The 57,671-nt window shown below is 66.2% G+C and carries 54 protein-coding genes and 1 tRNA gene (1 of these 55 running past the window's edge); 50 read left to right on the top strand and 5 right to left on the bottom strand.

Annotated features, from left to right (window positions below; translation table 11 throughout):
* Positions 1-147 precede the first annotated feature (147 nt).
* Together ACR9ZH_RS08410 and ACR9ZH_RS08415 are read right to left on the bottom strand one after the other, a co-directional pair.
* Entirely contained in the window at positions 148-738 is a 591-nt protein-coding gene (locus ACR9ZH_RS08410) for a Maf family protein (RefSeq protein WP_481290376.1), read from the bottom strand.
* On the bottom strand, positions 735-1,181 hold the full coding sequence (locus tag ACR9ZH_RS08415) for a hypothetical protein (RefSeq protein WP_481290311.1): 447 nt from the start codon (positions 1,179-1,181) through the stop codon (positions 735-737). Before ACR9ZH_RS08415 ends, ACR9ZH_RS08410 begins: the two co-directional genes overlap by 4 nt.
* Before the next feature lie 156 nt (positions 1,182-1,337).
* On the opposite strand from ACR9ZH_RS08415, the gene ACR9ZH_RS08420 reads away from it, so the two are divergent.
* The 31 genes from ACR9ZH_RS08420 to ACR9ZH_RS08570 all read left to right on the top strand — a co-directional run bounded on the left by ACR9ZH_RS08420 (position 1,338) and on the right by ACR9ZH_RS08570 (position 29,745).
* Positions 1,338-1,853, top strand: coding sequence for a YceD family protein (locus tag ACR9ZH_RS08420; RefSeq protein ID WP_481290312.1), 516 nt, complete (start codon positions 1,338-1,340; stop codon positions 1,851-1,853).
* An 18-nt stretch (positions 1,854-1,871) separates the two neighbouring features.
* Positions 1,872-2,066, top strand: coding sequence for a 50S ribosomal protein L32 (rpmF, locus tag ACR9ZH_RS08425; protein WP_090054210.1), 195 nt, complete (start codon positions 1,872-1,874; stop codon positions 2,064-2,066).
* Between the two features lie 87 nt (positions 2,067-2,153).
* The gene (locus ACR9ZH_RS08430) at positions 2,154-3,122 is read left to right on the top strand and encodes a beta-ketoacyl-ACP synthase III (protein WP_481290377.1); all 969 of its coding nucleotides are present in this window, start codon (positions 2,154-2,156) and stop codon (positions 3,120-3,122) included.
* Between the two features lie 191 nt (positions 3,123-3,313).
* Positions 3,314-4,264: an ACP S-malonyltransferase gene (fabD, locus tag ACR9ZH_RS08435; RefSeq protein ID WP_481290313.1), complete on the top strand. Its 951-nt coding sequence runs from the start codon at positions 3,314-3,316 to the stop codon at positions 4,262-4,264.
* A 26-nt stretch (positions 4,265-4,290) separates the two neighbouring features.
* Positions 4,291-5,034, top strand: a complete 744-nt coding sequence (gene fabG / locus ACR9ZH_RS08440) for a 3-oxoacyl-ACP reductase FabG (RefSeq protein ID WP_481290314.1) — start codon at positions 4,291-4,293, stop codon at positions 5,032-5,034.
* Positions 5,035-5,208: 174 nt separating this feature from the next.
* A complete protein-coding gene (gene acpP, locus ACR9ZH_RS08445; protein WP_481290315.1) occupies positions 5,209-5,448 on the top strand; it encodes an acyl carrier protein in 240 nt (79 codons plus the stop codon).
* 150 nt (positions 5,449-5,598) lie between these two features.
* Positions 5,599-6,888, top strand: coding sequence for a beta-ketoacyl-ACP synthase II (gene fabF, locus ACR9ZH_RS08450; RefSeq protein ID WP_481290316.1), 1,290 nt, complete (start codon positions 5,599-5,601; stop codon positions 6,886-6,888).
* Positions 6,889-6,892: 4 nt separating this feature from the next.
* On the top strand, positions 6,893-8,239 hold the full coding sequence (locus tag ACR9ZH_RS08455) for an aminodeoxychorismate synthase component I (RefSeq protein ID WP_481290317.1): 1,347 nt from the start codon (positions 6,893-6,895) through the stop codon (positions 8,237-8,239).
* A complete protein-coding gene (gene pabC, locus ACR9ZH_RS08460; RefSeq protein ID WP_481290318.1) occupies positions 8,236-9,072 on the top strand; it encodes an aminodeoxychorismate lyase in 837 nt (278 codons plus the stop codon). The genes ACR9ZH_RS08455 and pabC overlap by 4 nt, the downstream gene beginning before the upstream one ends.
* Positions 9,073-9,074: 2 nt before the next feature.
* Positions 9,075-10,097, top strand: a complete 1,023-nt coding sequence (gene mltG, locus ACR9ZH_RS08465) for an endolytic transglycosylase MltG (RefSeq protein ID WP_481290378.1) — start codon at positions 9,075-9,077, stop codon at positions 10,095-10,097.
* On the top strand, positions 10,088-10,738 hold the full coding sequence (gene tmk / locus ACR9ZH_RS08470; RefSeq protein ID WP_481290319.1) for a dTMP kinase: 651 nt from the start codon (positions 10,088-10,090) through the stop codon (positions 10,736-10,738). Before mltG ends, tmk begins: the two co-directional genes overlap by 10 nt.
* Positions 10,735-11,670: a DNA polymerase III subunit delta' gene (gene holB / locus ACR9ZH_RS08475; protein ID WP_481290320.1), complete on the top strand. Its 936-nt coding sequence runs from the start codon at positions 10,735-10,737 to the stop codon at positions 11,668-11,670. The genes tmk and holB overlap by 4 nt, the downstream gene beginning before the upstream one ends.
* A 62-nt stretch (positions 11,671-11,732) precedes the next feature.
* On the top strand, positions 11,733-12,695 hold the full coding sequence (locus tag ACR9ZH_RS08480) for a PIG-L deacetylase family protein (RefSeq protein WP_481290321.1): 963 nt from the start codon (positions 11,733-11,735) through the stop codon (positions 12,693-12,695).
* A gap of 34 nt (positions 12,696-12,729) precedes the next feature.
* Positions 12,730-13,089: a PilZ domain-containing protein gene (locus tag ACR9ZH_RS08485; RefSeq protein WP_427455261.1), complete on the top strand. Its 360-nt coding sequence runs from the start codon at positions 12,730-12,732 to the stop codon at positions 13,087-13,089.
* Between the two features lie 299 nt (positions 13,090-13,388).
* Entirely contained in the window at positions 13,389-13,745 is a 357-nt protein-coding gene (locus ACR9ZH_RS08490; RefSeq protein WP_481290322.1) for an NADH-quinone oxidoreductase subunit A, read from the top strand.
* Positions 13,736-14,290, top strand: a complete 555-nt coding sequence (locus tag ACR9ZH_RS08495) for a NuoB/complex I 20 kDa subunit family protein (protein WP_331543908.1) — start codon at positions 13,736-13,738, stop codon at positions 14,288-14,290. Before ACR9ZH_RS08490 ends, ACR9ZH_RS08495 begins: the two co-directional genes overlap by 10 nt.
* Before the next feature lie 13 nt (positions 14,291-14,303).
* The gene (locus ACR9ZH_RS08500; protein WP_481290323.1) at positions 14,304-15,032 is read left to right on the top strand and encodes an NADH-quinone oxidoreductase subunit C; all 729 of its coding nucleotides are present in this window, start codon (positions 14,304-14,306) and stop codon (positions 15,030-15,032) included.
* A gap of 27 nt (positions 15,033-15,059) precedes the next feature.
* Positions 15,060-16,289, top strand: coding sequence for an NADH-quinone oxidoreductase subunit D (locus tag ACR9ZH_RS08505; protein WP_481290379.1), 1,230 nt, complete (start codon positions 15,060-15,062; stop codon positions 16,287-16,289).
* Between the two features lie 21 nt (positions 16,290-16,310).
* Positions 16,311-16,838, top strand: a complete 528-nt coding sequence (gene nuoE / locus ACR9ZH_RS08510; RefSeq protein ID WP_481290324.1) for an NADH-quinone oxidoreductase subunit NuoE — start codon at positions 16,311-16,313, stop codon at positions 16,836-16,838.
* A gap of 10 nt (positions 16,839-16,848) precedes the next feature.
* The gene (gene nuoF, locus ACR9ZH_RS08515) at positions 16,849-18,192 is read left to right on the top strand and encodes an NADH-quinone oxidoreductase subunit NuoF (protein ID WP_481290325.1); all 1,344 of its coding nucleotides are present in this window, start codon (positions 16,849-16,851) and stop codon (positions 18,190-18,192) included.
* Positions 18,189-20,504 carry an NADH-quinone oxidoreductase subunit NuoG gene (gene nuoG, locus ACR9ZH_RS08520; protein WP_481290326.1) on the top strand — a complete coding sequence of 772 codons (2,316 nt, stop codon included), beginning with the start codon at positions 18,189-18,191 and terminating at the stop codon, positions 20,502-20,504. The genes nuoF and nuoG overlap by 4 nt, the downstream gene beginning before the upstream one ends.
* 2 nt (positions 20,505-20,506) lie before the next feature.
* A complete protein-coding gene (gene nuoH / locus ACR9ZH_RS08525) occupies positions 20,507-21,529 on the top strand; it encodes an NADH-quinone oxidoreductase subunit NuoH (protein WP_481290327.1) in 1,023 nt (340 codons plus the stop codon).
* A 5-nt stretch (positions 21,530-21,534) separates the two neighbouring features.
* Positions 21,535-22,026, top strand: coding sequence for an NADH-quinone oxidoreductase subunit NuoI (nuoI, locus tag ACR9ZH_RS08530; protein ID WP_481290328.1), 492 nt, complete (start codon positions 21,535-21,537; stop codon positions 22,024-22,026).
* 19 nt (positions 22,027-22,045) lie between these two features.
* Positions 22,046-22,699, top strand: a complete 654-nt coding sequence (locus tag ACR9ZH_RS08535) for an NADH-quinone oxidoreductase subunit J (protein WP_481290329.1) — start codon at positions 22,046-22,048, stop codon at positions 22,697-22,699.
* On the top strand, positions 22,696-23,001 hold the full coding sequence (gene nuoK / locus ACR9ZH_RS08540) for an NADH-quinone oxidoreductase subunit NuoK (RefSeq protein WP_036112219.1): 306 nt from the start codon (positions 22,696-22,698) through the stop codon (positions 22,999-23,001). Before ACR9ZH_RS08535 ends, nuoK begins: the two co-directional genes overlap by 4 nt.
* A gap of 4 nt (positions 23,002-23,005) precedes the next feature.
* Positions 23,006-25,072 (top strand): NADH-quinone oxidoreductase subunit L, encoded by a 2,067-nt coding sequence (nuoL, locus tag ACR9ZH_RS08545; protein ID WP_481290330.1) that lies wholly within the window; start codon positions 23,006-23,008, stop codon positions 25,070-25,072.
* 14 nt (positions 25,073-25,086) lie between these two features.
* Positions 25,087-26,598: an NADH-quinone oxidoreductase subunit M gene (locus ACR9ZH_RS08550; protein WP_481290331.1), complete on the top strand. Its 1,512-nt coding sequence runs from the start codon at positions 25,087-25,089 to the stop codon at positions 26,596-26,598.
* A 13-nt stretch (positions 26,599-26,611) separates the two neighbouring features.
* Positions 26,612-28,072, top strand: a complete 1,461-nt coding sequence (gene nuoN, locus ACR9ZH_RS08555; protein ID WP_481290332.1) for an NADH-quinone oxidoreductase subunit NuoN — start codon at positions 26,612-26,614, stop codon at positions 28,070-28,072.
* Between the two features lie 156 nt (positions 28,073-28,228).
* Positions 28,229-28,305: transfer RNA gene (locus tag ACR9ZH_RS08560), tRNA-Met, on the top strand.
* A 163-nt stretch (positions 28,306-28,468) separates the two neighbouring features.
* On the top strand, positions 28,469-28,930 hold the full coding sequence (locus tag ACR9ZH_RS08565; RefSeq protein WP_481290333.1) for a YccF domain-containing protein: 462 nt from the start codon (positions 28,469-28,471) through the stop codon (positions 28,928-28,930).
* Positions 28,931-28,983: 53 nt separating this feature from the next.
* Positions 28,984-29,745, top strand: a complete 762-nt coding sequence (locus ACR9ZH_RS08570; RefSeq protein WP_481290334.1) for a hypothetical protein — start codon at positions 28,984-28,986, stop codon at positions 29,743-29,745.
* 57 nt (positions 29,746-29,802) lie between these two features.
* On the opposite strand, the gene ACR9ZH_RS08575 is transcribed toward ACR9ZH_RS08570, so the two are convergent.
* Together ACR9ZH_RS08575 and ACR9ZH_RS08580 are read right to left on the bottom strand one after the other, a co-directional pair.
* Positions 29,803-31,728, bottom strand: a complete 1,926-nt coding sequence (locus ACR9ZH_RS08575; RefSeq protein WP_481290335.1) for a glycoside hydrolase family 76 protein — start codon at positions 31,726-31,728, stop codon at positions 29,803-29,805.
* Between the two features lie 238 nt (positions 31,729-31,966).
* Complete coding sequence (locus ACR9ZH_RS08580; protein ID WP_481290336.1) at positions 31,967-33,817, bottom strand: glycoside hydrolase family 35 protein; 1,851 nt, start codon at positions 33,815-33,817, stop codon at positions 31,967-31,969.
* A gap of 136 nt (positions 33,818-33,953) precedes the next feature.
* On the opposite strand from ACR9ZH_RS08580, the gene ACR9ZH_RS08585 reads away from it, so the two are divergent.
* From ACR9ZH_RS08585 to ACR9ZH_RS08605, 5 genes are all read left to right on the top strand, one after another.
* Positions 33,954-34,826 carry an AraC family transcriptional regulator gene (locus ACR9ZH_RS08585; protein ID WP_481290337.1) on the top strand — a complete coding sequence of 291 codons (873 nt, stop codon included), beginning with the start codon at positions 33,954-33,956 and terminating at the stop codon, positions 34,824-34,826.
* A gap of 337 nt (positions 34,827-35,163) precedes the next feature.
* Positions 35,164-37,653: a protease pro-enzyme activation domain-containing protein gene (locus ACR9ZH_RS08590; protein ID WP_481290338.1), complete on the top strand. Its 2,490-nt coding sequence runs from the start codon at positions 35,164-35,166 to the stop codon at positions 37,651-37,653.
* 247 nt (positions 37,654-37,900) lie between these two features.
* A complete protein-coding gene (locus ACR9ZH_RS08595; protein ID WP_481290339.1) occupies positions 37,901-38,464 on the top strand; it encodes an isochorismatase family protein in 564 nt (187 codons plus the stop codon).
* Positions 38,464-39,459, top strand: a complete 996-nt coding sequence (locus ACR9ZH_RS08600) for a GlxA family transcriptional regulator (protein WP_481290340.1) — start codon at positions 38,464-38,466, stop codon at positions 39,457-39,459. The genes ACR9ZH_RS08595 and ACR9ZH_RS08600 overlap by 1 nt, the downstream gene beginning before the upstream one ends.
* Before the next feature lie 11 nt (positions 39,460-39,470).
* Entirely contained in the window at positions 39,471-39,995 is a 525-nt protein-coding gene (locus tag ACR9ZH_RS08605; protein WP_481290341.1) for a 2'-5' RNA ligase family protein, read from the top strand.
* Between the two features lie 88 nt (positions 39,996-40,083).
* Here ACR9ZH_RS08605 and ACR9ZH_RS08610 read toward each other — a convergent pair whose 3' ends face one another.
* Positions 40,084-40,728, bottom strand: a complete 645-nt coding sequence (locus ACR9ZH_RS08610; RefSeq protein ID WP_481290342.1) for a GIY-YIG nuclease family protein — start codon at positions 40,726-40,728, stop codon at positions 40,084-40,086.
* 305 nt (positions 40,729-41,033) lie between these two features.
* Here ACR9ZH_RS08610 and ACR9ZH_RS08615 point away from each other — a divergent pair, with 305 nt between their 5' ends.
* From ACR9ZH_RS08615 to gyrA, 14 genes are all read left to right on the top strand, one after another.
* Positions 41,034-41,546: a ribosome maturation factor RimP gene (locus tag ACR9ZH_RS08615; protein WP_481290343.1), complete on the top strand. Its 513-nt coding sequence runs from the start codon at positions 41,034-41,036 to the stop codon at positions 41,544-41,546.
* A 41-nt stretch (positions 41,547-41,587) separates the two neighbouring features.
* A complete protein-coding gene (gene nusA / locus ACR9ZH_RS08620; protein ID WP_481290344.1) occupies positions 41,588-43,102 on the top strand; it encodes a transcription termination factor NusA in 1,515 nt (504 codons plus the stop codon).
* A gap of 133 nt (positions 43,103-43,235) precedes the next feature.
* Positions 43,236-46,109: a translation initiation factor IF-2 gene (gene infB / locus ACR9ZH_RS08625; protein ID WP_481290345.1), complete on the top strand. Its 2,874-nt coding sequence runs from the start codon at positions 43,236-43,238 to the stop codon at positions 46,107-46,109.
* Between the two features lie 62 nt (positions 46,110-46,171).
* Complete coding sequence (gene rbfA / locus ACR9ZH_RS08630) at positions 46,172-46,546, top strand: 30S ribosome-binding factor RbfA (protein WP_481290346.1); 375 nt, start codon at positions 46,172-46,174, stop codon at positions 46,544-46,546.
* A 175-nt stretch (positions 46,547-46,721) separates the two neighbouring features.
* Positions 46,722-47,711, top strand: a complete 990-nt coding sequence (gene truB, locus ACR9ZH_RS08635; protein ID WP_481290347.1) for a tRNA pseudouridine(55) synthase TruB — start codon at positions 46,722-46,724, stop codon at positions 47,709-47,711.
* 143 nt (positions 47,712-47,854) lie between these two features.
* On the top strand, positions 47,855-48,124 hold the full coding sequence (rpsO, locus tag ACR9ZH_RS08640; RefSeq protein ID WP_166698855.1) for a 30S ribosomal protein S15: 270 nt from the start codon (positions 47,855-47,857) through the stop codon (positions 48,122-48,124).
* A gap of 30 nt (positions 48,125-48,154) precedes the next feature.
* The gene (gene pnp / locus ACR9ZH_RS08645; protein WP_481290348.1) at positions 48,155-50,260 is read left to right on the top strand and encodes a polyribonucleotide nucleotidyltransferase; all 2,106 of its coding nucleotides are present in this window, start codon (positions 48,155-48,157) and stop codon (positions 50,258-50,260) included.
* 157 nt (positions 50,261-50,417) lie between these two features.
* Positions 50,418-52,784, top strand: a complete 2,367-nt coding sequence (locus tag ACR9ZH_RS08650) for a glycoside hydrolase family 3 N-terminal domain-containing protein (protein ID WP_481290349.1) — start codon at positions 50,418-50,420, stop codon at positions 52,782-52,784.
* A gap of 9 nt (positions 52,785-52,793) precedes the next feature.
* Complete coding sequence (locus ACR9ZH_RS08655; RefSeq protein ID WP_481290350.1) at positions 52,794-53,585, top strand: poly(R)-hydroxyalkanoic acid synthase subunit PhaE; 792 nt, start codon at positions 52,794-52,796, stop codon at positions 53,583-53,585.
* A complete protein-coding gene (locus tag ACR9ZH_RS08660; RefSeq protein ID WP_481290351.1) occupies positions 53,582-54,649 on the top strand; it encodes a class III poly(R)-hydroxyalkanoic acid synthase subunit PhaC in 1,068 nt (355 codons plus the stop codon). Before ACR9ZH_RS08655 ends, ACR9ZH_RS08660 begins: the two co-directional genes overlap by 4 nt.
* Positions 54,646-55,137 (top strand): DUF2165 family protein, encoded by a 492-nt coding sequence (locus ACR9ZH_RS08665; protein WP_481290352.1) that lies wholly within the window; start codon positions 54,646-54,648, stop codon positions 55,135-55,137. Before ACR9ZH_RS08660 ends, ACR9ZH_RS08665 begins: the two co-directional genes overlap by 4 nt.
* A gap of 181 nt (positions 55,138-55,318) precedes the next feature.
* Entirely contained in the window at positions 55,319-56,332 is a 1,014-nt protein-coding gene (gene mtnA / locus ACR9ZH_RS08670) for an S-methyl-5-thioribose-1-phosphate isomerase (RefSeq protein WP_481290353.1), read from the top strand.
* Positions 56,329-56,742, top strand: coding sequence for a GtrA family protein (locus tag ACR9ZH_RS08675; protein ID WP_481290354.1), 414 nt, complete (start codon positions 56,329-56,331; stop codon positions 56,740-56,742). The genes mtnA and ACR9ZH_RS08675 overlap by 4 nt, the downstream gene beginning before the upstream one ends.
* Before the next feature lie 138 nt (positions 56,743-56,880).
* Positions 56,881-57,671 carry the beginning of a DNA gyrase subunit A gene (gene gyrA / locus ACR9ZH_RS08680; RefSeq protein WP_481290355.1) on the top strand. Its footprint extends 1,840 nt past the window's final position, so 791 of the gene's 2,631 nt are visible here — the first part of the coding sequence; its start codon is at positions 56,881-56,883; the stop codon falls past the right edge of the window.

Raw genomic sequence — 57,671 nt, forward strand, 5'->3', positions numbered from 1 at the left:
CGCGACATCTTTTGAGGCCGAGCCTGGGAGCTGGCGCGCCAGCTTCCGGACTGGTGCGAAAGGCCGTCGCGCGCAAGCGCGCTCCTACAATGCGACACTGCGGCCCGCGGTGTTCGGGGCGCGACGACGCTCGCCGCCCCACGGTGTTCAGGGCAGGACGACGCCGGCGGCTCGCAGCAGGCGGGAGGTTGCTATCAGCGGCAGGCCCACCAGGGCTGTCGGGTCTTCATTCTCGATCCGCTCGAACAACGCGATGCCGAGGCCTTCGCACTTGAAGCTGCCTGCGCAATCCAGTGGCCGTTCGCGTTCCACATAGCGCGCGATGTCCTCGGCGGAAAGTTCGCGGAAACGGACCCGGGTTTCGTCGACATGCGTGGTGGCATCGCCATGCAGGTCGATCACGCATACCGCCGTATGGAAAACCACGTCGCGGCCGGAACTCGCGGCCAACTGCTCGTGCGCGACCTGCACGGTGCCAGGCTTGTCGAGCACGCGGCCGTCCAGGTCGGCCACCTGGTCCGAGCCGATGACCACCGCGCCCGAGAAGCTCGCGGCCACGTCGCGCGCCTTGGCTTCGGCGAGACGCGCGGCCCGCGCGACCGGGCGCTCGCCCGCGAGGGGCGCTTCGTCCGTGCCCGGCGCCGCCTGTTCGAAATGATCGAGCAGGCGACGGAGCAGGCCGGCCCGGTACCGCGACGTGGAGGCGAGGACGACGGTGGGCTGGGGCGACACGGTCAGAAATCCTTGTGGATGTGTTCGCGGACGGCGGTGTCCAGGGCGGCCTGGGCGTCGTCCAGGGCCTGCAGGCGCGGCTCGAGCTGGTGCCGGGCACGCAACAGTCCATTCACCGCCTCGTCGAGTTCCCGCTGGCTCGCGCCCGGTGCCCGGTCGCGGATCCACAGGCGCTGCTGGAGCAGGGCGCGCAGCCCGGAATCGACCGCCTGCTGCGCCTCCACTTCGCCGGAGGCGGGAATGTCCGGGCTGACCGACATGACGGCGTGCGCGCGCTGGAGCCGGTCGCGGCAGTCCTTGAGATCGGACTCGAGGCGGTCGGCATTGTCCATGAGGTCCTGCAGGGCAATATGCCGCCGCCGCGAGCGCTGATGGCGCAGCGTCCACGAGCACAGGCCGAGGGCGAGCACGATCGTCGCGGCAAGTGCATAATAAGCAAAGGAAAACACGCGGACTCTTCCCCCTCGTGGGCGCGCGGCGGCGAACTGACCCGATGGAAAGGAGTCTGCCCGAAAGTCGCCGTGCCGCGCAAAACCGCCGCGTGACGCCATCATGGCCTCTAACCGGTTGACTTAAGAGATGTTGATGCCTACCATTTCCCGATTATGTCCGTGACATTGCCATCGTCCGTGGACGCTTGGCGCGAGGTTCGTGCGCGGCGTTCGTTCCAGGGTCAACTCCCCGTATCGGCGTTCTCGCGCCTGGGCGAGGTGGTCGCGTCCACCGAAGGTGACGTAACCTATGCGCTGGATTTCGGCCGCGACGAATTCGGCACCGCCTACGTGGCCGTACGCGCGCAGGCTGCATTGACCGTCATCTGTCAGCGTTCACTGGAACCGTTCCAGCTGCCGGTGGAAGTCGATGCGCGTCTCGGACTGATCGTCGAGGAAAACGAGGAGGCTTCGCTGCCTCCCGGTTACGAGGCGCTGCTGGTCGAAGAGGACGGCAAGCTCGATCCGGTCGCGACGATCGAGGACGAACTGCTGTTGGCGCTGCCCCTGGTGCCGGTGAATCCGGACTACGAGCTGCCCGACGACGTATTGGGACCCGCCGAGGACGACACTTCCTCGGCGGAAAAATCTGAAAACCCGTTCGCGGCACTCCGCGGACTCATAAAGTAATTTCGCTGGAGATTTGTCATGGCCGTTGCCAAGAGCCGCAAGACCCCGTCCACCCGCGGCATGCGTCGTTCGCACGATGCGCTGAAGTCCGTGCAGCTGTCGACCGATCCGACCAGTGGCGAGGTCCACCTGCGTCACCACGTCACGAAGGACGGTTTCTACCGTGGCAAGAAGGTCATCGACACCCGCGGTGCGGTCGAAGTCGAGGATTGATCTTCCCGCTGTAGGGATGATCGATACGCAGGCGGCGCGGCAACGCGCCGTTTTGCGTTTCTGGCAACCACCACTGGGGATACGGTTCTGAAATACGCCCGCATCATCGGTACCGGCAGCGCGCTTCCCGAAAAGGTGCTGACCAATGCCGACCTCGAGAAGTTTGTCGACACGAGCGACGAGTGGATCCGCACGCGCACCGGCATCACCCAGCGCCATGTCGCCGCGGAAGGTGAAACCACCGGCGACCTCTCCTTCCTCGCCGCGCAGCGCGCGCTCGAGGCGGCCGGCGTCAAGGCTTCGGAAATCGACCTCATCGTGCTCGGCACGACCACGCCCGACCTCGTCTTTCCCTCCACCGCCTGCCTCGTCCAGCACCGCCTGGGCGCGAACGGTTGTGCCGCCTTCGACGTCAACGCCGCCTGTTCCGGCTTCGTCTACGCGCTTGGCGTGGCCAATGCGTTCGTGCGCTCGGGCCAGTCGAAGAAGGCCCTGGTGATCGGTGCCGAGACGCTTACCCGCATGGTCGACTGGACCGAGCGCGAAACCTGCGTGCTGTTCGGCGACGGGGCTGGCGCCGTGGTACTCGAAGCTTCCGACGAGCCGGGCATCTTCACTACGCGCATCCGCGCCGACGGTGGCTTCAAGCACCTGCTGTTCAACCCCGTGGGCGTGTCCGCCGGTTTCAGCGACGAGCCCAATCACGGCGTGCGCATCAGGATGCTCGGCCGCGAGGTCTTCAAGGTCGCGGTCAAGACGCTCGATTCCCTCGTGGGCGAGACGCTCGAAGATGCCGGCATGAAGGAAGAAGAGGTCGACTGGCTGATTCCGCACCAGGCGAACCTGCGCATCATCGAAGCGACGGCGAAGCGCCTGAACATGTCGATGGATCGCGTCATCGTCACCGTCGACAAGCACGCCAATACCTCGTCGGGCTCCGTGCCGCTGGCGCTCGACTACGCCGTGCGTTCGGGCAAGGTCCAGCGCGGGCAGAACCTGCTGCTGGAAGCCTTCGGCGGCGGCTTCACCTGGGCCTCGGCCTTGCTGCGCTATTGATCCCCTGTAGGAGCGCGCCTTGCGCGCGACATCTTTTGAGGCCGTGAGGAACAGGGCCTGTTGCGTCTGGCGAAAAGCTGTCGCGCGCAAGGCGCGCTCCTACATACCGGCGTTGCCAAACGCCCGCGAATGGTGCATCGCCCCTGTCTTGCTGGCACCATTCGCGGTTTGAAGTCCCGGAATCGTCTCGCATGACCTCATCCAGCGCCTCGCTCGCCTTCGTCTTTCCCGGCCAGGGATCGCAGTCCGTCGGCATGCTCGCCGAACTGGCGGCCGTTCATCCGGAAGTCCGCGCCGCCTTCGACGAGGCTTCCGAGGGCGCCGGCGTCGATCTCTGGTCGATCAGCCAGGACGGACCGAAGGAAACCCTCGACAGCACCGAGAACACCCAGCCGGCCCTGCTGGCGGCGAGCGTCGCCGCATGGCGGGTCTGGGTGAAGCAGGGCGGCCGGGTGCCGGCCTTGCTGTCTGGCCACAGCCTCGGCGAATACAGCGCCCTGGTGGCCGCCTCCGCCATCTCGCTCAAGGACGCGGCCGGTCTCGTCGCGGAGCGCGGGCGCCTGATGCAGGCCGCCGTGCCGCCGGGCGTGGGCGCCATGGCCGCCATCCTCGGCGGCGACGATGCGCAGATCGCCCAGGTCTGCGAGGAAGTGGCGCAAGGCCAGGTGGTCTCGCCGGCGAACTACAACTCGCCCGGTCAGCTGGTGATCGCCGGCCACGCCGAGGCCGTGGACCGCGCGCTGGCGCGCCTGGCGGAACTCGGCGTGAAGAAGGCCGTGAAGCTTGCCGTTTCCGTGCCCTCGCACTGCATGCTGATGCGCGACGCCGCCGATCGTCTCGGCGAGCGTATGGCATCCCTGCCGTGGTCGATGCCGTCGATTCCCGTGGTGCAGAATGCCGACGCGAAAGTGCACGCCTCCGTCGAGGACATTCGCGGCGCGCTGATGCGTCAGCTCTACCTGCCCGTGCGCTGGACCGAATGCGTGCAGGCGCTCGCCGCGGCAGGAATCGTCCAGACACTGGAATGCGGTCCCGGCAAGGTGCTCACCGGCCTGATCAAGCGCATCGACAAATCGATCGACGGCAAGGCCATCGGCACCCCGGACGAGCTCGACGCAGCCTTGGCTCCGGCGTCCGTCTGACCCCCACAAGCAGCACAGGACATCCCATGACCTCCTCCCTGAAGGGTGAAATCGCCCTTGTCACCGGTGCCAGCCGCGGCATCGGCGCCGCCATCGCCGCCCGCCTCGCCGAGCTGGGTGCCACCGTGTACGGCACCGCCACGAGCGAAAGCGGGGCCAGCGCCATCGGCGAGCGCCTCGCTCCGCACGGCGGCCACGGCCGCGTGCTCGATGTCACCGACGCCCCGGCCATCGAAGCCCTGATCGATGCGATCGCGAAGGAGACCGGCGCGGTCTCCATCCTCGTGAACAATGCGGGCATCACGCGTGACCAGCTCCTCATGCGCATGAAGGAGGAGGACTGGAGCGCCATCATCGAAACCAACCTCACCTCCGTGTTCCGTACGTCGAAGGCCGTGATGCGCGGCATGATGAAGGCGCGCAAGGGCCGCATCATCAGCATCGCCTCGGTGGTCGGCGTCACCGGCAACCCGGGCCAGGCCAACTACGCCGCCGCCAAGGCGGGCATCATCGCCTTCTCGAAATCGCTGGCCCGTGAGATTGGTTCGCGTGGCATTACCGTGAACGTGGTGGCGCCGGGCTTCATCGATACCGACATGACCCGTGCGCTGCCGGAAGAACAGCGCACCGCGCTGCTTTCGGGCATTGCCCTGGGCCACCTGGGGGAGGCCACCGACATCGCCGAAGCCGTGGCCTTCCTCGCCTCGCCGGCGGCCCGCTACATCACCGGCGAGACGCTGCACGTCAACGGCGGCATGTACATGCCCTGATCAGGGCACCCCGGTCAGGCGGCAGTCGCCACCGGCCCGGATTTGAGAGACAATCCCTATTTCGCGCCCGCCGTCACCCGGCCGGGCGTCATCAACGTGACGGCGGCATGCTGGCGGGCCCGGTCCTTAGCCACTACAATGCCGCCGGATTTTCCCTCGGGAGGTAAAGGCAACATGAGCACCATCGAAGAACGCGTCAAGAAGATCGTCGTCGAGCAGCTGGGCGTCAAGGAAGAAGAAGTCACCAACAACGCGTCGTTCGTTGACGATCTGGGCGCCGATTCCCTGGATACGGTCGAGCTCGTGATGGCCCTCGAAGAAGAATTCGAGTGCGAGATCCCGGACGAGGAAGCTGAGAAGATCACCACGGTTCAGCAGGCGGTCGATTACATCAAGGCTCACGTCAAGAGCTGATCGAGCGACTGGTTGTCGATCGGAGGCGCCGCCTCCCGTCGATCTCCGAGCGACACGGAAGCTGCGCCGTCATGGCGCAGTTTTCGTTTGCGTGTAACGCAACCTGCGCCCGCGTATGGTTTGCGCGGAACAAGTGAAGGATGAGAACGCATGAGTAAGCGACGTGTGGTAGTGACCGGCATGGGCATCGTCTCACCGGTCGGCAACGACCTCGCCACCGCGTGGAAGAATGTCGTGGAAGGCAACAGCGGCATCGGCCCCGTCAGCGATTTCGATGCCACCGCCTACGCGACGAAGATCGCCGGCGAGGTGCGCGATTTCGATCCCGTCGAAGCCTATTTCGCCGGCACCGACGCGGACGACGACGAAAAGCGCAGCATCGCGAAGGACTTCAAGCGGATGGATCCGTTCATCCACTACGGCATCGTCGCGGGCACGCACGCCTTCCGTCAGTCGGGCCTGAAAATCACCGACGAGAACGCGGGGCGCATCGGCATCGCGGCAGGCGCCGGCATCGGCGGCCTGCACACCATCGAAGCCACCGCGATCGAACTGCGCGACAAGGGTCCGCGCAAGGTATCGCCGTTCTTCGTGCCCAGCTCGATCATCAACATGGTGGCCGGCAACCTGTCGATCTACCACGGCATGAAGGGCCCGAACATCGCGCTGGTCTCGGCCTGCACCACGGCCGCGCACAACATCGGCATGGCCATGCGCCTCATCCAGTACGGCGACGCCGATGCGATGCTGGCGGGCGGCGCCGAATTCGCCACCACGCCCACGGCGATGGCCGGCTTCTGTTCGGCCAAGGCCATGTCCACGCGCAACGACGATCCGACGCGCGCCAGCCGCCCGTGGGATACCGGTCGCGACGGCTTCCTGCTGTCCAATGGCGCGGGCATGCTCATGCTCGAGGAATACGAGTACGCTAAGGCTCGCGGTGCCACGATCCTCGCCGAGCTCATCGGCTTCGGCATGAGCGGCGACGCGTACCACATCACCGCACCCAGCGGCGACGGCGCGGAACTGGCCATGCGCAACGCGCTGCACGATGCCGGCCTGAAGGCGGAAGACGTGCAGTACGTGAACGCGCACGGCACCTCCACGCCGGTGGGCGACCTCGGCGAGGCCAAGGCGATCCGCAACGTGTTCGGCGAGCACGCCACGCAGAAGGGCAAGTTCGCGGTCAGCTCCACCAAGTCGGTCACCGGCCACCTGCTCGGTGCCGCCGGCGGCGTGGAAGCGATCTTCTCGATCCTGGCACTGCGCGACGGCATCATTCCGCCGACGATGAACCTCGAGAACGTCGACCCCGAGGTGGAGGCGCTCGGCATGGACCTGGTGCCGAACAAGGCGGAGAAGGCCGACATCCAGGTCGTCATGTCGAACTCGTTCGGCTTCGGCGGCACCAACGGCACGCTCGTCTTCCGCCGCGCCTGACGCGTTGGCCTTCGTCACGCGAACCCTTGCCGGCCGGCGCGACCTCCTCGCGCCGGCCGCATCGTATCCGCAGCGCTATGCGGCCTTCCTGGCCAGTGCCGTCACCGGCACGCCGCAGGCACGCTTCGACATCCTTTTCGCCATGGGCGACGAGTCGCTGACCCTGTCGGCGGACGGCATGACCCGCGACGGGAATGGGGATGTCCGGGCTGGACGCTTCCTCGATGTCCTCGACGCGGCGTGGTCCGCCCACCGCCGCCCGCGCGTGGACGACGGCCTGCCGTTCCACGGTGGCTGGGTCGTCTACCTCGCCTACGAACTGGTCGGCCAGATCGAGCCGAGCCTGCGTCTGCCCGTCGCGCACGGCGCGGCGCCTGTCGCGTGCGCCTTGCGCGCTCCCGCCGCCGCCATCTTCGACCATGTCGAGCAGCGCACCGTGCTCGTCGCGGAGGAGGGCGCCGAAGCCTGGCTGGATGTCCTTGCCGCCGATCTGGAAGCCGCCGGCGCAGGCGAGGCGCTTCCGATGCCGCTGGCAGTGGAAGAGGACGAACCTTCGCGCTTCCTCGATGGCGTGCGGCGCGTGCACCAGCACCTTCATGCGGGCGACGTGTTCCAGGTGAACCTCTCCCGGCGCTGGACGGCGCGCTTTGCCGATGCGCCGGCACCGGCGGGCCTGATGCGTGCGCTGCGCGCGGCGAATCCGGCGCCTTTCGCGGGCCTGCTGCAGCAGCCGGGCTGGGCCGTGGTGAGCTCTTCCCCGGAACGGCTGGTCGAAGCGCGCGACGGTGTCCTGCAGACGCGGCCGATCGCCGGAACGCGGCCGCGGGTCGCCGGAGACGACGATGCCGCGCGCGTGCGCGAGCTGGTCACGCATCCGAAGGAGCGCGCCGAGCACGTGATGCTCATCGACCTCGAGCGCAACGACCTTGGCCGCGTCTGCGTGCCCGGCAGCGTCAAGGTCGACGAATTCATGGCGGTGGAAAGCTATGCGCACGTGCACCACATCGTTTCGAACGTGCGTGGTCGTGCGCGCGAAGGCGTGACGCCCGGGCAGGTCATCGCGGCGACGTTCCCCGGCGGCACGATCACGGGCTGCCCGAAGGTGCGCTGCATGGAAATCATCGCCGCGCTCGAGCAGGAGCCGCGCGGGGCGTATACCGGCGCGCTCGGCTACCTCGACGACAGCGGCGACATGGATCTCAACATCCTTATCCGCACCCTTGCCGTCGAAGGCGCGAACGTGTCCCTGCGCGCGGGCGCGGGCATCGTCACGGATTCTGTCCCGGAACGGGAACTCGAGGAAACGCGGGCCAAGGCGCGCGGCCTGCTTCGCGTGTTCGGCCTGGCATGACCCGGCGAACGTCCGTCGACTTCATCGACGCGGACCGCGTGTCCGTGTCGGACCGTGGTTTCACCTACGGCGACGGATTGTTCGAGACCGTGCGGGTGTTCGGCGGACAGGTGCCGCTCTGGGACCGTCATGCGGAGCGTCTGCGCGCGGGGTGCGAGCGCCTGCGCATTCCGTCACCTGATACCGCCGCCGTGCTCGACGAAGTCCACCGGCTCGCCGCCGGCCTGGACGATGCCGTGGCGCGCGTCACCTGCACGCGTGGCAGCGGCGCGCGTGGCTACGCGCCCCCGGCTTCGCCACGGCCGACGCTTGCCGTCGCGGTCTCGCCCCTGACGTTGGATGCCTCCGCGGGTGTCGAAGGCATCGCGGTGCGCCTCTGCGCGACCCGTCTCGCGATCCAGCCCCTGCTTGCGGGAATGAAGCACCTCAACCGCCTGGAGCAGGTGGTCGCACGTAGCGAATGGGACGACCCCGCCATCGCGGAAGGGCTGATGCTCGATGCCGCCGGCGACCTCGTCTGCGCCACGGCGGCCAATGTCTTCGCCGTATTCGCCGGACAGCTGGTCACTCCACCGGTCGACCGCTGCGGCGTGGCGGGCGTCGCGCGTGCGGAAGTGCTTGCGGTGCGCAACGTGACCGTCGCCCGCCTGAACCCGGCACGACTCATGGAGGCCGACGAGGTCTTCCTCACGTCGGCCGTTCGCGGCATTCTCCCTGTCCGGGTTTTCGGAACCCGTTCGTGGCAGCCCGGCCCCGTCGCCCGCGCCCTGCAGGCGCACTGGCTTGGGATCGGCCTGCCGTCGCCAACAGGTCCCAAGGATTCCGACCGATGAAAATGCGCGGCATCGCCCTGTGGCGAGCCATCCTGCTGGCGGTATTGATCGCGGCGATCGCCGCGGGCACGTGGCTGTGGTTCGACTGGGCGCGCTTCGCCCGCACGCCGCTGACCGTTCCGGCGACAGGGCAGAGTATCGACGTCGCTCGCGGCGCGTCCTTCAAGGACATCGTGCGCGACCTCCGCGCCCGCAAGGTCACCCGGGCCTCGCCGCTTTACTGGCGCCTCCTGGCAATGGAGATGCACGCATCGGGCCGCCTGCATGCGGGCGAGTACGCCTTGCGCCCGGCCATGACGCCGCGCGACCTGATCGCCGACATGGCGGCGGGCAAGGTCATGCAACGCAACTTCACCATCGTCGACGGCTGGACCTTCGCCGAACTGCGCCGCGCGCTGGCCGCGGTGGATACGCTCACGCACGACACGGCGGGCGTCGATGACGCCGAACTGATGAAGCGCGTCGGTGCCGAGGGCGAGAATCCCGAGGGTCGTTTCCTCCCCGAGACCTACGCTTATGTGAAGGGGGACACGGATTCGAGCATCCTGAAGCGCGCCTATGCCGCGATGTCGAAAACGCTCGACGCGGCATGGCCGGGTCGCGCCCCCGACCTGCCGCTCGCCTCGCCGTACGAGGCGCTGATCCTCGCGTCCATCGTGGAGAAGGAAACGGGCAGGGCGGACGAGCGTCCCCGCATCGCCGGCGTGTTCGTGCGCCGTCTGCAATTGCGCATGCTCCTGCAGACGGATCCTACGGTCATCTACGGCATGGGAGCGGCCTATGCGGGGAATATCCACCGCAGCGACCTGACCGCGGACAGCCCTTACAATACGTATACGCGGGTCGGCCTGCCGCCGACGCCGATCGCGCTGCCCGGACGCGCGGCGATCCAGGCGGCGTTGCACCCGGCAGATGGCAAGGAGCTGTACTTCGTCGCTCGCGGCGACGGCAGCCACGTCTTCTCGTCGACCCTGGAGCAACATAACCGGGCCGTGGCCTGTTACCAGTTGAAGCGATGCCAGTGACGATTTCCCAGCGCGGCCGGTTCATCACCCTCGAAGGCGGCGAAGGCGCCGGCAAGAGCACCTTGTTGCGGGGGCTGGAAGCGCACCTGCGCGCGCAGGGCGTGGACCTCGTGGTGACCCGCGAGCCCGGTGGCACCGACGTCGGCGAAGCCATCCGTGCCGTCGTGCTCGATGCGGCCAACAACGAACTCTGCGCCGAATCCGAACTGCTGCTGATGTTCGCCTCGCGCGCGCAGCTCGTGCGCCAGGTGATCGAGCCCGCGCTAGCCGGCGGCCGCTGGGTGCTTTGCGATCGATTCACCGACGCCAGTTATGCGTACCAGGGCGGTGGCCGCGGGCAGCCGGAAGAGCGCATCGCAGCGCTGGAGTGCTGGGCCGCCGAAGGACTGAAACCCGACGTGACCCTGCTGCTCGACCTGCCGGTAAGCGACGGCCGCGCGAGAGCCGCAGGCCGGGGCGAGGCCGACCGCATCGAAGTGGAAGGCGATGCGTTCTTCGAACGCGTGCGCGATGCGTATCGCGCACGCGCCGCCGCCGAGCCCGCGCGCTTCCGCCTCCTGGACGCCACGGCATCGAAGGACGAGGTGCTTGCGCAGGCGATCACCGGCGTGGGCGGGCTGTTCGCGGGATGGACGCCGTGAGCCTCTGGCCCTGGCACGAAGACGCCTGGTCGCGCCTGCAGGCGCGGCGCGAGCGCGGCGCGCTTCCACACGCGCTCCTGCTTGCCGGCCCGGCCGGCCTGGGCAAGCGCGATTTCCTCGCCGCCTTCGTGAAGGGACTTCTCTGCCAGCAGCCGGTGCAGGGGATGGCCTGCGGTACCTGCCGCGCCTGCCGGCTGCTGGAAGCGGGCTCCCATCCGGACCTGGTCGCGCTGTCCTTCGGCTTGCGCAAGGACGGCGTCACCCGCAGCGAGATCGTCGTGGACCAGATCCGCGATCTTTCTCAACGGCTGTCGATGGCCAGCCAGTTCGGTGGCTGGCAGGTCGTGACGATCGATCCCGCCGACGGCATGAACGCCGCGGCGGCGAACGCACTGCTGAAGACGCTCGAGGAGCCGACGCCTTCCACCCTGCTGGTCCTCGTCGCCGATGAGCCGGCGCGCCTGCCGGCGACGATCCGCAGCCGCTGCCAGCGGATCGACTTCCTGGTCCCGCCGCGCGACCTTGCGCTGGACTGGCTGCGTGCGCAGGGCGTGGCCGATGCGGCCGCCGCACTGGATGCCGCGGGCGGCAATCCGGGGATGGCGCGGGCCTGGGCCGCCGACGGTGCGCTGAAACAGCGTGGCGAGGTACGCCACGATCTCAAGGCGCTGGCCGCCGGCCGCGGCGATGCGATGGAGGTCGTCAAGCGCTGGCAGGCCGCCGATCCTTCGCGCTACCTGTGGTTCGCCGCGCAGGCGGCCACCGACGAGCTGCGCGCCAGGGCTAGCGGCATGCCGCTTCCGCTGGAGAGCCAGCTCGACGACGAGGCGCTCGATGGCTGGTACGCAAAGGCCAATCGCGCGCGCGATGCCCTGCGCGGCCCCCTGCGCGCCGACCTCGTCCTGCTCGAAGTACTCGCCGCCTGGCGTTGACGCGCTTTTATCGCGGCTTCGGTCTTAATCAAGCCGACGTATCGGTCCACCAGGAGCTTCCCTTGCCACGCCATCCGGTCATCGACGGCAGCACCCGCCTCCTCGTCGTCGCGCCGCATCCGGACGACGAATCGCTGGCCGCGGGCATGCTTATCCAGCGCACGCTGGCCGCCGGCGGGCGTGCGGACGTGCTGCTCCTTACCGATGGCGACGACAACCCCTGGCCGCAACGCTGGCTGGAGCGGCGCCTCGTCGTCGATGCCGCGGCCCGCGCGCGCTGGGGTGCCCGCCGGCGTGGAGAGGTTGCGGCTGCGCTGGGCCGGCTCGGCGTCGGCACCGACCACCTGCACGCTTTCGGCTGGCACGACATGCAGGTAACGGACGAATTGCGCCTCCGCCACGGCCAGGCCATCGCTGCCGTACGCCGAGTGCTGGAGCGGGTGCGTCCGAACCTCGTCGTCATCCCCGATCTCGGCGACAGCCACCCCGACCACGGCTCGGCCCACGTGCTGGCGCGGCTGGCGCTTGCGGCGACCGGATCCATGGCTGAGGTGCTCACCTACATGGTCCACGGTACCGAACGGTCCGCACCGGAAGACCTCCTCGTCCCGGACCTCGATCCGGAGCGCCAGGCGACCAAACTGTGCGCCGTCCTGGAGCATGCGACGCAAATGGCCCTCAGCCGGAAACGCATGCTGCGGATCGCCTCGCGGCCCGAGCGTTTCGACCGGCCGCCGCCGGCGCCCGGTAGCGGCGCGCTGCGCCTGCCGTGGCGGCCCGGGCCGCTCAGCCGTGCGCGCCTCCGCCTGGTCCTGGCAGACGGGCAGGGGGTTGCGGTATGGCCCTGGCGCAAGGCGCCGCTGGAGCAGGTGGGAGGCGACTGGGTCCTGGCTTTGCGCGACGCCCCGGGCCCGGCCTTCGTGAAGCTCACCGCCGATCTGTCCACCCCCTGGATCTACGACCGCTACGGCTGGGCTGGGCAGGACCCGGAGCCGGTCGGGCTTGTCGCCCGGCCGGTGGGCTAGCTAGCATGGCCGCAACTAAGGGGATCCGATGTCCATGAACGCCACCAGCTCGTCGCCACGACAGGGCATCCTTTCGCTGAAGATCAAGGACGTGAACTCCCTGTACATCTCGTACATGCCGTACCTGAAAACCGGCGGCCTGTTCGCGCCCACGGCCCAGCGCTACAGCCTGGGCGACGAAGTGGCCCTCCTGGTGACCTTGATCGACGAGAACGAGCGGATCTCCGTGGCCGGCAAGGTGGTATGGATCACCCCGGTGGGCGCTCAGGGCAACCGCACGGCCGGGGTAGGCGTCCAGTTCAACGAATCGCCGGAGAGCGAGGCTGCCCGGCAGCGGATCGAGGGCCTGCTAGCGGGAACCCTCTCCTCGGAGCGTCCGACCCAGACCATGTGACCCGCCGGCGCATTCGCGCGTCTGGCCCGGTCTGCCGCGGGTACAAACCTTGCGAATCCACCCTCGCGAGGTAGTTTCCTGTCATTAAGGCTTGTCGGCATACCTGCACGCACTGGTACAATAGATCGGTTCCCCAACGTGAGATTGTGGATATCCGGAGTCGCTGGCGCGTTTGTGGCGCCGGCACGGATCGACCCGTTTGGATCGATTCGATAAAAGCTCCGGCGACACTAGCCGGACCGCTCGTCCCCGCCGACGGTCACTGATGCGCCCAGCGAGGCGCGGAGGTACGCAGCATCGTGCTTGCCCAATACTGGCCCGTCCTGTTGTTCATCGCCGCAGCAGTCGGCCTTGGCATCGCCCTCCTGGTGATCGGCATGCTTGCCGGTCCGAAGCGCCCGGACGCGGAGAAGCTCGCTCCGTACGAGTGCGGCTTCGAGGCGTTCGAGGATGCGCGCATGAAATTCGACGTGCGCTATTACCTCATCGCCATCCTCTTCATCATCTTCGACCTCGAAATCGCCTTCCTTTTCCCGTGGGCGGTGGTCTTCGACAAGATCGGCATCATTGCCCTCGTCGAAATGGCGCTGTTCCTCGCGCTGCTCGTCGTCGGTTTCGCTTACGTCTGGAAGAAGGGAGCGCTCGAATGGGAGTGATGACCAGCATCGACCGGGTGATGCACAACCCGGAGCCGCTGAACCTCGTCGACGACATCCTGCGTCCGAACGGCGACGCGCCGGTCGTGAACCGCGGTTTCGGCGTCACCAGCGTCGACGCGCTGATGAACTGGGCGCGCACCGGTTCCATGTGGCCGATGACCTTCGGCCTTGCCTGTTGTGCCGTCGAGATGATGCACGCGGGTGCAGCGCGCCTCGACCTCGACCGCTACGGCGTGATCTTCCGTCCCAGCCCGCGCCAGTCCGACGTGATGATCGTCGCCGGCACGCTGGTCAACAAGATGGCCCCCGCGCTGCGCAAGGTCTACGACCAGATGCCCGACCCGAAGTGGGTCATCTCGATGGGCTCGTGCGCCAACGGCGGCGGCTATTACCACTATTCCTATTCGGTCGTGCGTGGTTGCGATCGCATCGTTCCGGTCGACATCTACGTGCCGGGTTGCCCGCCGACGGCCGAAGCGCTGATCCACGGCATCCTGCAGCTGCAGAAGAAGATCCGCCGCACCCACACGATCGCGCGCTAAGGGCCAGGGCATCATGAGCGTTATTAACGAGACCTCGCTGGTCGAACGGCTCGCCGCGCGCTTCGGCGACATGCTGAACGTGAAGGTCGAGCGCAACGAAGTCACCGCCGAGGTGGCTCCGCGCGACCTCATTCCGGTCGCTACCGCGCTGCGCGACGAAGCCGGCTTCCGCTTCGGCACCATCATCGACGTTTGCGGCATCGACTACTTCGGTTACGGCAAGACCGAGTGGGACACCGACACCGCGCAGGGCGAGAGCTTCTCGCGCGGCGTGGAAGGCGAGGCCATGGGCCGCTTCACCTGGGCCGAGCGTCCGCGCCACATCGAGCAGCAGCGCCGCTTCGCCGCGGTGATCCACCTGCTGTCGATCGAGCTCAACCAGCGCATCCGCCTGCGCGTGTCCTGCGAGGACGACGCGTTCCCGGTGGTGCCGTCCATCACCCCGATCTGGCCGGGCGCCGACTGGTTCGAGCGCGAGACCTTCGACCTCTACGGCATCATCTTCGACGGCCACCCCGACCTTCGCCGCATCCTCACCGATTACGGTTTCGTCGGTCATCCGTTCCGCAAGGACTTCCCGCTGATCGGCAACGTCGAGGTCCGCTACGACCCCGAGCAGAAGCGCGTGGTGTACGAACCGGTTTCGATCGAGCCGCGCGTGCTGGTGCCGCGCACGATCCGCAACGACGCCGACCTCGATCAGGCCAGGGCGGAATCCGCCGACCACTGGCGGGAGAATTAAGCCGTGGAAGAAATCCGCAATTACACAATGAACTTCGGCCCGCAGCATCCCGCTGCGCACGGCGTGCTGCGCCTGGTGTTGGAGATGGACGGCGAGACGATCGTCCGCGCCGATCCGCATATCGGCCTGCTGCATCGCGGTACCGAGAAGCTGGCCGAGTCGAAGCCGTTCAACCAGTCGATCGGCTACATGGACCGCCTCGACTACGTGTCGATGATGTGCAACGAGCACGCCTACGTGCGTGCCATCGAGAACCTGCTCGGCATCGAGGCACCCATCCGTGCGCAGTACATCCGCACGATGTTCGACGAGATCACCCGCATCCTGAACCACCTCATGTGGGTCGGTTCGAACGCGCTCGACCTCGGTGCCATGGCCGTCTTCCTCTACGCGTTCCGCGAACGCGAGGAGCTGATGGACGTTTACGAGGCGGTGTCGGGCGCGCGCATGCACGCCACGTACTACCGTCCGGGCGGCGTGTACCGCGACCTGCCGGAGCAGATGTCGAAGTACCGCGAATCGCCGTGGCACAAGGGCGGCGACCTCAAGCGCCTGAACGCCTGGCGCGAAGGCTCGATGCTGGACTACCTCACGGAGTTCACCAACGACTTCCCGGCGCGCGTCGACGAATACGAGGCGCTGCTCACCAACAACCGCATCTGGAAGCAGCGTACGGTCGGTATCGGCGTCATCTCCCCCGAGCAGGCCCAGGCCTGGGGCATGACCGGCGCGATGCTGCGCGGCTCGGGTATCGCCTGGGACCTGCGCAAGAAGCAGCCGTACGCCGCGTATGCGGACATGGACTTCGACATCCCGGTGGGCGTGAACGGCGACTGCTACGACCGTTACCTGGTGCGCATCGAGGAGATGCGCCAGTCGAACCGCATCATCCAGCAGTGCGTGGCGTGGCTTAAGGCCAACCCCGGTCCGGTGATGGTGCAGAACTACAAGGTCGCGCCGCCGAGCCGTGAAGAAATGAAGACGGACATGGAAGCGCTGATCCACCACTTCAAGCTCTTCACCGAAGGCTATGGCGTGCCCGCGGGCGAGACCTATGCCGCGGTCGAAGCGCCTAAGGGCGAGTTCGGCTGCTACCTGGTGTCCGACGGTGCGAACAAGCCTTTCCGCGTGCACCTGCGCGCGCCGGGCTTCGCGCACCTGTCCTCGATCGACGCCATCGTCAAGGGCCACATGCTCGCCGACGTCGTCGCGATGATCGGCACCTACGATCTCGTCTTCGGCGAAGTCGACCGCTAAGTCGACGGAGTGAACTGAATCATGAAAGCCACCGGTCATTTCGAGCAGGTCAAGGACGTCGATCCCCTCGCCGTGCTCAACGATCACACCCGCGCCCACATCGACCACTGGGTGTCCAAGTTCCCGCCGGACCGCAAGCGCTCGGCGCTGATCCAGGGCCTCATGGGCGCGCAGGAACAGAACCAGGGTTACCTCACGGACGAACTGATCACCGCGGTCGCGAAGTACCTCGACCTGCCGGCGATCTGGGCCTACGAGATCGCGAGCTTTTACTCGATGTTCGAGACCTCGCCCGTCGGCCGCAACAACGTCGCCATCTGCACCAACATTTCCTGCTGGCTCAACGGTGCCGAAGGCATCGTTCGCCACTGCGAGAAGAAGCTCGGCATCAGGACCGGCGAGAGCACGGCCGACGGCCGCATCTATCTCAAGCAGGAAGAGGAGTGCCTGGCCGCATGCGCCGGCGCGCCGATGATGGTCGTCAACGGTCACTACCACGAGAAGCTGACGACCGAAGCGGTCGACGCGATCCTCGACGATCTCAAGTGAGGTAAGGGCAATGGCTAGCACTACCGGTCCGGTCGGACCCGCACCGCAGGAACACCAGGTCGTCTACACGACCCTGCATTTCGAAAAGCCCTGGGCCCTCGAGAGCTACGAGAAGGTCGACGGCTACAAGGCCTGGCGCAAGATCCTCGCCGAGAAGCCCGATCCGGCCGCGCTGATCGAAGAGATCAAGAAGAGCGCGCTGCGCGGCCGCGGCGGCGCTGGCTTCCCCACGGGCCTGAAGTGGTCGTTCATGCCGCGCACCGCGCCGGGCCAGAAGTACATCCTGTGCAATTCGGACGAATCCGAGCCGGGCACCTGCAAGGACCGTGACATCCTGCGCTTCAACCCGCACTCGGTCATCGAAGGCCTGGCGATCGCCTGCTACTGCACGGGCTCGACCGTCGCCTACAACTACCTGCGCGGCGAGTTCCACCACGAGCCGTTCGAGCACATCGAGGAAGCCCTCAAGGAAGCTTATGCGGCCGGCCTGCTGGGCAAGGACATCGGCGGTTCGGGCATCGACGTGGACATCTACAACGCCCTCGGCGCCGGCGCGTACATCTGCGGCGAAGAAACCGCGCTGATGGAATCGCTGGAAGGCAAGAAGGGCCAGCCGCGCTTCAAGCCGCCGTTCCCGGCCGGTTTCGGCCTGTACGGCCGTCCGACCACGATCAACAACACCGAGACCTATGCCTCGGTGCCGGCCATCCTGCGCAACGGCGCGGAGTGGTTCCTCAACCTTGGCAAGCCGAACAACGGCGGACCGAAGATCTTCTCGGTGTCGGGCCACGTCAACAACCCGGGCAACTTCGAGATCAGGCTGGGCACCTCGTTCGCCGACCTCCTGCAGATGGCCGGCGGCGTGCGCAACGGCAACAAGCTCAAGGCGGTGATCCCGGGCGGCTCCTCCATGAAGGTGCTGCCTGCCGAAAAGATCATGGAATGCACGATGGACTACGACTCGCTGCAGAAGGCGGGTTCGGGCCTGGGTTCGGGCGCCGTGATCGTGATGGACGAGACTACCTGCATGGTTCGCGCCTGCCACCGCATCGCGCGCTTCTACATGGCGGAATCGTGCGGCCAGTGCACGCCGTGCCGCGAAGGCACCGGCTGGATGTACCGCGTGCTGTCGCGCATCGTCGAAGGCAAGGGCACCGAGGACGACCTGCATCGCCTGAAGGCGGTCGCGGGCCAGATCGAAGGCCACACCATCTGCGCCTTCGGCGAAGCGGCCGCATGGCCGGTGCAGGGCTTCCTGTACCACTTCTGGCACGAATTCGAATACTTCGTGAAGCATGGCCGTTCGCTCGTCGACGGTCCGGCTGACACGGTCACCACTGGAGTCGCTGCATGAGTGCGCAGCCCGTAGCCAATGCCGCGCCGGATCTCGTCAACATCGAGATCGACGGCGTTCCGGTGCAGATAGCCAAGGGGTCGATGATCATCCAGGCGGCCGATGCCGTCGGTATCCCCATCCCGCGCTTCTGCTACCACCGCAAGCTCCCGATCGCCGCCAACTGCCGCATGTGCCTGGTGGAAATCGAGAAGATGCCGAAGCCGGCGCCGGCCTGCGCCACGCCGGTGGGCGAGGGCATGAAGGTCTTCACGCGTTCGGACAAGGCGCTCAAGTCGCAGCGCAACGTGATGGAGTTCCTGCTCATCAACCATCCGCTCGACTGCCCGATCTGCGACCAGGGCGGCGAGTGTGAACTGCAGGACGTGTCGCTCGGCTACGGCCGTTCGGTGTCGCGCTTCAACGAGCGCAAGCGCACCGTGGCCGACGAGAACCTCGGTCCGCTGATCGCCACCGAGATGACCCGCTGCATCCAGTGCACGCGCTGCGTCCGCTTCACCAGCGAGATCGCCGGCACGTACGAACTTGGTGGCATGAGCCGCGGCGAGAACCTGGAGATCGGCACCTACATCGGCAAGACGATCGAAAGCGAACTGTCGGGCAACATCATCGACGTCTGCCCGGTCGGCGCGCTGACCAACAAGCCGTTCCAGTTCCAGGCGCGCGCCTGGGAACTGATCGCGCGCCCGTCCATCGGGTACCACGACGCGCTGGGCTCGAACCTGTGGATGCACACGCGCCGTGGCGAAGTGCTGCGCAACGTGCCGCGCGACAACGAGACCATCAACGAGTGCTGGCTCTCGGACCGTGACCGCTACAGCCACCAGGGCCTGTACGCTGCCGACCGCGTCAAGGCGCCGATGGTGAAGCGCAACGGCCAGTGGTCGGCCACCACGTGGGACGATGCGCTGTCGGTCGCGCGCGAGGCGCTGAGGAGCGTCGCGGGTTCCGACCTCGGCGTGCTGGTGCACGGTGCCACCTCGAACGAGGAGGGCGAACTGCTCGTCCGTCTCGCCCGCGGCCTGGGCAGCGCCCACATCGACCACCGCCTGCGCCAGCTCGACTTCGCCGACAACGCGTTCGCGAAGCCGTTCGCCTCCACCATCGCGTCGTTCGAGAAGGTGAACGCCGCGCTGCTGGTCGGTTCCGACCTGCGTCAGGAAGTGCCGCTCCTCAACCATCGCCTCCGCCAGGCGGTGAAGAAGGGCGCGAAGGTGTACGCGGTCAATCCGGCGCACTTCAATTTCAACTACCCGCTGGCCGGCGAATCGGTTGCCGCACCGCACGCGCTGGTGAACGAGCTCCTGGTGCTGGCCAAGGCGGCCGGCGAAAACGGCGCATCGGTGCCGGAATCGCTGGCCCCGGCGCTGCAGGGCGTCGAAACGACCGACGCCCATCGCGACGCCTTCAAGGCGCTCTCGACCGACGGCGCGATCGTTGTCTTCGGCCACGCCGCGGCAACGCACCCGGAAGCGTCCTGGCTGCGCGCCATCGCCCGCTTCATCGCGCAGGCCTCGGGTGCCGCCTTCAACGAGATCCCGGTCGGCGCGAACGCGCTGGGCCTCTCCGCGGTGGGCGTGCTGCCCGGCGCGGGCGGCCTCGATGCGCGCGCCATGCTGGCGCAGCCGCGCAAGGGCTATGTGCTTTACAACGTCGAGCCGCCGCACGACTTCGCCGACGGCGCACTCGCGCTGCAGGCGATGCACTCGGCGCAGACCGTGGTGGCGTTCGCCGCCTTCGCGGGCGAGGCGTTGAAGGACTCGGCGGACGTGATCCTGCCGATCGGCCTCACGCCGGAGATCGACGCCACGCTGGTGAACGTCGAAGGCAATGCGCAGACCGTGCTCGCCGGTGCGAAGGCCCCGGGCGACGCGCGTCCGGGCTGGAAGGTGCTGCGTGCCCTCGGTGGCGCGCTGGACCTCCCGGGCTTCGAGTTCGACGACCTCGCCGGCCTGCGCGACGGGCTCACCGAGCGCGCCTCGGAGACCCGCCAGCAACTCGCACCGCGTGGCGCGGGCGTGAGCTTCTCGCGCCTGGCCACCACGCCGATCTATCGCGGCGACGCCGTGCTCCGCCGTGCCGGCGCGCTCAACGCGCATCCGCTGAACCGCCCGGCCGCCATCCGCATCCATGCGGACGACGCCGGCACGCTCGGTCTCGCCGCCGGCGGCAATGCCCGCATCGGCGATGCCGTCCTGCCGGTGGCGATCGATGCCGCGGTGCCCAAGGGCGCCGTGTGGATCGAAGCCGCGCATCCCGAAACCGCCATGCTGCCCCCGTACGGCGCGGCCATCACCCTGAGCAAGGCATAACCATGGCCGATCAACTCTTCGACCACCTGTTGATGCCCGTGCTGTTCATCGTGGCGATCATGCTGCCGCTGATCATCGCGGTGGCCATGTTCGTCTACTGGGAACGCAAGGTCATCGGCTGGATGCACGTGCGCATGGGGCCGAACAAGATCGGCCCCCTCGGCATGCTCCAGGCCTTCGCGGACGTGGTCAAACTGCTGCTGAAGGAAGTGATCCTTCCGACCAACGCGAACAAGTTCCTGTATTACCTCGCGCCCATGCTGGCCCTCGTGCCCGCCATGGCGGCGTGGGCGGTGGTGCCGTTCGGCCCCGAGACCGTGCTCGCCAACGTCAACGCCGGCGTGCTCTACCTGCTCGCGATGACCTCGATGGGCGTGTACGGCATCATCCTCGCCGGCTGGGCCTCGAACTCGCGCTACGCCATGCTCGGTGCCATGCGCGCGGCCGCCCAGGTCATCTCCTACGAGCTGGCGATGGGCATGTCGATCGTGTGCGTCCTGGTGCTGACCGGCAGCCTGAACCTCACGGCGATCGTCAACGCGCAGAGCGGCAACTTCTTCGACTGGTTCTGGCTGCCGCTGCTGCCGGTGTTCGTCATCTACTTCGTCTCGGGCGTGGCCGAAACCAACCGCGCGCCCTTCGACGTGGCCGAAGGCGAGTCCGAGATCGTGGCCGGCTTCCACGTGGAATATTCCGGTTCCGCGTTCGCCATCTTCTTCCTGGCCGAATACGCCAACATGATCCTGGTGAGCTTCCTCGCCTCGATCCTGTTCATGGGCGGCTGGCTGTCGCCGTTCCCGGAATCCTGGGGCCTCATCGGCCACGGCGGCTTCCACTGGCTGTTCATCAAGGCCTTCATCTTCGCCTTCCTGTTCCTGTGGTTCCGCGCGAGCTTCCCGCGCTACCGCTATGACCAGATCATGCGCCTCGGCTGGAAGGTCTTCATCCCCATCACCATCGTCTGGGTCCTCGTCGCCGGCTGCATGAAGTATTTCGGCTGGGTCCACCTCGGCACGGGAGCCTGAAAGCCATGACCCGCGTTACCCATTACTTCAAGAGCCTCCTGCTCATCGAGCTGCTCCAGGGCATGGCGCTGACCATGCGCTACATGTTCAAGCCGAAGTACACGATGCGCTACCCGATGGAGCACATCCCCAAGTCGAACCGCTTCCGCGGCCTGCACGCCCTGCGCCGTTACGCCAACGGCGAAGAGCGCTGCATCGCGTGCAAGCTGTGCGAGGCGGTGTGCCCGGCGCTGGCGATCACCATCGATTCGGCCCCGCGCGCCGAGGACGGCCAGCGCCGTACCACGCGCTACGACATCGACCTGTTCAAGTGCATCTTCTGCGGCTTCTGCGAAGAGAGCTGCCCGGTCGACTCGATCGTCGAGACGCACGTGCACGAGTACCACTTCGAACATCGTGGCGAGAACGTGGTGACGAAGGCCCAGCTGCTGGCCATCGGCGACCGTTTCGAGCAGGACATCGCTGCCGCCCGCGCTCAGGACGCGGCGTACCGCTGAGCGCCCGGAGAACCATGCGATGAATACCGACCTGCTTCAACTCATCTGTTTCTACTTCTTCGGCGCCGTGGCCGTCATCGGCGGCCTGATGGTCATCTCGGTGAAGAACTCGGTGCATGCCGTGCTCTCGCTGGTGCTGACCTTCTTCAGCATGGCCTGCGTATGGCTGCTGGCCGAAGCGGAGTTCCTCGCCATCGCCCTCGTGGTGGTCTACGTGGGCGCGGTGATGGTGCTGTTCCTCTTCGTGGTGATGATGCTCGACATCAAGCAGGAGGCGGTCCGCGAGGGCTTCATCCGCTACCTGCCGGTGGGCATCGTGGTCGCCGCGGTCATGCTGGCCGAAATGCTCGCGATGATCGGCGTGAAGGCGATGCACGCGCACACCCTCGGCCCCAACCCCGCCGGCGATTCCAACGTCGCGTGGCTGGGCCAGGCGCTCTACACCGAGTTCCTGCTGCCGTTCGAGATCGCCGCGCTGATCCTGACCGTGGGCATCGTCGCCGCGGTGGCCCTGACCCTGCGCCAGCGCCTGGGCGTGCGCCATCAGTCCGCCTCGCAGCAGGTGGCCGTGAAGGCTGCCGACCGCGTCCGCATCGTGAAGGTTGCCGTCGAGCAGCAGGCATCGGTGTCACCGGCACCGGTCGTCGTGCCCCCGCAGGAGAACGCCCCGTGATCACGCTTTCCCATTACATCGTCCTCGGCGCGATCCTGTTCTGCATCGCCGTCGCCGGCCTGTTCATCAATCGCAAGAACGTGATCGTGCTGCTCATGGCGATCGAGCTGATGCTCCTCGCGGTGAACACCAACTTCGTGGCCTTCTCGCGCTTCTTCGGCGACGTGGGCGGCCAGGTGTTCGTGTTCTTCATCCTCACCGTGGCCGCGGCGGAATCCGCCATCGGCCTGGCGATCCTGGTCCTGCTGTTCCGCAACCGCAGCACGATCAACGTCGCCGAAATCGACAGCATGAAGGGTTGATCCGATGAGTCTTTCGCTTTCAATCCTGCTGACGATCGCCCTCGCGCCGCTGGTGGGCTCGATCCTGGCCGGCCTGTTCGGCAGGACGATCGGCCGGGCAGGGGCGCACACCGCGACCATCCTCGGCGTGGCGATCGCCTGCGGCCTGTCGTTCTACGTGCTGTACCAGCTGGTCTGGGGCGGGGCGCAGAACCTCAACCAGGACGTCTACACCTGGTTCGAGATCGGCCGCTTCCACGCCTCCGTCGGCTTCATGGTCGACCGCCTCACCGCCATGATGATGGTGGTGGTCACCTTCGTGTCGCTGCTGGTGCACCTGTACACCATCGGCTACATGGCGGACGACCCGGGCTACCAGCGCTTCTTCAGCTACATCTCGCTGTTTACCTTCTCGATGTTGATGCTCGTCATGAGCAACAACTTCATGCAGCTGTTCTTCGGCTGGGAAGCGGTGGGCCTGGTGTCTTACCTGCTGATCGGCTTCTGGTACAAGCGCCCCACGGCGATCTTCGCCAACCTCAAGGCCTTCCTGGTCAACCGTGTGGGGGACTTCGGTTTCCTGCTCGGCATCTCGGCGATCCTGTACTTCCTGGGCACGCTGGACTACCAGACCGCCTTCGATCACGCACCGGAGCTTGTCGGCAAGACGCTGCAGATCACGCAGAACCACGCGTGGGATGCCGCCACGGTGATCGGCGTGCTGCTGTTCATCGGTGCCATGGGCAAGTCGGCCCAGGTGCCGCTGCACGTGTGGCTGCCCGACTCGATGGAAGGCCCGACCCCCATTTCGGCGCTCATCCATGCCGCCACGATGGTGACCGCGGGCATCTTCATGGTCGCCCGCATGTCGCCGCTGTTCGAGCTGACCGATGCCGCGCTGTCGTTCATCCTCGTGATCGGCTCCACCACGGCGCTGTTCACCGGCCTGATCGGCATCGTGCAGAACGACATCAAGCGCGTGATCGCGTACTCGACGCTCTCGCAGCTCGGCTACATGACCGTGGCGCTCGGCGTATCCGCCTATAGCGGCGCCGTGTTCCACCTGATGACCCACGCCTTCTTCAAGGCGCTGCTGTTCCTCGGCGCCGGCTCGGTCATCATCGGCATGCACCACGAGCAGGACATGCGCTACATGGGCGGCCTGCGCAAGTACATGCCGGTCACCTGGATCACGATGTGGATCGGTTCGCTGGCGCTCGCCGGTACGCCGTTCTTCGCCGGCTTCTATTCGAAGGACGCCATCATCGAGGCCGTCGGCGAATCGCATCGCTGGGGCGCCGGTTACGCATACTTCTGTGTGCTCGCGGGCGTGTTCGTCACCTCGCTGTACAGTTTCCGCCTGCTCTACATGACCTTCCACGGGAAGGAACGCTTCACGGTCAGCCACCACGCCCACGGGCATGGCCACCACGATGCGCATGCGGCGCACGACGATGCCCATGGCGACACGCACAAGGAAGATCCGCACCACGAGCCGGGCGTGCTCGAGCACGCGCCGCACGAGTCGCCCTGGGTGGTGACGGTGCCGCTGGTGCTGCTGGCCATTCCGTCGGTCCTCATCGGCTTCTTCACCGTGGGCCCGATGCTGTTCGGCGACTGGTTCGGCAAGGCCATCCACGTGGACGAGGCCAACAACGTGCTGGGTGAGCTCGCCCATGAGTTCCACGGCGCGCTCGCCATGGCTCTGCACGGCTTCGCCGCCGCGCCGTTCTGGCTGGCCTTCGCCGGCTTCGCCGTGGCCACCTACGTGTACCTGTTCAACCCGTCCGTCGCCGACAAGGCGAAGAACGCGCTGAAGCCGGTGTACACGCTGCTCGACCGCAAATACTGGATCGACGAACTCTACTTCGCGGTGTTCGCGAAGGGAGGCGTGAAGCTGGGTGAAGGCCTCTCGAAGGTGGGCGATGCCGCCATCATCGACGGTGCCGTCGTCAACGGTTCCGCCAACCTCGTGCAGCGCATCGCCAGCGGCACCCGCCGCCTGCAATCCGGATTCCTCTTCCACTACGCGTTCGCCATGATCCTCGGTCTGATCCTGCTCCTCGGCGGGTACTGGCTGATCGGGCAATAAGGGAAACGAGCTCTATGTCGAATCACTTGCTCAGCCTGCTGATCTGGCTCCCGGTCGTCGGCGCCATTCCGGTGCTGCTCGCCGGCGCCGGCCGGCCTGGCCTCGCCCGATGGATCTCGCTGCTGGTCGCGGTCGCCACCTTTGCCGCCAGCCTGGCCCTCCTGCCTGCCTACGACGCCACCACCGGTACGCTCCAGCTGGGCGAATCGATGAGCTGGATCCCGTCGCTCGGCATCAACTACTCGCTCGCGGTAGACGGCATCTCGATCGCCCTGATCATCCTCACGACCTTCGTCCAGATCCTGGTGATCGTGGGCGCGTGGGAAATCATCCAGAACAAGCCGCACCAGTACATGGCCGCGATGCTGGCTTTGGAAGGCATGATGATCGGCGTGTTCTGCGCCACGGACGCGCTGCTGTTCTACGTCTTCTTCGAAGCCATGCTGATCCCGATGTTCATCATCATCGGCATCTGGGGTGGCCCGCGCCGCGTCTACGCCACGCTGAAGTTCTTCATCTACACGTTCTTCGGCTCGATCTTCATGCTGATCGGCCTGATTTACCTGTACCACAAGACCGGCGGCAGCTTCGCCATCGCGGACATGGCCAACGTCCACCTGACGCTGACCGAGCAGAGCTGGCTGTTCTTCGCCTTCCTGCTGGGCTTCGCGATCAAGGTGCCGATGGTGCCGGTGCACACCTGGCTACCCGACGCCCACGTCGAGGCGCCTACCGGCGGTTCGGTGGTGCTGGCGGCGGTCATGCTGAAGATCGGCGGCTACGGTTTCCTGCGCTTCAGCCTGCCCATCACGCCGGACGCCTCGCACGAGTTCGCCTGGCTGGTGATCGTGCTGAGCCTGATCGCGGTCTGCTACATCGGCTACATCGCGCTGGTGCAGCAGGACATGAAGAAGCTGGTGGCCTATTCGTCGATCGCCCACATGGGCTTCGTCACGATGGGCATCTTCATCGGCTTCCTGCTGGTTCGCGAAACGAACAACCCCGATGCCGCCCGCCTCGGCATGCAGGGCGCGATGGTGCAGATGATCTCGCACGGCTTCATTTCCGGCGCGATGTTTACCTGCATCGGCGTGCTTTACGACCGCATGCATACGCGCCAGATCAAGGACTACGGCGGCGTCATCAACGTCATGCCGATCTTCGCGCCGTTCTACGTGTTGTTCGCCATGGCCAACAGCGGCCTGCCGGGCACCAGCGGTTTCGTCGGCGAGTTCATGGTCATCCTGGCCTCGTTCAGCGCCAATCCGTGGATCGCGCTGTTTGGCGCCTTCACCCTGATCATCGGCGCGGCCTACACGTTGTGGATGGTGAAGCGCGTGCTCTGGGGCGACATCAAGAACAAGCACGTGGCGGAACTGAAGGACGTCAACGGTCGCGAGATCTTCGTGCTGGGCGCCTTCGCGGCCGGCGTGCTGGTCCTCGGCGTCTGGCCGGAGCCGCTGGTCCACCTGATGGATGCGTCCGTTGCTCGTATCGTCGAGCAGCTGGCCATCACCAAAGTCTGAGCGGGAACTATCCATGCCGAGTATCAACGACATCCTGATCCTGCTCCCCGAGGTTTACCTCGTTCTGGCGGCTTGCGTGCTGCTCCTTCTGGATGCGTACCTGAAGCCGGCCCAGAAGGGCACGGTGCACTGGCTTTCCATCCTGGTGGTGCTGGTCGGTGCCTACCTCGTCGTCAGCGGCCAGCCGGAGAGCCCCGTGACGGCCTTCAGCGGCATGTTCGTCCGCGACGGCGTGGCCGAGGTGCTGAAGCTGTTCTCGCTGCTGATCATGGCGGTGATCTTCGTCTACGCACGGCCGTACCTGAAAGAGCGGGCGATTCCGTTCGGCGAGTTCTATACGCTGTCGATCTTCGCCACCGTCGGCATCATGTTCCTGGTGTCCGCCGGCAGCCTGGTCACGGTGTACCTGGGCCTCGAGCTGCTTACGCTCTCGTCGTATGCGCTGGTCGCCCTGAACCGCGATTCGCGCCTGTCCTCGGAAGCGGCCATCAAGTACTTCGTCCTGGGCGCGCTGGCCTCGGGCATGCTGCTGTACGGCATGTCGATGGTCTACGGCGCCACGCACAGCCTCGACCTGCACACGATCCATGCCGCCATCGTCGGCGCCGAGTGGAAGACGCTGTTGCTGTTCGGTCTGGTCTTCATGATCGTGGGCATCGGCTTCAAGCTGGGTGCCGCGCCGTTCCACATGTGGATTCCGGACGTCTACCAGGGCTCGCCGACCGCCGTGACCGTGTTCATCGGTTCGGCGCAGAAGCTGGCGGCCTTCGGCATGGCCTACCGCTTGCTGTCCACCGGCATGGGCGACATCGCCGGGGGCACGACGGGCCTGGCCCCGCAGTGGCAGATGATGCTGGCCGTGCTGGCGGTGCTGTCGCTGGCCATCGGTAACCTCGTGGCCATCGTGCAGTCGAACCTGAAGCGCCTGCTGGCCTATTCGACCATCTCGCACATGGGCTACCTGCTGGTCGGCCTGGTGAACGCGGGCCCGGAGGGCTACTCGGCCTCGATGTTCTATGCGGTGAGCTACGCGCTCACCAGCGCAGCGGCCTTCGGCATGATCCTGGTGCTGTCGCGCTCGGGCTTCGAATGCGAAGAGATCGACGACCTGCGCGGCCTGAACCAGCGTTCGCCGTGGTTCGCCTTCATGATGCTGCTGGTGATGTTCTCGCTGGCCGGCGTGCCGCCGCTGTTCGGCTTCTTCGGCAAGCTGCTGGTACTGAAGGCCGCCATCGACGCCGGCATGCTCTGGCTGGCCGTTGTGGGCGCCGTATTCGCCATCATCGGCCTGTACTACTACCTGCGCGTGGTCAAGGTGATGTACTTCGACGCGCCGGCGGAAGGTAAGGACGTGCACGCACGCGCCGACGCACCGGCTCGCTGGGTGCTGTCGATCAACGCACTCGCACTGCTGGTGCTCGGCTTCACCTGGGCGCCGCTGCTGGCCTGGTGCCAGAGGGCGTTCGCGGGCTGAGTCCGCGAAAAGAAAACGCAGAACAAAAGGGCGTCGCATACGGCGCCCTTTTTTATGCCTGCCTGGAATAGCAGAGCCGTGCGGAAATTTTTTCGCACGCTCGTAAGAAAGGGGCTTGCAAGAATCCGGCCACCTCCATATACTTGCTGACTCTGATGCGGGGTGGAGCAGTCTGGCAGCTCGTCGGGCTCATAACCCGAAGGTCGTAGGTTCGAATCCTACCCCCGCTACCAGCTTTATAAGGCGCGAACTTCGGTTCGCGCCTTTTCTTTTTCCAATAGGTCACCCGCCATCGCGGACCCGAGTCATGGAGTCCACCAGACGGGAGGTCGACCGGCACATGCGGCGCGTGCGCACGGGGATTAAGTTTTCCCCGAATCCACAAGGAGTAGCGGCATGCGCACGATTGGAAACATCATCTGGTTCGTCTTCGGTGGCCTGGTGATGGGGCTTGGCTGGTGGCTCGCGGGGTTGGTCGCTCTGATCACCATCGTCGGCATTCCCTGGGCGCGGTCCTGCTTCGTCATCGGCACGTTCGCCTTCTTCCCGTTCGGGAAGGAAGCCGTGGACCGCGAGCAGCTTTCCGGCCGCGGCGACATCGGTACCAGTGTGTTCGGCACGCTCGGGAACATCATCTGGTTTGTCTTCGCGGGCCTGTGGCTGGCCATCGGCCATCTGTGCTCGGCGGTGGCATGCTGCCTGACGATCATCGGCATTCCTTTCGGCATCCAGCACCTCAAGCTCGCCGGCATCGCCCTCGCGCCCATCGGCAAGACCGTCGTCAGCAGCGACCTGGCCGACGCATCGCGCCGGTACAACGCCGATGCGACCGTGCGGAGGATGCGCGGCGCCGCGTGAGGTCACTTCAGACGAGGCCACCGCGGTCAACGGCGATACCTTGGATGCATGACATGAAATGGATGGGTAGTCTCTTCGTGCTCGTCATGAGCCTCGCCCTGGCGGCCTGCAATCAGGATGCGCTCATCGCGAAATTTACGCCGCATCCCGAGGCGGAGATAGCGAAACAAGCCATCGACGACTGGCGTGGCGGCCGCATCGAGGCGCTTCGCGCCCTGCTTGCGTCGTCGGTTCAGGACGGGGTGACGGACGAACAATTCACCGCCTGGGCTGCCGAGTTTCCCAAGGGGGAGCCGCGCTCGGTGAAGGTGGTGGGTGCGACCACGCACATCCAGAGCGGCGAGCGTCGCTACGACCTTACTTACGAATATGAATTCCAGGGCGAGTGGCTCGTCGCGACCACGGTCATCCTGAAGAAGGGAAGCGAGGCCAAGGTCGTGGCTATCCATGGCCAGGTGTTCAAGCACTCGCTCGAGCAGATCAATGCCTTCACCTTGCGGAACAAGGGTGCACTGCACCTGCTCATGCTTGCCCTTGCGGTGGCATCGCCGTTGTTCTGCATCGCGGCGTGCGTTGTCTGCATCCGCACGCCCATGCGCCGCCGCAAGGTCCTCTGGGCATTGTTCACCCTGGTCGGTGCGGTCACCGTGCACTTCAACTGGACGACGGGACAGGCAAGTTTCTCACCGGTGTCTTTCCAGTTGCTGGGTTCATCGGTGTTTTCCGCGCCTTATGGTCCCTGGATGCTCGGTGTCTCGCTGCCCATTGGCGCGATCATCTTTCTCCTGCGTCGCAAGGCCTTGATCAAGGCGTGACCCGGCCAGACGGATGCCTCCGTCCTTCAATCATCGAGGACGGAGGCATCCAGCGAGTCACTGCACGATGTTCGCCGTCACGTGATACACGCGCCCGCCCCAGCCGTCATTGGGGAAGGCGTCCGAGACCTTGAGGTACACAGGCCTGGAGCCGTCTGCACTGGTCCCGAGGTACGGCGTCAGGTCGATGCTGCGGTCGGCTTTGTTCGACCCGTCGGTAATAGGCCGGGTTTCCTGCAATACCGTCGTCCAGTGCTCGTTGTCCGGACTGACCTGCACCAGGAATTCCGCGTCGATGGTGAGCGTGACCTGCGCGGTAGCGGTGTCGGCCGGGAGCGGAAAGCGATAGGTGAAGTGCGCGTTCCCGTCGGCGAAGCGATTCTGTACGCCGTTGCTCTGCGAGTGATCGGGATCGAACAGCCACGGATTCTCGTCGACCGTGCCCGTATCGAAATCGATCTTATGCGCCACCAGCACGTCGGCCTGGGTGCTGAAACGCAGACCTGCGGCTGACAGGTTGGCGGTGACCAGGTGGTGTCCGTCCGTTGCCGAGGCAGGCACGGTGACCGTCAAGGGAACGGTGCGGGTGACCGGGACCGCGTTGCCGTGCGGCTGAAGCGGCAACAGGGTGGCGCGGGGCGAGGCGCTCCACCCCGAGGGGGCATCGATGGAAGCGACGGCAATCAGCGGGAAGAACCCGGTGGCCGATGCGCCGAGATCGATGCCGAGCTTCGTGGCACCCGAGGCGGAGGGCATGATCACCGGTTGCGCCGGCGACATGGTCGCGGCCAGCGAGGCCAACGGTATCGCCCTGGGGACGGCACCGATCAGGGCGCTGAGCGCGCTGGCCTGGGTGCGCCAGTCGAATACGTTCGGATGATCGTCGGAACTGGCGCCGGACCAGCGGGTGCCGAGCCGGCCGGCGGCGTCGCGGTCTTTGTTCCAGACCGTCTCGGCCTGCTCGTCGAGGAAGGTCGCGTACCGGCGATCATGCGTCGTGTCGACGAGGTCGGTCCAGTAACGCATGAAGATGCCCTTGAACTGCTTGGCGTTGTCGTCGCAGGTCTGGTCCGTGGCATCGCAGGTCTCGGTCAGGGTGCCGTCGCTGACCAGGCCGTCCGGACCGATCGCGGCATCGGCGAGCCGTTTCACCGTGGCCAGGACGTTCGGGTCTTTCGTGGCGCGCCACAGTTCCAGGCCGCCGCCGATCGCCAGGCCCTGGTTGTAGGTCCACACGTTCTGGCCGTTGTTGGTGCACGCGTCGGTGAGACCATCGTTGACCAGTCCATCGGCATTGATCATGCCGCTGCCCTGGAACCACGACCAGGCCGTGCGCGAGCGGCTCAACCACAAGGTGTCGCCGGGAATCCGGTTGTGCAGTTCAGCGGTGAGTCGAATCCACAGTCCATTGGTGATGGCATTCTTGTAGGTGCGTTCCGCATTCCACCAGACGCCACCGCCGCAAGTGCTGCTGTCCCAGTAGCCATAGACGTAATTGGCGATGGTGACCGCCATGTCCAGGTACTTGGGGTTGCCGGTAAGGTCGTATGCCTGCAGCCACGTCAGGCCCCACCATTCGGAATCGTCGATGGCCCGGCTGGTGAAATTGCCGAGCAGGGGGTCGCCCGACAGCTCGCCGGCGGGGAACGCGCCCTTGTCCTTCTCGAAGGTATTGTCCAGCTGGCTGAGGTAGCGGCGATCGCCGGTGCGCTGCATGTAGTCGCCGATCGTCTGCAAGGCGACTGCGGAATTCCACCAGCTGGACGGGAACCAGGCCTTCCCGGGGTCATAGGAACCCATCAACACATCCGCTGCCACCCTGGCACGGGCCATGGCCGCCGGTCCGTCGGCGTGAGGAGTGGATGGGGCGGCCCGGTCCGCTGCCGCGACGGGGAAGGAGGCGGCCAGCGCAGTAAGGCCGGCCACGGCCAACAGCGCCTGGCATCGCAGGCGCAGTCCGGAAAACTCGATCTTCAGGTTCACGTCTGAAGTGCTCCTCATTGGACACCCACGAACGGGGCCTACGACTCCCCCTGCAGTACGGCCGGACCGTGGGCGGTGATCCGGCACGGAAACTGCTTGCATAGGCCATTTAGACGTCTAAATTTGAAACGGCCCGTGCGATCTGCCCAGTGTGGCAGAGGCGGTCGGCGAATAGTGAGACCCCGGTCAACCCCAGGCGCCCGCCATGGGCCGCGCCTGGATGCACATGTGAGGCCTCTTACTTCCCGCCGGTGGAGAACACAGGGTCCTTCAGGCCGACAAGGGCGTGCGATCCGCCGCTTTGCATCTCGAGCACGACGACCTCGTTGCGCCCCTCGCGCAACCAAGACGGCGGCACGTAAAGCGTGCGCTGGGGGCCGACGCTCCAGAAGCGGCCGAGGTGGTGGCCGTTGATCCAGGCATTGCCCTTGTTCCAGCCACGCATGTCGAGGAAGGTGCCTCCGCCGACCTTGGAAAGTTCGAAGGAGCCATGCCAGAAGGCGGGGCCCTGCGGTTGTGCGCCCGCCTTGAAGGACAGGCCGGAGAGATCGTCCAGCGGCAGGGGATAGACGGACCAGTTCGTGAGGTCCAGGCCGCCGATCAGGACCGAGCCGGTGATGCCCTTGTTCTCGTCCGCCATGCCCGGGTCGATGTTGATGCGGCCCATGTTTTCGACCAGCAGGTCGAGCGTGCTGCCGGCCGTGAGGTTCACCGGCAGCTCGTGTTCCTGCTTGCCACGCGAGAGTGTTCCGAGCGGCTTTCCGTCGGCGAGGATCGTGGCGTAGTCGTGCACGTCGTCCACTTCCAGCTTGCCGTTCGCAGCCGATGCCAGCTTCTTTCGATAAAGGATGAGGCCGTAGTTCTGGCCGAAGGCTTCCATGCCCTGCGGCGTGACGGTGGTCTGCGCTTTGGACAGGCGGGGCAGGGCGTCGAGCAGGCCGACCGACTCGCCCAGTTCGAAGCGGGGGATGGCGATCGTCGGCGACGAGGCCGGTACGGGAGGCAGTGTTTCGCCCTTGGGCAAATGTGCCGCGATGACCTTCCGGAACGCCATGTACTTCGGTGTTATCCGGCCGGCTTCGTCGATGGGCGAATCGTAGTCGTAACTGGTGGTCACCGGCAGATAATGGTTCTCCTCGTTGTTTGCGCCATTCATCCAGCCGAAATTCGTCCCGCCGTCGACCATGTAAAGGTTGAAGGAGACGTCATGGTCCAGCATCCAGCCCACGGCACCGGTCACTTCCTCCGTCGAGCGGGTCTTGTGCGGCTCGCTCCAGCGGTCGTACCAGCCTGTCCAGTACTCGCCGGACATGCGCGGCATGCCCTTCATGGAAGACTCGGAGCGCTGGAAGGCACGCTCCGTCTTCGCCGCGTCGCCCGTGAAGTTGATGACCGAAACGATGCCAGGAAGCGTGCCTCGGCTCATCCAGGTCGGTCCGGGGCCATTGGACATGAAGAGGGGCACGTCGAAGCCTGCGTCGACCATCTGCTTGCGGATCGCTTCCATGTAATCGCGATCGTTACCGACGTAACCGTATTCGTTTTCCACCTGCGCCATCAGGATGGGGCCGCCCCGCGTGCTCATCAGCGGAGCGAGTTCCTTGCCGAGGCGCTTGAACCAGGCTGCGCTGGCCTCGAGGAAGCGTGGATCGTAGGAACGGACCCGCAGTCCCGGAGTGCGCAGCAGCCAGGCGGGAAAGCCGCCGAACTCCCATTCGGCGCATACGAACGGACCCGGGCGTACGATCACGTTCAATCCTTCTTCCTGCGCGGTGCGCACGAAGGCGGCAATGTCATTGTTTCCGCTGAAATCGAATTTGCCGGGCTCGGGCTCGCTGACGTTCCAGAACGCGTAGGTGGTGATGGTATTGAGTCCCATCGCCTTGGCCTTGCGCATGCGATCGCGCCAGTCGGCGCGGGGGATGCGCGGATAGTGCATCTCGCCCGAGCGGATGACGTAGGGCTTGCCGTCGAGGAGGAAGTGCCCGTCCTTCACCGCGAAGTGCGGTGGCGCAGCGGCCAGGACGGTAGTGGAAAAGGCCGCCGAAGCGACGATGCAGGTCGAAAGGAGCAGGCTCAGGCGCTTCACGACAGCCTCCACGTTGAGAAGCTTCCGAAGGTACATAGGCTGCGGTTCATATCGCAAGCAAGCTGCAACGCTTCCTGATCCGACGTCCAGCAAGATCGGTCATGCGCGCGGGGTGCGGCCCCGTTACGCTTCGTGCATGACCGATCCATCCCAACAGCGCTTCCGCCGTGTGCTCGAATATGTCGACAGCCATCTGGACGGCGAACTGTCGCTGGACGTCCTGGCGGGCGTAGCGGCGTATTCGCCTCAGCATTTCCACCGCCGCTTCTCGGCGCTCACCGGGCTGCCGGTGCACCGTTATGTGCAGCTTTCCCGCTTCAAACGCGCGGCATGGCAGGCGGCCTTCCGCCCCGGGGTGTCCTTGACGGACGTTGCCCTGGATGCCGGGTATGAGAGCCCGGAAGCATTTTCGCGTGCATTCCGGCAGCGGCTCGGACAATCCCCGGCGGCGTTCCGTGAAGCACCCGACTGGCGCGTCTGGGCCACGGCGTGGCGTGAACTCGATGAAGCAAGGAGGTTCCATATGCCTGTAAGACACCATGCCGACGATGTGCGCATCGTGGATTTCCCCGAGACGGCGGTCGCGTGCCTTTCGCACGTGGGCCCTCCGGAGCGCATCGGCGAGACCATCCGCCGCTTCATTTCGTGGCGGCGTGCCAATGGGCTGCCGCCTTCGAATAACGCCACCTGGAACATCCTCTACGACGATCCCGAAACGACACCGCCGGAAACCTATCGTCTCGACCTGTGCGTGTCATGCGACGGAGTGGGGGCGAACGACACCGGAGTCGTCGCTGCGCGGATCCCGGGCGGGCGCTGCGCGATGCTGCGCCATACCGGATCCGATGCCCTCCTGGGCGATGCCATCCGTTTCCTTTACGGCGAGTGGCTTACCGGAAGCGGCGAAGAGCCGGGCGACGCGCCCCTGTTCCTCCGTCGCGTCGCCTTCTTTCCCGATGTCCCGGAGCACGAGGCGGTGACCGACATCTTCCTTCCGCTTGCGCAATAACTTGCGGAGTCGCCGCTGCTGACCAAGTGCTCCCTGGCGCCGACACCTCGGCTGCCGATTCTGCATGGTCTTATTTTGGGCGCCGCGTCACGGACTTTCGCTTCGCTCGCGACCGTTCGAGCTTCACGAAAGCCCCGCGAAAGATTGCGGCGCCATTGCTCAAAGGACAGGGGGAGCAAGTGGCGGGAAGGGTGGGGCAGCGCAATTTCCTGCGAATCGCGAAGCGGCCGGTGGATGCACCGGCCGACGGGGAAGGTGACGCCCAATCCAGAACGCCTGCAGTGTCAGGGCTTCCGCCTTGGCGGAAGCAATCTACGGGCTAATGGAAGGATCACTCATGAAGATCGATGCTTTTGCTTCTGGGATCTCTCGCAAGACAGTACTGACCGCGGCCATCGCGCTGGCGATGTCCACCCTTTCCGCGCACGCGGAAGACACCTGGGTATCCACGCGTACGCAAGCCGCGATGCTACCCGTCGCGGGCACGCAGACACTGGCCGCGGCGGCCACCACGGGTACGCCCACGGCTTCGGGCTACGCCCTGAACATGACCGGCTCCCCGCACATCGATGGCGCGGCCGTCACGGCGATGGCCGCCGACCAGCCGTTGCACATCTCGGTCAGCCTCAAGCTGCGCAACGCCGACCAGTTGGAATCGTTCCTCGCGGCCGTGACCACGCCGGGCAACCCCCAGTACGGAAAATTCCTCACGCCGGAGCAGTTCAAGGAGCGCTTTGCGCCGACGCAGGCGCAGGTCGACAAGGTCGTGGCGCACCTGCGCCATGCGGGCTTCAGCAACATCGACGTGGCGCCCAACAACCTGCTGATCTCGGCGGACGGTAACGCCGGTGCCGCGGTCAACGGTTTCCACACGTCGATCAAGCGCTTCAATGCGAACGGCCGCGAATACTTCGCGAACGATACGCCGGCCCTCGTGCCCGCCGCGCTGGGCGACTCCGTGCAGTCGGTGCTCGGTCTGCAGAACGTGTCCGTGAAGCGTCCGCTAAACCACGTGTACAAGCCCGCCGACGTTGTCGTGCCGGGTTCATCGATGACCACGCAGGCCGCCGCGGCAGTCAGTTCGCATCATCCGCAGGACTTCGCGGCGATCTACGGTGCCAGCGGTGTGCCGGCTGCGACCAACACGACCGTCGCCGTCATCACCTGGGGCTCGGTCACGCAGACCGTGACGGACCTCAACAGTTATACGGCCAGCGCCGGCCTGCCGACGGTGAATGCCACGATCACCAAGGTCGGCACCGGTACGTTCGCGAACGACCCCGACTCCAACGTGGAATGGTCGCTGGACAGCCAGGACATCGTGGGCATCGCCGGCGGTGTGCAGCATCTGATCTTCTATACGTCGGCCAACGGCGACTCGAGTTCCGGAGGCATCACCAACGCAGGCATCACCGCCACGTTCAATCGCGCGGTGACCGATAACCAGGCGAAGCTGATCAATGTCTCGCTCGGCGAAGACGAGACCGCGGCCGAGCAGTCCGGTACGCAGGCGGCCGACGACACCATCTTCCAGCAGGCCGTCGCGCAGGGCCAGACCTTCTCGGTGGCATCCGGCGATGCGGGCGTGTACCAGTGGTCGGCCGACCCGCAGTCGGGCTCGCCGGGCTATGTCGCCAACTCGGCCGGCACGGTGAAGATCGATCTCAACCACTACTCGGTCAGCGAACCCGCGAGCTCGCCGTACGTGATCCAGGTCGGTGGCACGACCTTGTCCACCAGCGGCACCAGCTGGACCGGCGAGACGGTGTGGAACGAAGGCCTTTCGGCTGTTTCGCCGCCGACCTACAACAACCTGCGCCTCTGGGCCACCGGTGGCGGTACCAGCCTGTACGAGACCGCCCCGTCGTGGCAGACGTCGGTCAGCAGTTCGACGAAGCGCGTCGGTCCGGACGTGGCGTTCGATGCCGCGTCGGCATCGGGCGCGCTCATCGTCGCGAACGGGTCGACCTATCAGGTGGGCGGTACCAGTCTTGCTTCGCCGTTGTTCGTGGGTGCCTTCGCACGCATCGAATCGGCGGCGAACAATGCCATCGGTTTCCCTGCCTCGAAGTTCTACCAGGCCTTCCCCGCGCAGGCCTCGCTGTTGCACGACGTAACCTCGGGCAACAATGGCTACCAGGGCCATGGCTATACCGCATCCACCGGTTTCGACGAGGCCACGGGTTTCGGCAGCTTCAACATCGCCGCGCTCAACGCCTACGCGCAAGCCAACTGGGTGAGCGGCGGCGGTGGCGGCAACACGCCGCCCGTGGCGAATTTCAGTGTCGCCACCAGTGGCCTCACTGCCACCTTCACCGACAGCTCCACGGACAGCGACGGCAGCATCGCTTCGCACTCCTGGAACTTCGGTGACGGCGCCACGTCCACGTCCACGAATCCGAGCCACACCTACGCGGCCGCCGGCACCTATACGGTGAGCGAGACGGTGACCGACAACGGCGGGTCGAGCAACACCAAGACTTCGTCGGTGACGGTCGGCTCCGGTGGCGGCGGCAACGTGTTGCAGAACGGCGTGGCCGTGACCGGTCTTTCGGCAGCGAAGAACGGACAGCTGAACTACACGGTCACGGTACCGTCCGGTGCGACCAACCTGAAGATCGCGATTTCAGGCGGTACCGGCGATGCCGACCTCTACGTGCGGCTCGGCGCCGCTCCGACGCTTTCGACCTACGACTGCCGTCCGTACGTCACGGGCAACACGGAAAGCTGCACGGCCACCGCGCCGACGCCGGGCACGTATTACGTGATGCTCAATGCCTACGCCGCGTTCTCGGGAGTGACGTTGAAGGCTACCTGGACCAACTAAGCTGAGAGTGATTTGGAGGCGCCGGCTAGCAAGAGCCGGCGCCTTTTTTTGTAGGAGCGCGCCCTGCGCGCGACAGCTTTTCGCGATCAAATAACAATCTTGGAGTCCTTCGCGACAAGCTGTCGCGCGCAGGGCGCGCTCCTGCAACACCGTGGCGTGAATTGTCCGGTCAGTGTCCGGACGAGGGCTGTCGTACCTCCCACAAACGGCGGAAACTGTGCTCATCCCTACCGAGGAGCGCACAGCCATGTCCCTTGCCGATATCGCCCTGATCGTCATCGACGCCCAGGAGTCTTTCCGTCATCGCCCGTACTGGCGCGAGGAGGGCGTGGCCGCCTATATCGATCGCCAGCAGGCTCTGGTCGATGGCGCAAAGAACGCTGGCATGAAGATCGTGCAGGTCTTCCACGTGGAAGACCAGGGTGCGTTCGCTGAAGCCGGTGGATTCGTGACCGCGCTGAAGCCTTTGCACATCCAGGCCGATGCGGTCTTCCGCAAGCGCCGTCATAGCGCGCTCGTGGGCTCGGGACTGGACGTATGGCTGACCGAGAGGGGCATTCGCCGCCTGATCGTTTCCGGCATCCGCACGGAGCAGTGCTGCGAAACGACCACGCGCCACGCTTCCGACCTCGGTTACACGGTCGATTTCGTGGGCGAAGCGACGCTGACCTTTCCGATGACCGATGCCGGCGGCCGTGAGTGGAGCGCCGCCGACATCCGCGCCCGCACGGAGCTCGTCCTGGCCGGTCGTTTCGCCCGGATCGCCACGGTCGAAGAAGCGCTTTCCGGCAGCCTGCGCTTCGCCGCCTGATGAATGCTTCCGCGCCAAGGCGCATTCCGGTGTACGTGGTGCTGCCACCGCGGCTGCTCCTGCTGGATGTCGCCGGGCCGATGGAAGTGCTGCGCAAGGCGAATATCGAGCAGTCCGCCGTGCGCTTCGACATCACCTACGTGGGGCCTCTGCGCAAAGTCGGAAGTTCCATCGGCCTCGGCGTCTCGCCCATCGCCCCCTTGCCGGCGAAGCTGCCGGACAGTGCCATGCTCGTGGTGCCGGGACACGCGGATGTGCCGGAAGGCCCTGCGATGACGTCCCCGCAGCAGCATCGGGACGGCCAGGACGCCATCGTCGCCTGGCTGCGCAAGGTGGTGCGTCCGGGCATGCGGGTGATCTCGATCTGCTCCGGTGCGCTGCTGGTCGGGCGCGCCGGATTGCTCGACGGCCATGAGTGCACCACGCACCATGGCTGCATCGCCGAACTCGCGGACGCGGCTCCAGCGGCGCGGGTGCGCGAAAACCGCCTGTACGTGGAAGACGGCGAGAGGCTGACCAGCGCAGGCATCACCGCCGGCATCGACCTCATGCTGCATGTGGTGGCCGGCCTTGCCGGGCCGCCCGTGGCCCTGGCCGTCGCGCGCTACATGGTGATCTACCTCCGGCGGGCCGGCGGCGACCCCCAACTGTCACCGTGGCTGGAAGGGCGCAACCACCTGCACGCCGCCATCCACCGGGCCCAGGACGCCATAGCGGGCGACCCCGCACGCGAGTGGACCGTGGCCTCCCTGGCGCGGATAGCTGCGTCCAGCCCGCGCAACCTCTCGCGCCTCTTCAACGAGCACGCCGGCATGAGCGTCACCGACTACGTGAACCGCATGCGCGTGGCATTGGCGAAGGAGCTGCTGACCGGCTCGCGCCTCGACGTCGAGGCGGTGGCGGAGCGATCCGGTTTCGGGTCGGCACGGCAACTTCGGCGGGTGTGGCGCCGATTGAACGATTTTCCCCCCAGCAGGGCGCGCACAACGGTATAAGCTCTATCACCATGAGCCGCACGTTGCTGGCACTCATGGTCCCCGAGGCCGAACCCCTGGTCGGCGACCTGCGCGCGCGTCTGGATCCCGCCGCGAAGCTGGGCCTGGGGGCCCACATCACGCTGGTCTACCCCTTCCTCGACAGCGAACGCATCACCCCTGCCGTCGCCGACCGGCTGCGGACCGTGGCCGCGGCCCGGGAACCGCTGTCGTTCCGGCTCGACGCGGTGCGCATGTTCCCATCGACGGTGTGGCTGGCGCCGTCGCCGGCCGGCGCGATCGGCTTGCTGGCGGCGGCATTGCAACTGGCCTTCCCGGAGCGTCCGCGTCGCGACCGCGAGTTCCCGGATTACGTGCCGCATGTGTCCGTGGCCCGGGAAGTGCGTCGCGACCGCGGCGCCATCGCGGCCACCCTGGAGGAGCGGCTCCATGCCAACGGGCCGGTGCCTTGCATGGTGGGGCAGGTCCACGTCATGGAGCGCGCGCCGGAAGGGTGGCAGACACGGCTGATCGTGCAACTGGGCAGCGCGCCGTAGGAGCGCGCCTGCGCGCGACATCTTTTGGGGCCTTGAGCTACAGGGCCTGTTGCTTCTCGCTAAAAGCTGTCGCGCGCACGGCGCGCTCCTACAATCCCCCGTCGCCCGGGAACAGGCGGCGATGGTCGCCGTGGCCGTGCCAATGGCTGACGGAGGCCGGCACCAGCGCATGCACGTCGATACCTGCTGCTTCGAACATGTCCCAGGTGTCGAGCAGGGCGCGGCGCAGGACCGCGCTGCCGGGGTCGTCGCTGGCGTTGTTCCGCGCCCAGTCCAGGGTCTCCACGATGCGCAACGACCAGTCGTAGAGCAGGTCGGCGCGGGCCATGAGGTGCTCGCGCAGCCAGGGCCGCAGGCCTTCCTGAAGGGGCAGTCCCTCGTCCTGGGCGACGCGTCTCAGCAGGGCGGCGACTTCCGGGTGTGCGCCGCGATACCACTCCGTATGCCCACCGGCGGCGGCCCGGACCACGAGCGGGGCCATGGCATGGTTTTCCCTGAAGGCTTCGATCAGTCTCCGCTCGATCCGCCGGGCGGCGCTCACGCGTTCGGCATCCACCAGCAGGCCCCGGTCGAGGTCGAAGAACTCATAGAACCGGCGGTGCAGGGTAGAGAACCGGGTGAACGGGTCGCGCGAAAAACCCAGCTTCAGCAGATCCTCGTCACGGCAGGGCACCACGTACACGAAGGCCCGGCCTCGCGTCGCGAATCGTGGGTAGGGAGCCTCTTCTGTCATGCGGGCAGTATTCCCCGCGAACTTGCATGAAGCTACAAAATTACGATAGAATCCGTGAATCTTAAGCGGCGTTCGCGACGGCTGAGGCCTGTGGCGGTTGCCCCTTCAGGAACTTTCTTTTTACAAGAAAGCCTCCTCGTGAGGCTTTTTTGTTGGGCGCACGGAGGCGTCCTGCGACACAATGTGAGCGCCGTCAAGGCATCGCGTGGGCGCTGGAGGAGAGTGTCGGGACACATCGGCGACGTAAAGGAATGGGCCGTTCGCGCCCTTTTTTTGTTTCTGGCGACCGGAAAACCGCAGGCAACGTGGATACAAACGCACTTTCACAGCGATTCACCGACATCGTGGCCGACCTTGGCCTCGAGGTGCTGGGCATCGAATTCCTCCCGTCCGGCGGGCAGAGCACCCTGCGCGTCTACCTCGACGTGCCTGGTGGCGAGCGCGAGGTCACGGTCGAGGACTGTGAAGCCGCGAGCCGCGAGTTCTCGGCCTTCCTGGACGTTGAAGATCCGATCCCGGGCAACTATGTACTGGAAGTCTCCTCTCCCGGTATCGACCGCCCCCTGTTCACGGCGGAGCAGTTCGCGCGCGTGAGCGGCCAGGAGGTCAAGGTGCTGCTGAAGGCCCCGATCGAGGGCCGCCGGCGCCTCAAGGGCAACGTCGTTGAAGTAAACGGCGAGCACATTGTGGTCGAGGGCGAGGCTGGAAGATTCGAATTCGAGCACGCGGACGTCGAAAGCGCCCGCGTGGTTCCCGACTGGGTGGCCCTCGGCTATGCGCCGCAGCCGAAGCCCGCGCCGGGCAAGAAATCCAAATAACGTAACGACGGGATGCGGGACATCCTTTGGGAGTAGCGGCAATGAGCAAAGAACTTTTGCTGGTAGTCGACGCGGTCGCCAATGAAAAAGGCGTGCCGCGCGAAGTCATTTTCGAAGCCATGGAAGCGGCGCTGGCCTCGGCCGCGAAGAAGCGCTACCCCGACGAGGATCCGGACATCCGGGTCGAGATCGACCGTAACAGCGGCGATTACGAAACCTTCCGCCGTTGGGAGATCATCGCCGACGACGGCGAGATGGAGGATCCGTCCTTCCAGATCCGCCTGATGGACGCCCAGGACGAAGCGGGCGAGGACGAGGTTGCCGAGGTCGGTGGCTGGATCGAGCACCAGATCGAGAACGCCGAGTTCGGCCGCATCGCCGCGCAGGCCGCGAAGCAGGTCATCGTGCAGCGTGTCCGCGAAGCCGAGCGCCAGCAGGTGGTCGACGCTTTCCGCGACCGCGTGGGCGAGCTGGTCACCGGCATCGTGAAGCGCGTGGAACGCGGCAACGTTTACCTCGACCTGGGCAGCAATGCCGAGGCGTTCATTCCGCGCGACAAGACGATTCCCCGTGAATCGGCTCGCGTCGGCGACCGCGTGCGCGGCTACCTCTATGAGGTGAAATCGGAAGTTCGCGGTCCGCAGCTGTTCGTCTCGCGCAGCGCGCCGGAATTCATGATCGAGCTGTTCAAGCTCGAGGTGCCGGAAGTCGGCCAGGGCCTGGTCGAGATCAAGGGCTGCGCCCGCGATCCGGGCGATCGCGCAAAGATCGCCGTGGTAGCCCACGACAGCCGCACCGATCCCATCGGCGCGTGCATCGGCATGCGCGGATCGCGCGTGCAGGCCGTGTCGAACGAGCTCAACGGCGAGCGCGTCGACATCATCCTGTGGCACGAGAACCAGGCCCAGTACGTCATCAACGCGATGGCGCCGGCGGAAGTGCAGTCGATCATCATGGATGAAGAGAAGCACTCGATGGACATCGCCGTAGCCGAGGACAAGCTGTCCCAGGCCATCGGCCGCGGCGGCCAGAACGTGCGCCTCGCCAGCAAGCTCACCGGCTGGCAGCTCAACGTGATGACCCAGGACCAGGTCACCGCGAAGTCCGAGGCCGAGCAGCAGGCCGCGCTCAACCTGTTCATGGAACGCCTGGAAGTCGACCAGGAAATCGCCGGCATCCTGGTCCAGGAGGGTTTCTCCTCGGTCGAGGAAATCGCGTACGTGCCCAGCGCCGAGCTGCTGGCGATCGAAGGCTTCGACGAGGACATCGTCGAGGAACTCCGCGCCCGCGCCCGCGACGCACTGCTTACCGAAGCCCTCGCGGTCGAGGAAGGCATCGATGAAAATGGCCCTTCCGCCGAGTTGCTCGGTCTGGAAGGCATGGACGAATCCACCGCCTTCGCGCTCGCCGAGCGCAACGTGAAGACGCTCGACGACCTGGGCGACCTCGCCGTCGACGAGCTGATCGATATCGAAGGCATGACCGAGGAACGCGCATCGCAGCTGATCATGGCCGCGCGCGCTCCGATGATCGCCCGACTGGAGAAGGACGGCTAAGCGCGAGTCCGGAAGCGTCCTGGAGGGGCGCCCCGAGGGAAACCGCGAGGTTTCCCGCCAAGGATGGAGGCAGCCGTACGGGTCATCGACGGCACGTAAGGTTACGCGCGGGAACGGCGGAGATTAAAGAACGATGTCGGACGTTACTATCAAACAACTGGCCCAGGTCCTGGAGATGCCAGTCGAGAAGCTCCTCGGGCAGCTCGACCAGGCCGGGATGAAATTCAACAATGCGGATCAGGTCATCAGCAGCACCGAAAAGGTGAAACTGCTCGGTTTCCTGCGCCGCACGCATGGCAAGAACGAAGCCGCTCCCGAAGCGGACGACTCGGCTCCGCGCCAGATCACGCTCAAGCGCCGCACCGTCGGCGAGCTGAAGGTGAACTCGGGCAGCGGCCGTGGCGCCGGCCCGGCCAAGACGGTGAATGTCGAGGTCCGTGCGAAGCGCACCTACGTGAAGCGCAGCGCGATCGCCGAAGACGCGTCGCACGACGCCGGGCGTGAGGATGCCGCGCGCAAGCTTGCCGACTCGCAGGCGCAGCGCGAGCACGAGGAAGCCCAGCGCCGCGAGGAAGCCGAGCGTCGCCGCGAGGCCGAAGAAGCCCGCCAGCACGCCGAAGCCGAAGCCCGTCGCCAGGAAGAGGCCGCCGCCGAGGCGCGCCGCCAGGCGGAAGAGGCCGCGGCCGAGCGCGCTCGCGCCGAGGAAGTCCGTGCCGAAGCGCCCGTGACCGTCCCCGCACCCGGAGCAGCAACCGAGGCACCGGCGCAGGCAGCGGGCGACGACGGCATCGGCCACCAGACGGCCAAGCTCGATAACCGCTCGCTCGGCATGATCCTGCCGCGCATCCACGAGCCGCGTAAGCGCGAGCGCGTGGTCTCCAAGCCCGTTCCGCCTCCGGCTCCGGCCCCCGTGCCGGCACCGGCGCCTGCGCCGGTGGCTGCGACGCCGGCGGCGCGTCCAGCCGCTCCGTCCGCGGCGCGTCCTGCGCCGTCTCCGTCGTCCGGCGACGCTCGTGGTGCGGCGCGGCCGAAGCATGGCGGCGGCGGTACCGGTAACGGCCGCGGCGGCGATCGCGAGCCCGGTGGCAAGCGCTTCGCCGCGGGCGAACTGCACCTCTCCGACGCCGATCGCGCCCGCCGTTCCAGCGGCAATCGCCGCGGCGGCAAGGTCAAGGGCCGTTCCGAGCCGCCGCGCGGTGCCACGCCGTCGGGTCCGCACGGCTTCACGCGTCCCACCGCCGCGGTGGTGCGCGACGTCGTGATCGGCGACAACAACCTCGTCACCGAATTGGCCCAGAAGATGGCCGTGAAGGGCGCCGAGGTCGTGAAGGCGCTGTTCAAGATGGGCGTCATGGCCACGATCAACCAGACGATCGACCACGATACCGCCGCGCTCGTGGTGGAAGAACTCGGCCACAATCCGGTTCGTGCCACCGACAACGACGCGGAAGCCGCGCTGGCGTCGCATACCCAGAACGTGGAACTCGAGGGCGAGAAGGTCCAGCGTCCGCCGGTCGTCACGATCATGGGTCACGTCGACCACGGCAAGACCTCGCTGCTCGACTACATCCGTCGCACCAAGGTCGCTTCGGGCGAAGCGGGCGGCATCACGCAGCACATCGGCGCATACCACGTCGAAACCAGCCGTGGCGTGATCACCTTCCTCGACACCCCGGGCCATGCCGCGTTCACCTCGATGCGTGCCCGTGGCGCGCAATCCACCGATATCGTGGTGCTGGTGGTGGCCGCCGACGACGGCGTCATGCCGCAGACCCAGGAAGCGGTGAAGCATGCGCGCGCCGCGAAGGTGCCGCTGATCGTCGCGATCAATAAGATGGACAAGTCCGACGCCAATCCGGACAACGTGAAACAGGGCCTCGCGAACCTCGAGGTCATCCCGGAAGACTGGGGTGGCGATACGCAGTTCGTGCCGGTGTCGGCGAAGACCGGCGACGGCGTCGACGCACTGCTCGACGCGATCTCGATCCAGGCGGAAGTCATGGAACTCAAGGCAGTGGCCGACGGCCGCGCCTCGGGTGTCGTGATCGAGTCCAGTCTCGACCGCGGCCGCGGTCCGGTGGCCACGGTGCTCGTCCAGCAGGGCACGCTGAAGAAGGGCGACTTCGTCGTCTGCGGCGTGGAATACGGCCGCATGCGCGCCCTGGTCGACGAGACCGGCAAGCAGGTGAACGAAGCCGGCCCGTCCATTCCGGTGCAGGTGCTGGGTCTTTCCGGCGTGCCTGAGTCGGGCGACGATTTCGTGGCCGTCGAAGACGAGCGCCTCGCTCGCCAGGTGGCCGCGGAACGCCAGCAGAAGCGCCGCGAGAACCGCCTGGTCAGCAAGTCCAACCGCCTGGAAGACATCATGGCGCAGATGGGCCAGGGCGAAGGCCAGCAGACCCTCAACATCCTGGTCAAGGCCGATGTGCAGGGTTCGGTGGAAGCGCTGCGCGATTCGCTCACCCAGATCGGCAACGACCTGGTGAAGGTGAACGTGATCTCGTCCGGCGTGGGCGGCATCACCGAGTCGGAAGCGACGCTGGCGGCGGCCTCGAAGGCGCTGATCATCGGCTTCAACGTCCGTGCCGACGCATCGGCGCGCAAGGTGATCGACACCAACGGCCTCGACGTCCGTTACTTCTCGATCATCTACGACGTCATCGACCAGGTGAAGCAGGCCGCCTCGGGCCTCCTCGGCATGGAAATCCGCGAGGAGATCATCGGTATCGCCCAGGTGCGCGACGTGTTCCGCTCGTCGAAGTTCGGCGCGGTGGCCGGCTGCATGGTCACCGAAGGCGTGGTCAAGCGCTCCAAGCCGATCCGCGTGCTGCGCGACAATGTGGTGGTGTTCCAGGGCGAACTGGAATCGCTGCGCCGCTTCAAGGACCTCGTCGACGAAGTCCGCAACGGCATGGAATGCGGTATCGCGGTGAAGCAGTACAACGACGTGAAGGTCGGCGACCAGATCGAGTGCTTCGAGCGCATCGAAGTCGCCCGCACGCTCTGACAGGAAGCAACGCGCCTCCCCGGTCCGCCGGGGAGGCTTTATTCGTTTCAGGAGGGGCAAATATGCCATCCCGTGATTTCAAGCGCACCGACCGGGTGTCCGCCGAACTCCGCCGCGAGATCGGCCTCCTCGTGCACGCGGCCGTGCGCGACCATGCCCTGCCGTCGGTGAGCGTATCCGACGTGGAAACCACCAAGGACCTGGACTGGGCCACGGTGTGGGTCACCGCGCTGATGCCCGAGCAGTCCGCCACGGCGATGAAGGCGCTGAAGGAGCTGGCCCCGGAATTCCGCCGCAGCCTGTCGCGTTCCATGCGCCTGCGCCGCGTGCCCGAGCTGCGCTTCAAGTACGACGAGTCGGTGGACGAGGGCGAGCGCATCGAGCGCCTGCTGCGCGACAACCCCATCCCGCCGGCCGATCCATCCGACGAGACCTGACCCGCCACGCGACAACCCGTCCCGCAGCGCTGCGTCCACGGGACCCGACCTGTAGGAGCGCGCCCGGCGCGCGACATCTTTTCGTACCAGTCCCCAACCCAGCGCGCCAGCTCCATGTCACGGCCGCAAAACATGTCGCGCGCAGGCGCGCTCCTACACAGTCCTCTACGTCGTTATGACCCGCCGAACCTTCCGCGACATCCACGGCATCCTCCTCCTCGACAAGCCGCTGGGTCTCAGTTCGAACCAGGCGCTGCAGACGGCGCGCCGGCTGGTGGGCGCGGCCAAGGGCGGGCATACCGGGAGCCTGGATCCGCTCGCGACGGGGCTGCTGCCGCTCTGTTTCGGCGAAGCGACCAAGATCGCCGGCTGGCTGCTCGGTTCGCGCAAGGCCTATGAGGCCGAAGTGAGGCTGGGCGTGACCACGACCACGGCCGACCTCGAGGGCGAGGTGGTCGAAACACGACCGGTCCCCGCGCTGGACGATGCCGCCCTCGAAGCGGCCCTGGCGCCGCTTCGAGGGCGCATCGTGCAGGTTCCGCCCGCCTACTCGGCCATCAAGCAGGACGGCGTGCCCCTGTATGTGAAGGCGCGCCGGGGCGAGGCCGTCGACGTGCCCGCCCGCGAGGTCGAGGTCTACCGTCTGTACGTGACCGGGCGCGACGGCGACACGGTCCGCCTCCATGTGGAGTGCGGTTCCGGCACCTACGTGCGCAGCCTGGCCGTCGACCTGGGCGCGAACCTGGGGTGCGGCGCGCACCTCACCGGCCTGCGCCGGCTCTGGGTGGAGCCCTTCATGGCGCCCGCCATGGTCACCCTCGAGCAGTTGCGGGAGGCGGCCGAGGCGGGTCCGGACCCCCTGGACGCCTGCCTGCTGCCCGTGGAAGCGGGCCTCGCTCATATTCCCCGGGTGGATCTCAATCCGGACCAGACCCGCGTGCTCGCTTTCGGCCAGCCGGTACCGCTGGGGGCAGGGACCGCCGTCCCGCTTGTGGGAGCCGGCTCCGCCGGCGATCCCGCGGCAGCGGGCAGGCTCGCGGCGCGTATCGGCATCCCCGGCCGCTGCGCCGCCTACGGGTCCGACGGCAGGCTGATGGCCCTGGCCGAGGTGGACGGGGAGGGGATCCTGCGGGTGCTCCGGGGGTTCAATCTGCCGCCCGTCTGACCGGGCTTGTTGCCACTACGCGCAGGACGTTACAATTACGTGCTCGTTTAACGGCTTTCATCAAAAGCGAGGCTTGCGCAACTTCATCGGGGGCCGTTGAGGTTGCGCAAGTCTCGCATCCGCTTTTTAAGGAATCGATACACATGTCGCTCACCGTCGAACAGACCAGCCAGATCATCAAAGACTACGGCCGCGCGCCCAACGACACGGGTTCCACCGAAGTCCAGGTCGCCCTGCTGTCCGCCAACATCACCGCGCTGCAGGATCATTTCCAGGCGCACAAGCAGGATCACCACTCGCGTCGCGGCCTGCTGAAGATGGTCAACAAGCGCAAGACGCTGCTGGCCTATCTCAAGAAGAGCGACCTCGCTCGCTACCAGACCCTGATCGAACGCCTCGGCCTGCGCCGCTAAACCACCGGAACAGGACGAGGAGAGATCGAAGTGGCGAAAGTAACCAAGTCATTCCAGTACGGTAGTCACGAAGTCAAACTGGAGACGGGCGAAATCGCCCGGCAGGCCTCCGGCGCGGTCATGGTCAGCATGGGCGGCACCGTCGTCCTGGTGACGGCAGTCGCAGCGCCCAAGGCGCGCGAAGGGCAGGATTTCTTCCCCCTCACCGTCGACTACACGGAAAAGTTCTATTCCGCCGGTCGCATCCCGGGCGGCTTCTTCAAGCGCGAAGGCCGTCCGACGGAGAAGGAAACCCTCACCTCCCGCCTCATCGATCGTCCGATTCGTCCGCTCTTCCCTGAAGAGTTCAAGAACGAAGTCCAGGTCATCGCGCAGGTCGTCTCGCTCAATCCGGAAGTCGACGGCGACGTCCCGGCCATGCTCGGCGCCTCCGCCGCGCTGCACCTCGCCGGCGTGCCGTTCAACGGTCCCATCGGCGCCGCCCGCGTCGGTTACGTCAACGGCCAGTACCTGCTGAACCCGTCGGCCACCGAGCTGAAGACCTCCGACCTCGACCTCGTCGTGGCCGGCACGGCCAACGCCGTGCTCATGGTCGAATCCGAAGCGAAGCTGCTCAGCGAAGACGTCATGCTCGGCGCGGTGATGTTCGGTCACCAGCAGATGCAGGCCGCGATCGAGGCCATCAACGCCTTCGCCGCCGAAGCCGGTCGCAAGACCTTCGCGTGGGAAGCCCCGGCCGCCAACACGGCGCTGCACGACGCCGTCCGCGGCGCCGTCGGCAACCGCCTCGCCGAGGCCTTCCAGATCCGCGACAAGCTGGCCCGCCGCGACGTCATCGCCGCCATCAAGGCCGACGTGAAGACGGCCATCGCCGCCCAGGCCGAAGCCAACGGCTGGACCGACGCCGACATCGCCACCGCGTTCGGCGACGCCGAGTACCGCACCCTGCGCGATGGCGTGCTGAAGACCAAGGTCCGCATCGACGGCCGCCAGCTCGACGACGTCCGCCCGATCTCGGTACGCGTCGGCGTGCTGCCGCGCACCCATGGCTCGGCGCTGTTCACCCGCGGTGAGACCCAGGCGCTGGTCGTGGCCACGCTCGGCACCACCCGCGACGCGCAGATCATCGATGCGCCGGAAGGCGAGTCGAAGGATACCTTCCTGTTCCACTACAACTTCCCTCCGTTCTCGGTGGGCGAAACCGGCCGCTTCGGCGCCCCGAAGCGTCGCGAGATCGGCCACGGCCGCCTTGCCAAGCGCGGCGTGCAAGCGGTCAAGCCGAGCATCGACGAGTTCCCCTACGTCGTTCGCGTCGTCTCGGAAATCACCGAGTCGAACGGCTCCTCGTCGATGGCCTCGGTCTGCGGTTCGTCGCTCGCGATGATGGACGCCGGCGTGCCGCTCAAGGCACCGGTGGCGGGTATCGCCATGGGTCTGGTGAAGGAAGGCAACGATTTCGTCGTGCTCTCCGACATCCTGGGTGACGAAGACCACCTCGGCGACATGGACTTCAAGGTGGCCGGTACCGCCGATGGCGTGTCCGCGCTGCAGATGGACATCAAGATCGAAGGCATCACCGAGGAAATCATGCGCACGGCGCTGGCCCAGGCCAAGCGCGGCCGCACGCACATCCTCGGCGAGATGGCCAAGGTGATGAGCACGGCCCGTTCGGAAATGAGCGAGTTCGCGCCGCGCCTGCTCACGATCAAGATCCACCCGGACAAGATCCGCGAAGTGATCGGCAAGGGTGGCGCCACCATCCGTTCGATCACGGAAGAGACGGGCACGACGATCGACATCACCGACGACGGCAACGTGGTCATCGCCTCGGTCAACCGCGAAGCCGCCGAAGCCGCGCGCAAGCGTATCGAGCAGATCGTCTCGGACGTCGAGCCGGGCCGCATCTACGAAGGCAAGGTCGCCAAGCTGATGGACTTCGGCGCGTTCGTCACGATCATGCCGGGCAAGGACGGCCTCGTGCACGTATCGCAGATCTCCAGCGAGCGCGTGGAGAAGGTGTCCGACAAGCTGAAGGAAGGCGACATCGTCAAGGTCAAGGTCCTGGAAGTCGACAAACAGGGTCGCATCCGCCTGTCGATGAAGGCCGTCACCGAAGAAGAAAGCGCCGCGAGCTGATTTGACAGCCCAGGCGTCCTAAGAGCCCGGCATCGCAAGATGCCGGGCTTTTCTTTGCCTGGTCCATGGGAAGCGCGCTCACACCAAGGTCATCCGCCTTTACGCAAACGCACGTAAACGTTTACATTCCCGGTTCGATCCACGTCCCGGAAACCGCATGAGCCCTCCGTTCCATCTCCAGCTACGCCCGTTCGCGCGGTTGCTCGCTACCTCCCTCGTCCTGACCTGCGCGGCCGGTGCCGCCATCGCCGCGTCGGCCGCAGTGCCGGCAGCGAATGCGCAGCTGGCGTCGCCGCAGATCGAGCAGAAAGTGGACGCGCTGCTGGCCCGCATGACCCTCGCCGAGAAGCTCGGCCAGTTGGTCCAATACGGTTCCGACGGCGCCTCCGCGCCCACCGGGGCGGAGGCCATTGCCGCCAATCCCGAGGCGCGGGCGCACGTCGACGTGATGGCGCTGGCACACAAGGGCGAGCTGGGTTCGATGCTCAACGTGGTAGGCGCGGAAACCACGCGCAGGTTCCAGGATGCGGCGCTGCATAGCCGCCTGGGTATCCCCTTGCTGTTCGGCGCCGACATCATCCATGGTTACCGCACCATCTATCCCGTGCCCCTGGGCCTCTCCGCGACATGGGATCCCCAGCTGGTGGAGGACGTCTCGCGAATGTCCGCGGCGGAAGCGGTGACCGGCGGCGTGAAGTGGTTCTACTCGCCCATGGTCGACATCTCGCGCGACGCGCGCTGGGGCCGCTCCACCGAAGGTGCCGGCGAGGATGCCTACCTCGGCGCGGCCATGGCTCGTGCGTACATCCGCGGATACCAGGGCAAGGACTTGGCCGATCCCGGGAGCGTGGCGGCATCGGTCAAGCACTTCGCCGCCTATGGCGCGGCGGAGGCCGGTCGCGAATACAACACCACCGACATGTCGGATATCCGCCTGCGCCAGGTCTACCTGCCGCCGTACCGGGCGGCCGTGGAAGCCGGTGCCGCCACCATGATGAGCGCTTTCAACGCGCTCAATGGCGTGCCCGCCACCGCGAACGGTTATCTCATGACGGATATCCTGCGCAAGGAATGGGGCTTCAACGGCTTCGTGGTGAGCGATTACACCGCCGTGATGGAACTCAACAACCACGGCATCGCGCTGGATGCCGCCACGGCGACGCAAAAGGCGCTGCAGGCGGGCGTGGAAGTGGACATGATGAGCCACTACTACGACACCGAAATTCCTGGCTTGCTGAAAGAAGGCAAGCTGTCCACGGCTACCGTGGACGAGGCCGTGCGTCGCGTGCTGCGGGTGAAGTTCGCGCTCGGCCTGTTCGAGCACCCGTACGCTCGCGGCACCGAGGTGACCCGGGCCGTGGACGCGAATCGTCCCCTGGCCCGGCGTGCCGCGGAGGAATCCTTCGTGCTGTTGAAGAACGGCGGCCAGGGCGCGGTGCCGGTGCTTCCGCTCGATGGCCGGGTGAAGAAGCTGGCGCTCATCGGTCCGCTGGCCGATGCCGCGGGCGAAATGCAGGGCGCGTGGGGCGGTGCGCAACATTTCCCAGACGTGGTCACGCTGCGCAGCGCCCTGGCGGCGCGGATGAAGGCGCAAGGCGGCGAACTGATCTATGCCGAGGGCACCGCGGTCGAGACGGACTCGGAAGCCGGTTTCGCCGAGGCGAAGAAAGCGGCCGGGCAGGCCGACGTAGTGGTGATGGCGCTCGGCGAATCCTCGCGCATGAGCGGCGAGGCCGGATCGCGCGCGCATCTGGATCTTCCGGGCAACCAGCAGAAGCTGCTGGAGCAGGTCGTCGCGACCGGCAAGCCGGTGGTCCTGTTGGTGTTCTCGGGGCGGCCCCTGGTGCTCGGCTGGGCCGACCGGCACGTGCCGGCGATCATGGCCGTCTGGTTCCCGGGTACCGAGGCAGGCAATGCGGTGGCCAACGTACTGTTCGGCGATGTTCCACCCAGCGGCAAGCTCACCATGAGCTTCCCGCACGCGGTGGGCCAGGAGCCGCTGTATTACAACCAGTTCCCGACCGGCCGACCGGCGGGCGATGCGGATCTCGACCAGCCGCCGGGTCGCGAGACGACCTTCATCTCGCGCTACATCGACGCGCCGAACGAGGCGCTGTATCCCTTCGGCCACGGGCTGTCGTACACCACGTTCGGCTATTCTGACGTCCAGGTGTCTCGCACTCGTGTGCCGCTGGCGGAAGCGAACGAGGTGGGCGCCAGGGACCTTGTCACCGTGACCGCCACGGTGAAAAACACCGGCAAGCGCGCGGGCACCGAGGTGGTGCAGCTTTACCTGCGCAACCTGGGGGCCAGCGTGGAACAGCCCGTGCGCAGTCTTGCAGGGTTCCAGCGCGTGGCGTTGAAGCCGGGAGAGTCCCGCCGCGTGACCTTCCAGCTCGGATTCCCGGAACTGTCGTTCTGGAACGTGAAAAGCCAGGAAGTGGTCGAGCCGACCCGCTATACGGTATGGGTAGGCGGTAGCTCGAAGGCCGACAAGGAGGCGGGGTTCGAGATCGTGCCGTAACATAGCGGCATGGCAGAAAAACCGACCGATTTCATCGACCAGTACCAGGCCTGGGTCCGCCAGGGCCTGGAAACCTGGTCGCGTCAATTCGATCCGAAGGCCGCACCCGCCGAGGGCGTTCAGCCGGCGGATATCGCGGCACGTCTGTTCGCCGGTCTCGGCGGCTACGGTGAGTGGATGCGTTCCGTGATGGGCGGCGAAAATCCCGGGGCGTCTTTCGCTCCCGGCTTGCCCCCGTTCGGTCACGGGCCGCAGATGCCTCCGGACTTCGACGAATGGGCACGCGTCGCCAACGACATGCTATCGATGCCCGCGTTCGGCCTCACTCGCGAACAACAGGAAGAACAGCAGGCACTGCTGCGCGCGTGGATCGATTACCTGGGGCACTACCAGCGCTACCAAAGCTTGCTGCAAGGCGTGCACGAACGGGCGAACGCAGCCCTGCGCGAGCAAGGTGTGTCGGCTGATGCGGAATCGATGCGTTCGATCTACGACCGCTGGGTGAACCTCGCCGAGGAAAGCTACGCCGAAGCGGCCCTCTCCGAGGAATTTCGCGAGGTGTATGCGTCGCTGGTCAATGCGCAGATGCGCCTGAAGCTGCTGCAGCAGCGACAGGTGGAGCGGGTGGCGGTGCAGGCCGGCATGCCGACGCGCAAGGAAGTGGACAGCCTGGGCGAACGGCTGCAGGCTGTTCGCCGTGAGCTTCGCCACATGAAGGGACTGGTCGACGAAGTGGCGGCGCTGAAGGCCGAAGTGGCCGCGCTGCGCGGCGGCAGGAAGCCGAAGACCCGCAAGCCATGAACACGAATCCCTTCCAGATCGATCCGGAGCGGGCCCGTGCCGAGGTCGAAGCATTCCGGCGCAAGCTCGAATCCGGTCTCGAAACGTTGAAGAACGTGGGGCCGATCGAGCTCGGCGCGACGCCGCGCGAGGCGGTCTACAGCGAAGACAAGCTTACCCTCTGGCATTTCAAGGGCGAGAAGGCACCGACCTCGAAAACGCCGCTGCTGATCTGCTACGCGCTGGTGAATACGCCCTGGATGATCGACCTGCAGGAAGATCGCTCCATGGTGCGCAACCTGCTGGAGCAGGGCGAGGACGTCTATCTCGTGGACTGGGGCTATCCCGACGGGGCGGACCGCTGGCTCACGCTGGAAGACTATATCGACGGCTATCTCGACCGCTGCGTCGACGCGGTGCGCGAGCGGCATGGCGTCGAATCGCTGAACCTGCTCGGCATCTGCCAGGGTGGCGTGTTTTCGCTGTGCTACGCGGCGCTGCATCCGGAGAAGATACGCAACCTCGTCACCATGGTGACCCCGGTGGACTTCCACACGCCCGACAACATGCTTTCGCACTGGGCGCGCAACGTGGACATCGACCTGTTCGTCGATACGGTAGGCAACGTGCCGGCCGACGTGATGAACTTCGCATACCTCACGCTCAAGCCGCTGCGCCTGAACCAGCAGAAGTACCTCGGGCTCGTCGACATCCTCGACAATCCGAAGGAAGTGGAGAACTTCCTGCGCATGGAAAAGTGGATCTTCGATTCGCCCGACCAGGCAGGCGAAACCTTCCGCCAGTTCGCGCGCGACTTCTTCCAGAAAAACCTGCTGATGAAGGGCGAGGCGCGCATCGGCCGGCACCGCATCGACCTGCGGAAGATCACCCAGCCGGTGCTCAACATCTACGCGGAGCAGGACCACTTGGTTCCACCCGCGGCATCCACGCCGCTGGGCGGGCTGGTGGGCAGCGCCGACTACACCGCGCTGGCCTTCAAGGGCGGACACATCGGCATCTACGTTTCCGGCCGGGCGCAGAAGCAGGTGCCGCCGGCCATCCATGCATGGCTCGCCGAACGGTGACAGCGCGCCTCGCCAAGATCGTCATGACGCTGGCCCTCGCCGCCTTCGCGTTCGTCGTGACGTACGACAACCTCGTCGACTACGGTTCGAACTTCGCCTTCGTGCGCCACGTGTTGTCGATGGACACGACGTTCCCGGGCAATGCGCTGCAGGGCCGCGCTATCACCAGCCCCGCGGCGTGGCACGCGGGCTACGCGCTCATCATCGCCGGGGAAGGTGCGACCTGCGTCCTCCTGCTCGTGGGCGCGCTGGCACTCTGGCGTTCGCGTCGTGCGAGCGGGGCCGTGTTCCAGGCGGCCAAGCGCTGGGTCATCGCAGGTTGCACCGTGGGCTTCCTCGTCTGGTTCTTCGGTTTCATGGTGGTAGGCGGGGAATGGTTCGCCATGTGGCAGTCGAAGATCTGGAACGGGCAGGACGCCGCGTTCAGGTTCTACATGACGCTGCTCGGGGTACTGATCTTCGTCAACCACCCCGACCCCGACCTGTAGGAGCGCGCAAAGCGCGCGACATCTTTTCGCCCCGGTCCCCAAAGCTGCCCTGTAGGAGCGCGCCTAGCGCGCGACATCTTTTCGCCCGGCGCCCCAAAGCTGGCGCGCCAGCTTCCAGACTGGCGCGAAAGGCTGTCGCGCGCAGGGCGCGCTCCTACACCACGCATGCGATAATCCGCGCATGAACGCGAACGCCTCCCACGACTCCATCCGCGCCGTGCAATGGCATGGCGACCGCCTGCGCCTGCTCGACCAGCGCCGCCTGCCGGCGGAGGAAACCTGGATCGACTGCACGTCGTCGGACGAGGTCACCCGCGCCATTCGCGACCTGGCCGTGCGCGGCGCTCCGGCCATCGGCATCGCCGCGGCCTGGGGCGTGGTGTTGGCGGCAAAGGGCGGGGAAGACTTGGCCACGGCCATGGCCACGCTGCGGGCCGCGCGGCCGACGGCGGTGAACCTGATGTGGGCCCTGGACCGCATGAACCGCAAGGTGCTCGAAGGCGCCGATGCCGCCGCGCTCGAGCGCGAGGCCCAGGCCATCCAGGACGAGGACCTCGCGGCCAACCGGCACATGGGAGAACTGGGCGCGGCGCTGATCGAAGCCGGTTCCCACGTGCTTACCCACTGCAACACGGGCTCCCTTGCCACGGCCGGGTACGGCACGGCGCTGGGCGTGATCCGCGCAGGCGTCGCCTCGGGCCAGATCGAGCAGGTCTATGCCGGCGAGACCCGGCCCTGGCAGCAGGGCGCTCGCCTCACGATGTGGGAACTCGTGCGCGACGGCATCCCTGCGCGCCTGATCGCCGATTCCGCCGCCTCGCACCTCATGAAGGAGGGCAGGATCACCTGGGTGATCGTCGGCGCGGATCGCATCGCTGCGAACGGCGACACGGCGAACAAGATCGGCACCTACCAACTCGCCATCGCCGCGCGCCACCACGGCGTGAAGTTCATGGTGGTGGCACCGTCGACGACGGTGGACATGGCCACGGCGACCGGCGCCGATATCGAGATCGAACTGCGCGACGCTACCGAGCTTTTCTCGGTCGCAGGAAACCGCACGGTGATCGAAGGGGCGGACGCCTGGAATCCCGTGTTCGACGTCACGCCCGCCGAACTCATCGACGCGATAGTCACCGAGCGCGGCGTGATCCTGAAACCCGATGAAGAGCAGATGCGGATCCTCTTTCCATGACGCACCTGCGCCGCGAGGTCGTGCTGTTCGCGATCGGGGGGATCATCGGGCTCGGCGTCGATGCCGGTATCGCCCAGGGGCTGGTGGGGCTGGCCGGTTGGAACGTCTATACCGCGCGCGTCGTTTCCTTCCTCAGCGCGGCCACCGTCACCTGGTGGTGGAATCGCACGCGTACGTTCGCCCACCGCGATTCCGGTCGCGGGCGCCATGCGGAATGGCTGCACTGGATGGGTCTGATGGCCCTCGGCGCGGTCGTGAACAACAGCGTTTACGTGCTTGCGTTCAAGCTGTTCCCGGCCCTCCACGCGTGGCCCGCCGTGGCGGTCGCGGCCGCATCGGCCGCGGGCTCCGTGGCCAATTTCCTGCTGGCCCGGACGGTGCTTTTCCGGGACCCGGAACGCGCTGTGTAAGTCATTGATTTTCAGCCTTTTTTAGCTGTCTTTTCCACGCCCTCTGTGCTATCATCGACGGGTTGAGCCGGTGGCGTCCCGCGAGCGGGATGCGCAGAGCCGGCGGGGGTATTTCACGGACATCCAGGAAGCCGATTGATGGCAGAACTCGCCAAAGAAGTGATCCGCGTCAATATCGAAGACGAGATGCGCCAGAGCTATCTCGACTACGCCATGAGCGTGATCGTGGGCCGTGCGCTGCCCGATGTGCGCGACGGCCTGAAGCCGGTCCATCGGCGCGTGCTTTTCGCCATGAACGAGCTGGGCAACGCCTGGAACAAGCCCTATAAGAAATCGGCCCGCGTGGTCGGCGACGTCATCGGTAAATACCATCCGCACGGCGACGCCTCGGTCTACGACACGATCGTCCGCATGGCGCAGCCGTTCTCGCTGCGTTACATGCTGGTCGACGGCCAGGGTAACTTCGGCTCGGTGGACGGCGACAACGCGGCGGCCATGCGATACACCGAGGTGCGCATGGCGCGCCTCACCCACGAACTGATGGCCGACATCGACAAGGAAACCGTCGACTTCGGGCCGAACTACGACGAAAGCGAACACGAGCCGCTGGTCCTTCCGACCCGCGTGCCCAACTTGCTCGTCAACGGTTCCGCCGGCATCGCGGTGGGCATGGCGACGAACATCCCGCCGCACAACATGACCGAGGTGATCAACGCCACGCTGGCCTTGATCGAGGAACCCTCCCTCGGCGTCGACGAACTCATGACCCACATCCCGGGTCCGGATTTCCCGACGGCGGGCATCATCAATGGCTCCTCCGGCATCATCGAGGCCTATCGCACGGGCCGCGGCCGCATCCTGGTGCGTGCGCGCACCGAGATCGAGACGGAAGCCAACGGCCGCGAAACGATCCTCGTCCACGAGCTGCC

It is taken from the genome of Luteibacter sp. SVR4-7G, assembly GCF_056755555.1.

Coding starts and splice junctions, on each gene's coding strand:
- ACR9ZH_RS08420 (WP_481290312.1), top strand. CDS start 1,338: ATGTCCGTGACATTGCCATCGTCCGTGGACGCTTGGCGCGAGGTTCGT.
- rpmF (WP_090054210.1), top strand. CDS start 1,872: ATGGCCGTTGCCAAGAGCCGCAAGACCCCGTCCACCCGCGGCATGCGT.
- fabD (WP_481290313.1), top strand. CDS start 3,314: ATGACCTCATCCAGCGCCTCGCTCGCCTTCGTCTTTCCCGGCCAGGGA.
- fabG (WP_481290314.1), top strand. CDS start 4,291: ATGACCTCCTCCCTGAAGGGTGAAATCGCCCTTGTCACCGGTGCCAGC.
- acpP (WP_481290315.1), top strand. CDS start 5,209: ATGAGCACCATCGAAGAACGCGTCAAGAAGATCGTCGTCGAGCAGCTG.
- fabF (WP_481290316.1), top strand. CDS start 5,599: ATGAGTAAGCGACGTGTGGTAGTGACCGGCATGGGCATCGTCTCACCG.
- pabC (WP_481290318.1), top strand. CDS start 8,236: ATGACCCGGCGAACGTCCGTCGACTTCATCGACGCGGACCGCGTGTCC.
- mltG (WP_481290378.1), top strand. CDS start 9,075: ATGCGCGGCATCGCCCTGTGGCGAGCCATCCTGCTGGCGGTATTGATC.
- tmk (WP_481290319.1), top strand. CDS start 10,088: ATGCCAGTGACGATTTCCCAGCGCGGCCGGTTCATCACCCTCGAAGGC.
- ACR9ZH_RS08485 (WP_427455261.1), top strand. CDS start 12,730: ATGAACGCCACCAGCTCGTCGCCACGACAGGGCATCCTTTCGCTGAAG.
- ACR9ZH_RS08495 (WP_331543908.1), top strand. CDS start 13,736: ATGGGAGTGATGACCAGCATCGACCGGGTGATGCACAACCCGGAGCCG.
- ACR9ZH_RS08500 (WP_481290323.1), top strand. CDS start 14,304: ATGAGCGTTATTAACGAGACCTCGCTGGTCGAACGGCTCGCCGCGCGC.
- ACR9ZH_RS08505 (WP_481290379.1), top strand. CDS start 15,060: ATGAACTTCGGCCCGCAGCATCCCGCTGCGCACGGCGTGCTGCGCCTG.
- nuoE (WP_481290324.1), top strand. CDS start 16,311: ATGAAAGCCACCGGTCATTTCGAGCAGGTCAAGGACGTCGATCCCCTC.
- nuoF (WP_481290325.1), top strand. CDS start 16,849: ATGGCTAGCACTACCGGTCCGGTCGGACCCGCACCGCAGGAACACCAG.
- nuoG (WP_481290326.1), top strand. CDS start 18,189: ATGAGTGCGCAGCCCGTAGCCAATGCCGCGCCGGATCTCGTCAACATC.
- nuoH (WP_481290327.1), top strand. CDS start 20,507: ATGGCCGATCAACTCTTCGACCACCTGTTGATGCCCGTGCTGTTCATC.
- nuoI (WP_481290328.1), top strand. CDS start 21,535: ATGACCCGCGTTACCCATTACTTCAAGAGCCTCCTGCTCATCGAGCTG.
- ACR9ZH_RS08535 (WP_481290329.1), top strand. CDS start 22,046: ATGAATACCGACCTGCTTCAACTCATCTGTTTCTACTTCTTCGGCGCC.
- nuoL (WP_481290330.1), top strand. CDS start 23,006: ATGAGTCTTTCGCTTTCAATCCTGCTGACGATCGCCCTCGCGCCGCTG.
- ACR9ZH_RS08550 (WP_481290331.1), top strand. CDS start 25,087: ATGTCGAATCACTTGCTCAGCCTGCTGATCTGGCTCCCGGTCGTCGGC.
- nuoN (WP_481290332.1), top strand. CDS start 26,612: ATGCCGAGTATCAACGACATCCTGATCCTGCTCCCCGAGGTTTACCTC.
- ACR9ZH_RS08565 (WP_481290333.1), top strand. CDS start 28,469: ATGCGCACGATTGGAAACATCATCTGGTTCGTCTTCGGTGGCCTGGTG.
- ACR9ZH_RS08570 (WP_481290334.1), top strand. CDS start 28,984: ATGAAATGGATGGGTAGTCTCTTCGTGCTCGTCATGAGCCTCGCCCTG.
- ACR9ZH_RS08585 (WP_481290337.1), top strand. CDS start 33,954: ATGACCGATCCATCCCAACAGCGCTTCCGCCGTGTGCTCGAATATGTC.
- ACR9ZH_RS08590 (WP_481290338.1), top strand. CDS start 35,164: ATGAAGATCGATGCTTTTGCTTCTGGGATCTCTCGCAAGACAGTACTG.
- ACR9ZH_RS08595 (WP_481290339.1), top strand. CDS start 37,901: ATGTCCCTTGCCGATATCGCCCTGATCGTCATCGACGCCCAGGAGTCT.
- ACR9ZH_RS08600 (WP_481290340.1), top strand. CDS start 38,464: ATGAATGCTTCCGCGCCAAGGCGCATTCCGGTGTACGTGGTGCTGCCA.
- ACR9ZH_RS08605 (WP_481290341.1), top strand. CDS start 39,471: ATGAGCCGCACGTTGCTGGCACTCATGGTCCCCGAGGCCGAACCCCTG.
- ACR9ZH_RS08610 (WP_481290342.1), bottom strand. CDS start 40,728: ATGACAGAAGAGGCTCCCTACCCACGATTCGCGACGCGAGGCCGGGCC.
- nusA (WP_481290344.1), top strand. CDS start 41,588: ATGAGCAAAGAACTTTTGCTGGTAGTCGACGCGGTCGCCAATGAAAAA.
- infB (WP_481290345.1), top strand. CDS start 43,236: ATGTCGGACGTTACTATCAAACAACTGGCCCAGGTCCTGGAGATGCCA.
- rbfA (WP_481290346.1), top strand. CDS start 46,172: ATGCCATCCCGTGATTTCAAGCGCACCGACCGGGTGTCCGCCGAACTC.
- truB (WP_481290347.1), top strand. CDS start 46,722: ATGACCCGCCGAACCTTCCGCGACATCCACGGCATCCTCCTCCTCGAC.
- rpsO (WP_166698855.1), top strand. CDS start 47,855: ATGTCGCTCACCGTCGAACAGACCAGCCAGATCATCAAAGACTACGGC.
- ACR9ZH_RS08650 (WP_481290349.1), top strand. CDS start 50,418: ATGAGCCCTCCGTTCCATCTCCAGCTACGCCCGTTCGCGCGGTTGCTC.
- ACR9ZH_RS08655 (WP_481290350.1), top strand. CDS start 52,794: ATGGCAGAAAAACCGACCGATTTCATCGACCAGTACCAGGCCTGGGTC.
- ACR9ZH_RS08660 (WP_481290351.1), top strand. CDS start 53,582: ATGAACACGAATCCCTTCCAGATCGATCCGGAGCGGGCCCGTGCCGAG.
- mtnA (WP_481290353.1), top strand. CDS start 55,319: ATGAACGCGAACGCCTCCCACGACTCCATCCGCGCCGTGCAATGGCAT.
- ACR9ZH_RS08675 (WP_481290354.1), top strand. CDS start 56,329: ATGACGCACCTGCGCCGCGAGGTCGTGCTGTTCGCGATCGGGGGGATC.